Annotated in this window: 40 protein-coding genes, 2 pseudogenes and 1 riboswitch; of the genes and pseudogenes, 31 read left to right on the top strand and 11 right to left on the bottom strand. The window is 68.0% G+C overall.

The window, feature by feature from the left end; genetic code table 11:
• The 6 genes and pseudogenes from G3N64_RS20550 to G3N64_RS20525 form a co-directional block, all read left to right on the top strand.
• Nucleotides 1-355: pseudogene (locus G3N64_RS20550) on the top strand (MCP methyltransferase); the annotation flags it as partial.
• Between the two features lie 45 nt (nucleotides 356-400).
• Entirely contained in the window at nucleotides 401-1,114 is a 714-nt protein-coding gene (locus tag G3N64_RS20545; RefSeq protein WP_205785563.1) for a chemotaxis protein CheW, read from the top strand.
• Nucleotides 1,111-3,420, top strand: a complete 2,310-nt coding sequence (locus tag G3N64_RS20540; protein WP_205785562.1) for a hybrid sensor histidine kinase/response regulator — start codon at nucleotides 1,111-1,113, stop codon at nucleotides 3,418-3,420. The genes G3N64_RS20545 and G3N64_RS20540 overlap by 4 nt, the downstream gene beginning before the upstream one ends.
• Nucleotides 3,417-4,436, top strand: coding sequence for a chemotaxis response regulator protein-glutamate methylesterase (locus tag G3N64_RS20535; RefSeq protein WP_205785561.1), 1,020 nt, complete (start codon nucleotides 3,417-3,419; stop codon nucleotides 4,434-4,436). The genes G3N64_RS20540 and G3N64_RS20535 overlap by 4 nt, the downstream gene beginning before the upstream one ends.
• Before the next feature lie 84 nt (nucleotides 4,437-4,520).
• Nucleotides 4,521-4,624: riboswitch (Fluoride riboswitch) on the top strand.
• A gap of 79 nt (nucleotides 4,625-4,703) precedes the next feature.
• Complete coding sequence (locus G3N64_RS20530) at nucleotides 4,704-5,945, top strand: voltage-gated chloride channel family protein (protein ID WP_205785560.1); 1,242 nt, start codon at nucleotides 4,704-4,706, stop codon at nucleotides 5,943-5,945.
• 70 nt (nucleotides 5,946-6,015) lie between these two features.
• Entirely contained in the window at nucleotides 6,016-6,654 is a 639-nt protein-coding gene (locus G3N64_RS20525) for a shikimate kinase (RefSeq protein ID WP_346778829.1), read from the top strand.
• Nucleotides 6,655-6,756: 102 nt separating this feature from the next.
• On the opposite strand, the gene G3N64_RS20520 is transcribed toward G3N64_RS20525, so the two are convergent.
• Both G3N64_RS20520 and G3N64_RS20515 read right to left on the bottom strand, forming a co-directional pair.
• The gene (locus G3N64_RS20520; RefSeq protein WP_205785559.1) at nucleotides 6,757-7,470 is read right to left on the bottom strand and encodes a riboflavin synthase subunit alpha; all 714 of its coding nucleotides are present in this window, start codon (nucleotides 7,468-7,470) and stop codon (nucleotides 6,757-6,759) included.
• A gap of 205 nt (nucleotides 7,471-7,675) precedes the next feature.
• On the bottom strand, nucleotides 7,676-9,538 hold the full coding sequence (locus tag G3N64_RS20515) for an ABC transporter ATP-binding protein (protein WP_205785558.1): 1,863 nt from the start codon (nucleotides 9,536-9,538) through the stop codon (nucleotides 7,676-7,678).
• 489 nt (nucleotides 9,539-10,027) lie between these two features.
• On the opposite strand from G3N64_RS20515, the gene G3N64_RS20510 reads away from it, so the two are divergent.
• Nucleotides 10,028-10,909, top strand: coding sequence for a Dyp-type peroxidase (locus tag G3N64_RS20510; protein ID WP_205785557.1), 882 nt, complete (start codon nucleotides 10,028-10,030; stop codon nucleotides 10,907-10,909).
• A 97-nt stretch (nucleotides 10,910-11,006) separates the two neighbouring features.
• On the opposite strand, the gene G3N64_RS20505 is transcribed toward G3N64_RS20510, so the two are convergent.
• Together G3N64_RS20505 and G3N64_RS20500 are read right to left on the bottom strand one after the other, a co-directional pair.
• On the bottom strand, nucleotides 11,007-11,408 hold the full coding sequence (locus G3N64_RS20505; RefSeq protein ID WP_205785556.1) for an OsmC family protein: 402 nt from the start codon (nucleotides 11,406-11,408) through the stop codon (nucleotides 11,007-11,009).
• A gap of 98 nt (nucleotides 11,409-11,506) precedes the next feature.
• Complete coding sequence (locus G3N64_RS20500; protein ID WP_205785555.1) at nucleotides 11,507-12,430, bottom strand: LysR family transcriptional regulator; 924 nt, start codon at nucleotides 12,428-12,430, stop codon at nucleotides 11,507-11,509.
• Nucleotides 12,431-12,927: 497 nt separating this feature from the next.
• Here G3N64_RS20500 and G3N64_RS20495 point away from each other — a divergent pair, with 497 nt between their 5' ends.
• The 6 genes from G3N64_RS20495 to G3N64_RS20470 all read left to right on the top strand — a co-directional run bounded on the left by G3N64_RS20495 (nucleotide 12,928) and on the right by G3N64_RS20470 (nucleotide 18,958).
• The gene (locus tag G3N64_RS20495) at nucleotides 12,928-13,983 is read left to right on the top strand and encodes a helix-turn-helix domain-containing protein (protein WP_205785554.1); all 1,056 of its coding nucleotides are present in this window, start codon (nucleotides 12,928-12,930) and stop codon (nucleotides 13,981-13,983) included.
• Nucleotides 13,932-15,248, top strand: a complete 1,317-nt coding sequence (locus G3N64_RS20490; RefSeq protein ID WP_205785553.1) for an Nramp family divalent metal transporter — start codon at nucleotides 13,932-13,934, stop codon at nucleotides 15,246-15,248. Before G3N64_RS20495 ends, G3N64_RS20490 begins: the two co-directional genes overlap by 52 nt.
• An 81-nt stretch (nucleotides 15,249-15,329) precedes the next feature.
• Nucleotides 15,330-15,920, top strand: coding sequence for a phosphatase PAP2 family protein (locus G3N64_RS20485; protein WP_205785552.1), 591 nt, complete (start codon nucleotides 15,330-15,332; stop codon nucleotides 15,918-15,920).
• A 471-nt stretch (nucleotides 15,921-16,391) separates the two neighbouring features.
• Nucleotides 16,392-17,180: an SDR family oxidoreductase gene (locus G3N64_RS20480; RefSeq protein WP_059521513.1), complete on the top strand. Its 789-nt coding sequence runs from the start codon at nucleotides 16,392-16,394 to the stop codon at nucleotides 17,178-17,180.
• A 37-nt stretch (nucleotides 17,181-17,217) separates the two neighbouring features.
• Nucleotides 17,218-18,234, top strand: a complete 1,017-nt coding sequence (locus G3N64_RS20475) for an NADP-dependent oxidoreductase (protein ID WP_174917648.1) — start codon at nucleotides 17,218-17,220, stop codon at nucleotides 18,232-18,234.
• Nucleotides 18,235-18,439: 205 nt separating this feature from the next.
• Nucleotides 18,440-18,958 (top strand): thioesterase, encoded by a 519-nt coding sequence (locus G3N64_RS20470; RefSeq protein ID WP_205785551.1) that lies wholly within the window; start codon nucleotides 18,440-18,442, stop codon nucleotides 18,956-18,958.
• A 65-nt stretch (nucleotides 18,959-19,023) separates the two neighbouring features.
• On the opposite strand, the gene G3N64_RS20465 is transcribed toward G3N64_RS20470, so the two are convergent.
• From G3N64_RS20465 to G3N64_RS20450, 4 genes are all read right to left on the bottom strand, one after another.
• A complete protein-coding gene (locus tag G3N64_RS20465) occupies nucleotides 19,024-20,076 on the bottom strand; it encodes an AI-2E family transporter (protein WP_205785550.1) in 1,053 nt (350 codons plus the stop codon).
• Between the two features lie 236 nt (nucleotides 20,077-20,312).
• Nucleotides 20,313-20,897, bottom strand: a complete 585-nt coding sequence (locus G3N64_RS20460) for a YSC84-related protein (RefSeq protein ID WP_205785549.1) — start codon at nucleotides 20,895-20,897, stop codon at nucleotides 20,313-20,315.
• A 64-nt stretch (nucleotides 20,898-20,961) separates the two neighbouring features.
• On the bottom strand, nucleotides 20,962-21,348 hold the full coding sequence (locus G3N64_RS20455; protein ID WP_174917652.1) for a DUF883 family protein: 387 nt from the start codon (nucleotides 21,346-21,348) through the stop codon (nucleotides 20,962-20,964).
• A gap of 285 nt (nucleotides 21,349-21,633) precedes the next feature.
• The gene (locus G3N64_RS20450) at nucleotides 21,634-23,499 is read right to left on the bottom strand and encodes an ExeM/NucH family extracellular endonuclease (RefSeq protein WP_205785548.1); all 1,866 of its coding nucleotides are present in this window, start codon (nucleotides 23,497-23,499) and stop codon (nucleotides 21,634-21,636) included.
• Nucleotides 23,500-23,702: 203 nt separating this feature from the next.
• Between G3N64_RS20450 and G3N64_RS20445 the strand changes: the two genes are divergently transcribed.
• The 8 genes from G3N64_RS20445 (at nucleotide 23,703) to G3N64_RS20410 (ending at nucleotide 30,733) form a co-directional block, all read left to right on the top strand.
• Nucleotides 23,703-24,056, top strand: a complete 354-nt coding sequence (locus tag G3N64_RS20445; RefSeq protein WP_205785547.1) for a YciI family protein — start codon at nucleotides 23,703-23,705, stop codon at nucleotides 24,054-24,056.
• Nucleotides 24,057-24,181: 125 nt separating this feature from the next.
• Nucleotides 24,182-24,601 carry a YciI family protein gene (locus G3N64_RS20440; protein ID WP_175045242.1) on the top strand — a complete coding sequence of 140 codons (420 nt, stop codon included), beginning with the start codon at nucleotides 24,182-24,184 and terminating at the stop codon, nucleotides 24,599-24,601.
• Between the two features lie 42 nt (nucleotides 24,602-24,643).
• Complete coding sequence (locus G3N64_RS20435; protein ID WP_205785546.1) at nucleotides 24,644-25,060, top strand: VOC family protein; 417 nt, start codon at nucleotides 24,644-24,646, stop codon at nucleotides 25,058-25,060.
• Entirely contained in the window at nucleotides 25,057-26,325 is a 1,269-nt protein-coding gene (locus G3N64_RS20430; protein WP_205785545.1) for an RNA polymerase sigma factor, read from the top strand. Before G3N64_RS20435 ends, G3N64_RS20430 begins: the two co-directional genes overlap by 4 nt.
• A gap of 237 nt (nucleotides 26,326-26,562) precedes the next feature.
• Nucleotides 26,563-26,985: a rubrerythrin family protein gene (locus tag G3N64_RS20425; protein WP_085040796.1), complete on the top strand. Its 423-nt coding sequence runs from the start codon at nucleotides 26,563-26,565 to the stop codon at nucleotides 26,983-26,985.
• Nucleotides 26,986-27,104: 119 nt separating this feature from the next.
• Entirely contained in the window at nucleotides 27,105-28,442 is a 1,338-nt protein-coding gene (locus G3N64_RS20420) for a heterodisulfide reductase-related iron-sulfur binding cluster (RefSeq protein ID WP_205785544.1), read from the top strand.
• 31 nt (nucleotides 28,443-28,473) lie between these two features.
• Nucleotides 28,474-29,055 (top strand): DUF3501 family protein, encoded by a 582-nt coding sequence (locus G3N64_RS20415; protein ID WP_205785543.1) that lies wholly within the window; start codon nucleotides 28,474-28,476, stop codon nucleotides 29,053-29,055.
• 733 nt (nucleotides 29,056-29,788) lie between these two features.
• A complete protein-coding gene (locus G3N64_RS20410) occupies nucleotides 29,789-30,733 on the top strand; it encodes a transposase (RefSeq protein ID WP_205785542.1) in 945 nt (314 codons plus the stop codon).
• Nucleotides 30,734-30,853: 120 nt separating this feature from the next.
• On the opposite strand, the gene G3N64_RS20405 is transcribed toward G3N64_RS20410, so the two are convergent.
• Nucleotides 30,854-32,380: a mannose-1-phosphate guanylyltransferase/mannose-6-phosphate isomerase gene (locus G3N64_RS20405; RefSeq protein WP_205785541.1), complete on the bottom strand. Its 1,527-nt coding sequence runs from the start codon at nucleotides 32,378-32,380 to the stop codon at nucleotides 30,854-30,856.
• Between the two features lie 428 nt (nucleotides 32,381-32,808).
• Between G3N64_RS20405 and G3N64_RS20400 the strand changes: the two genes are divergently transcribed.
• The 10 genes from G3N64_RS20400 (at nucleotide 32,809) to G3N64_RS20355 (ending at nucleotide 45,713) form a co-directional block, all read left to right on the top strand.
• On the top strand, nucleotides 32,809-34,182 hold the full coding sequence (locus tag G3N64_RS20400) for an undecaprenyl-phosphate glucose phosphotransferase (protein ID WP_205785540.1): 1,374 nt from the start codon (nucleotides 32,809-32,811) through the stop codon (nucleotides 34,180-34,182).
• 73 nt (nucleotides 34,183-34,255) lie between these two features.
• Nucleotides 34,256-35,668, top strand: a complete 1,413-nt coding sequence (locus tag G3N64_RS20395) for a UDP-glucose/GDP-mannose dehydrogenase family protein (RefSeq protein ID WP_205785539.1) — start codon at nucleotides 34,256-34,258, stop codon at nucleotides 35,666-35,668.
• 30 nt (nucleotides 35,669-35,698) lie between these two features.
• A complete protein-coding gene (locus G3N64_RS20390; protein ID WP_059583036.1) occupies nucleotides 35,699-36,142 on the top strand; it encodes a low molecular weight protein-tyrosine-phosphatase in 444 nt (147 codons plus the stop codon).
• Nucleotides 36,136-37,314 (top strand): polysaccharide biosynthesis/export family protein, encoded by a 1,179-nt coding sequence (locus tag G3N64_RS20385; protein WP_205785564.1) that lies wholly within the window; start codon nucleotides 36,136-36,138, stop codon nucleotides 37,312-37,314. The genes G3N64_RS20390 and G3N64_RS20385 overlap by 7 nt, the downstream gene beginning before the upstream one ends.
• 50 nt (nucleotides 37,315-37,364) lie before the next feature.
• Complete coding sequence (locus tag G3N64_RS20380; protein WP_205785538.1) at nucleotides 37,365-39,590, top strand: polysaccharide biosynthesis tyrosine autokinase; 2,226 nt, start codon at nucleotides 37,365-37,367, stop codon at nucleotides 39,588-39,590.
• A 64-nt stretch (nucleotides 39,591-39,654) separates the two neighbouring features.
• Nucleotides 39,655-40,614: a glycosyltransferase family 2 protein gene (locus tag G3N64_RS20375; protein WP_205785537.1), complete on the top strand. Its 960-nt coding sequence runs from the start codon at nucleotides 39,655-39,657 to the stop codon at nucleotides 40,612-40,614.
• A gap of 126 nt (nucleotides 40,615-40,740) precedes the next feature.
• Nucleotides 40,741-41,889 (top strand): glycosyltransferase family 4 protein, encoded by a 1,149-nt coding sequence (locus G3N64_RS20370; protein ID WP_205785536.1) that lies wholly within the window; start codon nucleotides 40,741-40,743, stop codon nucleotides 41,887-41,889.
• A gap of 10 nt (nucleotides 41,890-41,899) precedes the next feature.
• Nucleotides 41,900-43,366: a glucose-6-phosphate isomerase gene (locus G3N64_RS20365; protein WP_205785535.1), complete on the top strand. Its 1,467-nt coding sequence runs from the start codon at nucleotides 41,900-41,902 to the stop codon at nucleotides 43,364-43,366.
• Entirely contained in the window at nucleotides 43,363-44,547 is a 1,185-nt protein-coding gene (locus G3N64_RS20360) for a glycosyltransferase family 4 protein (RefSeq protein WP_205785534.1), read from the top strand. The genes G3N64_RS20365 and G3N64_RS20360 overlap by 4 nt, the downstream gene beginning before the upstream one ends.
• Entirely contained in the window at nucleotides 44,547-45,713 is a 1,167-nt protein-coding gene (locus G3N64_RS20355; protein WP_205785533.1) for a glycosyltransferase family 4 protein, read from the top strand. Before G3N64_RS20360 ends, G3N64_RS20355 begins: the two co-directional genes overlap by 1 nt.
• A 15-nt stretch (nucleotides 45,714-45,728) precedes the next feature.
• Here G3N64_RS20355 and G3N64_RS20350 read toward each other — a convergent pair whose 3' ends face one another.
• Both G3N64_RS20350 and G3N64_RS20345 read right to left on the bottom strand, forming a co-directional pair.
• Nucleotides 45,729-45,905, bottom strand: a complete 177-nt coding sequence (locus tag G3N64_RS20350; protein ID WP_205785566.1) for a hypothetical protein — start codon at nucleotides 45,903-45,905, stop codon at nucleotides 45,729-45,731.
• Nucleotides 45,905-46,202 (bottom strand): annotated as a pseudogene (locus G3N64_RS20345) (MFS transporter); the annotation flags it as partial. The pseudogene G3N64_RS20345 and the gene G3N64_RS20350, both read right to left, overlap by 1 nt.

Below are 46,202 nucleotides of genomic sequence, written 5' to 3'. Positions count from 1 at the left end.
GACGGCCGAACCGGCTGCGCCGGCCGCATCGGTCGCATTGGTCGCCGAAAGCGCCGCACCGACGCTGGAAGATGCGCAGGCGCTTGCGAATGCCGGCGCGTTCGACGAAGCCGAGCGGGTGCTCGCGCAGTTCTCGGCGCGTGTCGGGCCGCATGCCGATGCGTTCTACCTGAACGGGCTGATCGCGGATGCGCGCGGACGCGCCGCGGAAGCCGGCGACTTCTACCGGAAGGCGCTGTACCTGCGGCCCACGCACCACGAAGCGCTGACCCATCTTGCGACGCTGCTCGACGTCGGCGGCGATCGCGCGGGCGCGCAATGGCTGCTCGAGCGCGCACGGCGCTCGGCCGGCTGACGAGACTACGGGTTGGGACCGACACCGAGATGACCAGAGGAATCCATGAACCGCGCCGCCGCTGCCATTGACGAGACGACGATCGACGTCGACGTCGACGATTGCTGGAACCGGATCGGCACGCGCGGCGACCGCACGTGCGAGCGGCTGAACGACTGCCTGCGCTGCCTGAACTGCCCGGTGTACGCGTATCACGCGGCGAAGCTGCTCGAGCGCCCGCTCGACGGGGCCGAGATGGCCGACGCCACGCGCCGGATGAGCGCGCCCGGCGCGCCGCATGTGCACGATGCCGGTGCCGATACGCGCCACGCGGCGCTGGTGTTCCGCGTGGCCGACGAATGGCTCGCGCTGCCGATCGGCGTGCTGCGCGAGATCGCCGGCACGCGCCCGATCCATTCGCTGCCGCATCGCCGCAATTCGGCCGTGCGCGGTGTGGTCAACATTCGCGGCACGCTGCGCATCGCGATCTCGATCGGCGCATTGCTCGGCCTCGATGCCGGCAAGGGCGGCAGCGGCGGCGACGATGGCCGCTTCACGCGGCTGCTGGTGGCTGCGCACCAGGGCGATCCGGTCGTGTTTCCGGTCGACGAAGTCGAGGGCGTGCTGCGCTTCGGTGCATCCGACTGGGTAACCGTGCCGGCGACGGTCGGGCGCGCGAGCGCCGGCCTGTCGCGCGGCGTGCTGTCGTGGCGCGGCAAGTCGGTGGGCCTGCTCGACGACGACCGTCTGTTCGACGCAGTCACACGGAGCATGCGATGAGCGGCGATGACGACCTGAGCCACCTGTCGCTGCTCGAGCTGTATCGCGAGGAGACGCGCACGCAAACCCAGGCGCTGTCCGAGCGGCTGCTCGCGCTCGAATCGGGCGAGCCCGATTCCGTCGCGCTCGAGGCGTGCATGCGCGCCGCGCATTCGCTGAAGGGCGCCGCGCGCATCGTCGGCGTGCCGCTCGGCGTCGATATCGCGGGGCGAATGGAAGAGTGCTTCGTCGCCGCGCAGGCCGGCACGATCGCGCTGACGGCCACGCACGTCGACGTGCTGCTGGCGGGCGTCGATCTGCTGCTGCGCGTCGGCGATCCGCAAGGGCCGCCGGTGACGCAGACGGAGATCGACGTGTTTGCGGCGGCGCTGACGGGGGCCGACGGCGTGCAGGCGATGCAGGCCGCGGGCGCCGTCCCGCCGCCGGTGCCGCCGTCGATGATGCCGTATCGCGAGCACGACGGCGCTGCGAACGAGCCCGTCGGGGCCGGTGCCGCGGTGCCGCCGCTTGCCGTGTCGGGCACGGTGCCCGATCCGGCCCAGGCCGGCCGCGTGGCCGGCGCCGGCGCGATGCGCCGCGTGCGTGCGGATACGCTGAACCGGTTGCTGAGCCTGTCCGGCGAATCGCTGGTCGAATCGCGCTGGCTCAAGCCGTTCGCCGAATCGATGCTGCGCGTGAAGCGCGCGCAGCGCGACGCGGCCCGCTCGCTCGATCTGATGGTCGAACAATTCGCCGACGATCTCGACGCGGGCATGCTCGCGTCGATGAACGAAGTGCGGCACATGCTCAACGACCTGCAGCGTTCGCTCGCCGAGCGCATGGACGAATTCGACCGCTTCGAGCGGCGCAGCACGCATATCGCCGAGCAGCTTTACGACGAAGCGCTGCAGTGCCGGATGCGGCCGTTCGGCGACGCGACACGCGCGTACCCGCGCATCGTCCGCGATCTCGCACGCTCGCTCGGCAAGCAGGTGCGTTTCTCGATCGTCGGCGAGGGCACGCAGGTGGACCGCGACATCCTCGACCTGCTCGACGCGCCGCTCGGCCACCTGCTGCGCAACGCCATCGACCACGGCGTCGATTCGCCGGACGCACGGCGTGCGCGCGGCAAGCCGGCCGAGGCGAGCGTGACGCTGGAGGCGCGCCACAGTGCAGGCTCGCTGCTGGTCAGCGTGATCGACGATGGCCCGGGTGTCGACATGGACGCGCTGCGCACGGCCGTCGTGCGCCAGCGCCTGACCGACGACGAGACGGCTGCGCGGCTGTCCGATCCCGAACTGCTCGAATTCCTGCTGCTGCCGGGCTTCTCGATGCGCGAGGCGGTGACCGACGTGTCGGGCCGCGGCGTCGGCCTCGACGCGGTGCAGGAGATGGTGCGCGGCGTGCGCGGCGCGGTGCGGATCTTCAACGAGCCGGGCGCGGGCATGCGCTTCGTGCTGCAGTTGCCGCTCACGCTGTCGGTGATCCGCAGCCTGCTCGTCGAGGTCGGTGGCGAGCCGTATGCGTTCCCGCTCGCGCACGTGCGCCGCACGCTCGAACTCGCGCACGACGATATCGACGTGCTCGAAGGGCAGCCGCATTTCCCGTTCGACGGCCGGCGTGCGGGCCTCGTCGCGGCACACCAGTTGCTCGACGCGGGCGAGCCCGACGTCGCACGCACGAGCACGGCGGTCGTGGTGGTCGGCGCGGAACCCGAGCTGTACGGCGTCGCGGTCGACCGCTTCCTCGGCGAGCGGATGCTGGTCGTGCAGCCGCTCGACAGCCGCCTGCACAAGATCCAGAACATCGCGGCCGGCGCGCTGCTCGAGAACGGCGACCCGGTGCTGATCGTCGACGTCGAGGACCTGATCCGCTCGGTCGACAAGCTCGTGCGCGGCGGGCAGCTCGCGCGGCTCACGCGTGATCCGCAACTCGCGCTTGTCGATCGCCGCCGCCGCGTGCTCGTCGTCGACGATTCGCTGACGGTGCGCGAACTCGAACGCAAGCTGCTGGAAAAGCGCGGCTACGACGTGACGGTGGCGGTCGACGGGATGGAAGGCTGGAATGCGGTGCGCAGCGATGCGTTCGATCTGGTCGTCACCGACGTCGACATGCCGCGCATGGACGGTATCGAGCTCGTCACGCTGATCAAGAACGATCCGATGCTCAAGCGCGTGCCGGTGATGATCGTGTCGTACAAGGATCGCGACGAGGATCGCCGTCGCGGGCTCGATGCGGGCGCCGACTACTACCTCGCGAAGAGCAGCTTCCACGACGAGGCATTGCTCGACGCCGTGCACGACCTGATCGGAGGCGCGCGAGGATGAACATCGGCATCGTCAACGACTTGCCGCTCGCCGTGGAGGCGTTGCGCCGCGTGCTCGCGCTGCGCACGGACCACCGCGTGCTGTGGGTCGCGACCGACGGCGACGAGGCGGTGGATTTCTGCGTCGCGCATCCGCCCGATCTCGTGCTGATGGATCTCGTGATGCCGAAGGTCGACGGCGTCGCCGCGACGCGCCGGATCATGGCGCGCGCGCCGTGCGCGATCCTGATCGTGACGGCGAGCGTCAGCGCGAACACGTCGTCGGTCTACGAGGCGATGGGCGCCGGCGCGCTCGATGCGGTCGACACGCCGACGCTCGCGCTCGGGCTGTCGGCCGACGCGTCGCCGCAGGCGCTGCTCGCGAAGATCGACCAGATCGGCCGGCTGCTCGAAAGCCGCACCGCGGCGCTCGTGCCGCCGGGGCCGGCACCCGATCGCGGTCAGCCGACGCTCGTCGCGATCGGCGCGTCGGCGGGCGGGCCGACCGCGCTGACCGCGCTGCTGCGGGCGCTGCCGGCCGACTTTCCGGCGGCAATCGTGATCGTCCAGCATGTCGACCAGGCGTTCGCGCTCGGGATGGCCGAGTGGCTCGACGGCTATACGCGGCTGCCGGTGCGCGTCGCGCGGCAGGGCAGCGTGCCGCAGGCCGGCGAGGTGCTGCTCGCGGCGACCAACGATCACCTGTATCTGTCGCCGCGCGGCGTGCTCGGCTATACGCGGCATCCGGTCGAGACACCGTACCGGCCGTCGATCGACGTGTTCTTCAACAGCGTCGCCGACGGCTGGCAGGGCGAGGCGTTCGGCGTGCTGCTGACGGGCATGGGGCGCGACGGCGCGCTCGGCCTGAAGGCGATGCGCGCGAAGGGCTGCCATACGATCGCGCAGGACGAGGCGACCAGCGCCGTCTACGGGATGCCGAAGGCGGCCGCGGCGATTGGTGCGGCATCGGCGATCCTGCCGCTCGAGCGGATCGCGCCCCAACTGATCTCGCGCATCACGCGCTCGCTGCGCGACTGACGGCGCGCGAGGGGCGCGCGATGTCGTCCCGATCCGGTGTGCCGGCAGCCGCATTGCGGGCGGCGCGGGGCGTCGCGTACAATGGCCGCCAGCGGAGATGGCATGCCTCCCTGCGGTCGTACGCGGCGCGTTGCGCGCGGTGCGGCCCTCAACCGCCGGTTAGCCCGGCTGATGATGCCTGCGTGTTCCTGGGTCGTCAGGAGGTCGCAGGCCGTCCATGCGGTATTCTGCCGCCCAGGTTTTGATGTTCCGTCGAATCTGGAAATCATGTTTTTCACGACTTCTGCCGATCTTTTCGCGACCGTGCGCTATGTGTGCCGCTGGCTCGCGCTCTCGGCCCTGCTTGGCGCGCTGGCCGGCACGGCTTCCGCCCTGTTCCTGATTGCGCTCGACTGGGCGACCGGTACACGCGTGGCGCATCCGTGGCTGCTGTGGGGGCTGCCGGCCGCCGGTTTCGCGACCGGCTGGATCTACCATCGCTTCGGCCAGTCCGTCGCGCGCGGCAACAACCTGCTGATCGACGAGATCCACGACCCGAAGGCGCTCGTGCCGAAGCGGATGGCGCCGCTCGTGCTCGTCGCGACCGTCGTCACGCACCTGTTCGGCGGCTCGGCCGGCCGCGAGGGCACGGCCGTGCAGATGGGCGGCGCGCTCGCCGATCGCGTCACGCACGTGTTCCGTCTCGATCGGGAACATCGCCGCGTGCTGCTGATGGGCGGCATCGCGGCCGGTTTCGCATCGGTGTTCGGCACGCCGCTCGCAGGCGCCGTGTTCGGGCTCGAGGTGCTCGCGATCGGGCGTGTGCGGTACGACGCGCTGCTGACCTGCGTCGCCTCCGCGATCGTCGCGGACGTCGTCTGCCGCGCGTGGGGCGTGCATCACACGGCCTATGCGATTCCGTTCGTGCCGGCCGTGTCGGCGACGGGGTTGGCCGTGACGGTCATCGCGGGCATCGCGTTCGGCATGGTCGGGCGGCTGTTTGCGTTTGCGACGCATGCGCTGACCGCGTGGTTTCGACGGGTCGTCCGCTACGCGCCGCTGCAGCCGGTGCTCGGCGGCCTGCTGGTCGCCGCGGCCGCCACTGCGCTGAACGTGCCGCAGTATCTGGGCCTCGGCATCCCGACGATCGAGGCCGCGTTTCACGGCCCGCTGCCGCTCTACGATTTCGCGGGCAAGTTCGCGTTCACCGTTGTCACGCTCGCGTCGGGGTTCAAGGGTGGCGAAGTGACGCCGCTGTTCTATATCGGCGCGACGCTCGGCAACGCGCTCGGCCAGGTGCTGGCGCTGCCGGTGCCCGTGCTCGCGGGGCTCGGCTTCGTCGCGGTGTTCGCCGGCGCGGCCAATACGCCGATCGCGTCGACGATCATGGCGATCGAATTGTTCGGCGCGGATATCGGCGTGTATGCGATGGTCGCGTGTGTCGTCGCGTATCTGTTCTCGGGGCACGCGGGGATTTATCGCGCGCAGCGTGTGGCGGTGGGGAAGGGCGCGCAGGCGGAGGCGGAGTGATGCGGGTGCGGAAGGCAGATTCGTCGCGCATCGTCCGGGAGCGCGATGCATGCGATGTCGGAGGGGGCGCGTGTCGTTGCGGGTACATCTGATCGGGCCGGGCGGCGCCGGCAAGACCACGGTCGGGGCGATCGTCGCGGCGCGTCTGAACTGGCGGTTCGCCGATGTGGATCAATGCTTCCTGGCCGCGCACGGGAACATCGCCGATTTCATCCGGGACCGCGGCTATGTCGAATACGCCACGCAAAACGTCCGGCTGTACGAGCAGCTCAGGCAACGCATGTCGGCACCCACTATCTGGGCGATGTCGTCCGGTTTCATGCTGTATCCGGACGATGTCGCGCCGGCCTATCCGGCACTTCGTCGTTGCATCGAGAAGGACCGGTTCACCGCGCTCCTGTTGCCTTCGTTCGATCTCGAACGCTGCGCGAAACGGGTCGTCGAGCGGCAAATGGCCCGGCCATATCTGAGTGCGAATGAAGCCGACGAGATGCGCAAGATCCGTGATCGGTTCCCTGCGTTCATGCGCCTGAACTGCAAGCGGTTTGCGAGCGACGGCACACCCGAACACGTGGCGGCCGACATCGAGCGCTTTATCGTGGCGTCGATGCCGTCGATGGAACACGGTCCGTATCCGGTCGCGGGCAGTCGCCCGGCGGATCCCTGCGATACCGAAGGTGCCGGAAACCAGGAGAACGACATCCGATGACGCAGGAAGACTTCCTGATCGAAGCGCAGCGCCTCGCCAGGCCGTGCGATCAATACCGCTTGCCCGGTATTGGCGTGAACAGGCCCTACGCGCCGGCATCCGTTACTGCTTCGGCAGGCGTGCGACATGGCGCGCCAGCAGTTCCTCGATATCGATGCCTTTTTCCGCCAGCAACGCCGTGACAACGCCGTTCAGTTCGCCGAGCGTTTCCTTGACCGACTCCCGGATCGTGTCCACGACCACCTGCGTGCTGCGCTCGATCTCGATGTTGACCGTGTCGTTGACGCCCTTCGCATCGAAGGTCGTCGCGCGTCGCGTTTCGGGAATCAGCCAGACGTCGAACCAGCCTTCGTCGCGGTTGACGTCGGACACCGTCAGGCTGCAGCCGTTGATCGCGATATAGCCCTTCGCGAACACATACCGCTTGAATGCGTCCGGCACGCCGATGCGCACCATCCGGTTGTGTTCGGACGATGCGATGTGCCGGATGGTCCCGGTGAAGTCGACATGGCCGGACAGCGGATGCCCGCCGATCTCCGCTCCGTCCTTCGCCGCCCGCTCCACGTTGACGTGGGCGCCCGTCGCGAGCTCGGCCAGCGTGGTGATTCGCAGGCTCGGCAGCATCACGTCGAAGTCGATCAGTTCCGGCGAATGGATCGTCGTCACCGTCAGGCAGACGCCGTCGACCGAGACGCTGGCGCCGATCTCGATGTCGTCGGTAAACCGCTCGGGGAATTCGATGCTGAAGGTTCTCAGTTCCCCGTGATCGGCGATGGTCTTGATGGTGGCAACGCCCTGGACAATTCCTGTAAACATGGTCGATCCCTAGTCGCAAATTTCCTGGTCGACATGATAAGTGATCCCGGAAGCGGTGGCCTTGCGGCCCGCGGCTTCAGGCGGCTGGCGAGATTCGCGGCCGAAAAAAGGCCGTGCACCTGGCACGGCCTCGATCCGGATCCGTTTATCGACGCGCGCCGGCGGTGATGACCGCACCGCCGGCGCGCGTTGCGACACGCTTGCGTCACACCGCGGCAGGCTCGCCCAGCGGCCCGGCCGCGTCGTCCGCCGTGCGCCGCGGCGAATCGGCGAGCCCCTTCGCGAGCTCCAGCGCCTGCCGCTCGAACAGCCGGCGATAAATACCGCCGTCGATCCGGATCAGCGCATCGTGGCTGCCTTCCTCGATCACCTTGCCGCGATCGAGCACCAGCAGCCGGTCGAGCGCGCGCACGGTCGACAGCCGGTGTGCGACCACGAGCGTCGTGCGGCCGACCATCAGCCGCTCCATCGCCTGCTGGATCAGCAGCTCGCTTTCGCTGTCGAGGCTCGACGTGGCTTCGTCGAGGATCAGGATCGGCGCATCGGCGAGGAACGCGCGCGCGATCGCGACCCGCTGGCGTTCGCCGCCCGACAGCTTGATCCCGCGTTCGCCGACGAGCGTGTCATAGCCGTCCGGCAGCGCGGCGATGAAGTCGTGCGCGCTGGCAAGCCGCGCGGCGCGCTCGATGTCGGCCCGGCTCGCGTCGGGGCGCGCATACGCGATGTTCTCCGCGAGCGTGCGGTGGAACAGCACGGGCTCCTGCTGGACGATCGCGATCTGGCTGCGCAGCGAATCCTGCCGCACGCGCGCGATGTCCTGGCCGTCGATCGTGATGCGGCCGCCCGACACGTCGTACAGGCGCTGGATCAGCTTGATGAACGTCGTCTTGCCCGACCCCGAATGGCCGACGAGGCCGACGCGCTCGCCCGGCGCGATCCGCATCGAGAAATCGTCGTACAGCGGCGCCGGATGGTTGCCGTAGCGGAACGTCACGTGCTCGAAGCGGATCTCGCCTTGCCCGATGCGGATCGCCGGCGCGCCAGGGCGATCGTCGATGCCGAGCGGCTGGCGTTCGAGCGCGACGAGTTCTTCCATGTCATTCACCGAGCGCTGCAGGTTGCGGATGTGCATGCCGACGTCGCGCAGGTAGCCCTGCAGCATGAAGAACATCGTCAGCGCGAACGCGATGTCGCCGACGCTCGCCTCGTCGTTCGCCCACAGCCGCAGCGCGACGCCGATCATCGCGGCCTGCATCGCGACGAGCATCGCGCCCTGCAACCCGCCGTTGAGCGTGCCGCGCACCCACGTGCGGCGCGTGCGTTGCCGCCACTTGCCGATCACGCGGGCGAGCCGCGCTTCCTCGCGCGTTTCCGCGCCGAATGCCTTGACCACGGCATTGCAGCTCACGGCGTCGGCGAGCGCGCCGCCCATGCGCGTATCCCACAGGTTGCCGAGCCGGGCGGCCGGCGCGACGATGCCGAGCGACACCGCGACCGTCACCGTGATGTACAGCAGCGAACCCGCGCCGACGACGAGCCCCATCACGGGCCAGTGCGTGCCGAGCAGCACGGTGGCGCCGACGAGCATCGTGACCGACGGCAGCAAGGCGATCAGCACGGTGTCGTTCAGCAGGTCGAGCGCCCAGATCCCGCGCGTGATCTTGCGCACGGTCGAGCCCGCGAAGCTGTTCGCGTGCCAGTCGGTCGAGAAGCGCTGCACGCGATGGAACGACGCGGCCGCGATCTCGCTCATCATCTTCAGCGTGAGCGTGATGATGTTCAGGTAGACGCCTTGCCGCAGCAGGGTCGCGCCAAGGCCGAGCGCGGCGAGCGTGCCGAACGCGACGAGGGCCGCATGCCACGCGGCGGCGCGGTCGGTCAGGCCGGTCGACAGCGCGTCGACGAGGCGGCCGGCGAACAGGGGCGTGAGCACGTCGGCGAGCGCGGCGAGCAGCGCGAGGCCCGCGACCGTGGCGGTGCGGCCCGGCTGCTTGCGCCAGTAACGGAAGGTGAAGCCGAAGACGGCCTGGAATGCCTGGCCGCCCAGATGGGTGGTTTTTCTGGTCATTTATCGTTGCCCGGCGCATCGCGCGACGGGACTTTCCGGTTCGGAGAACATCGAAAACGCAACAGCCGGGCCGCGCGGAAACCATGCGGCGAAACGAAACGGGCTGTCGGGAAACGGCGCGGCTGACGGGTTAGCGGAAAACTCGGGAGCCGGCGCGGACGGCGGGCTGGATCAGCTGAGCCGTGGGACCACGTTCGGGAAAGCGGCTGGCATTCGGAACATCTGCACCTCCCCTGAAGTGAACGGTTGAAAGGACGCCGAAAAGACGTGAAAAGATTCTATCAGCAGCGCCGGGCGCGCCGCAACGTCTGACGAATGCGGCGTTGCAGCGTCGATACGGGTAGTATCCAGGGTTTCGGCCCTTCTTTTGCGGCCCTCCCACAGTGCCGCAGCGCAAGGGCCGGCACGCGCATCGATTACACTTCAACGTTTGCGGCGCACGACGCCGCAGCCCTCGCAGATTCACCACGATACATTCCTGAGGAAACGATGAGCGACGTTCAGCAAGGCATCCTGACCCCGATCGATACGGCGGCGCGATACCTCACTTTCACGATTTCGAATGACGGCAACGTGGCGGCGGCACTGACCGCGCTGCGCGAGATCGTCGACGGGCGCGACACGGTGGTCGGGTTCGGGCATGCGCTGGCGGCGCACCTCGGGCACCCGGTGCCGGGCCTGACCGCATTCCCGGCGTTCGCGGTGAAGGATCGCACGCTGCCGGCGACGCCGGCCGACGTGTGGGTCTGGCTGCGCGGCGACGACCGCGGCGAGATCGTGCTGCGCGCGCGGGCGATCGAACGCGCGCTGGCGCCGGCGTTCGCGTTGCAGGATGCGGTCGACGGTTTCCGCTATTCGACCGATCGCGACCTGTCCGGCTACGAGGACGGCACCGAGAATCCGGACGGCGACGACGCGGTGGCCGCGGCGATCGTGACGGGGCAGGGCGCGGGGCTCGACGGCGCGAGCTTCGTCGCGGTCCAGCAATGGCTGCACGACTTCGACCAGATGGAGCGCATTCCGTCGGGCGACATGGACAACATCATCGGGCGCCGCCGCTCGGACAACGAAGAACTCGACGATGCGCCCGAGTTCGCGCACGTGAAGCGCACCGCGCAGGAAAGCTTCGAGCCCGAAGCGTTCATGCTGCGCCGTTCGTCGCCGTGGTCGGACGCGCGCCGCGCAGGCCTGTACTTCGTTGCGTTCGGCTGCTCGTTCCGCGCGTTCGACGTGCAGATGCGCCGGATGAGCGGCGCGGACGACGGCATCGTCGACGGCCTGTTCCGCTTCACGCGGCCGCTGACGGGCGCGTATTTCTGGTGCCCGCCGATGAAGGACGGCAAGCTCGACCTGTCCGCGCTCGGACTGTAAGCACCTGACGGTATCGACGAAACGGGGGGCCGCGCATCGTGCGCGGCCCCCCGTTTCTTATTTCAAGCGGCGATCGTGTGCCGAGTTGCCTTGCGTGTCAGCTCAACGTCGTGTCGATCCGCGTGCCGCGCTTGATGAACTGCGTGACTGGCGTCTTCTCGCAGATTTCGGCGAGGCGCTGGCGTTGCGCGTCGTCGAGCGGGCCGTCGAGCGTCACGACGCGGCGCACGTACTGTGTGCCTTCGCGATCGGCATGCAGCTCGGTGCGCACGTCGATGCGCGCGGCCGGCCATGCCTTGCGCTGCATGTACATGCGCAGCGTCGCGGCCGTGCATTGCGCGAGGCCGGCCAGCACGAACTCGTACGGCGCCGGCCCGCGGCCCTGGCCGCCTTCGCGTGGCGCTTCGTCGCCGGTCAGCGCGTGCGTGCCGGCCTGCAGCTGGACGACGTAGTCGGGCGCCTCGGCGTCGAGGACGGCGGCGGCATGGATGAGCGACATGGCAAGTCTCCGGTCAGCGGGAAGAGGAAAGCGGGCGCCGCGTGGCGGCGCGCAGCCGTCAGCATACCGCCCCGATCATGACGGCGTGCGCCGCGCGGCTACACGTCGGCGACGCCGGCGCTGCTGCGCACGAGCGCGGCGATGCGTTCGCGTACCCACTGGTGCGCGCGATCGGCGTCGCGCGATTCGTGCCAGTACGCAAGCAGCGGGAACGGCTTGAGCCGCAGCGGCAGCGGCCGTACGACGATCGGCAGCATCGCGGCCATCCGCAACGCGTAGGTGTGCGGCAGCGTGACCAGCAGGTTGCCGGCCGCGGCGATCTGGCAGGCGGCGAAATAGTGCTGGCAGGTGAGCCGGATATCGCGGAAGCGGCCGTCGTTGCCGAGCAGCACGTCGAGCGATTGCGGCTCGCCCAGCGACGACACCGCGACATGCCGTGCCGCGAAATAGTCGCCGCGCCGCAGCGGGTCGCGCGCAAGCGGGTGATCGCTGCGCAGCGCGACGACGAGCGAATCGTCGAGCAGGTGTTCGGTGGCGATGCGCGGGCCGGTCGGCACGCGGCGATCGACGGCGAGATCGAGATTGCCCGATGCGAGTTCGCGCTCGATGTCGGCCACCGCGATGCGACGGCTCACGAGCCGCAGGCCCGGTGCTTCGTCGGCGAACGCGGCGACGATCCGCGGCAGCGCGATCGATTCGAGCACGTCGCGAATGCCGACCGCGATGCTCAGGTCGAGCGTCGCGGGTTCGAATGCCGACGGCGCACGCGCGGTGCCTTGCAGGCCCTTCAGGTGCAACTGGACGTCCGCGATGATCGAACGCGTGCGTTCGGTTGCCACGACACGGTTGCCCTGGCGCACGAACAGCGGATCGTCGAAATGCGCGCGCAGCCGGTTGAGCGCGTGCGTGACGGCCGGCTGCGTGAGATGCAGCGCGCGGGCCGCCGCGCCGATGCCGCCCTGCACGTAGACGGCGTCGAGCACGCGAAACAGGTTCAGGTCGAGACGGTGATCGGCGGGCACGGGGCGCGGGCGGTGTGGTGAAGGGTGGACCGATTCTAAAGGATGTGCCGCCAACGGATGCGCTGGTTTTCTGGGATGGCGATCGATGGGATTGGATACGCGTCGATATCGTTTGAGCCGATATTCGGCTGTGCATTTATCCGGATGCCCGACTCAATATGCCGCGATGAAATGCGCGGATTGCGATGTACACAATCGCAATAATCGGCGACATCGGCACGCGTAATTCTGCATAGGCCCGCCAGCAACCCCTGGCAGCCTGTAGTAATCCGCCATCATGCTGTCCCCGTCAGCCATTTCGCGCCAAACGCACAACCCGTTCGGCTAAGATGCCGTCGCTTCATATTTCGGGATAGCCGTCCTGTCGCACGCATTCAAACCAAATATAAGCCTGACAGTTCGACGGTATTACAAGAAGTCGAAACAAGTCGGGGGCTTGGCCAGTGAATGCAGCAGATCAGAGATGGGTCGTTATTTATTTGAGTACGGGGTTTTCGTTGGCCCAGGCCGCGCGCATTGGCGAGGCTTTCAACCTGGCGAATCGCCTGCACGCATACAGTGCGGACTACCAGTTGAAGTACGTATCCGAAAGCGGGGGGCTGTTGCAGTCGTCGTCCGGCGTGAGCATCGCGGCCGATCCGCTCGGCGACGAGCACGGCCGCCGCGCGCTCGCGTTCTTTCATCTTCACGGTGACCGCGCGGTCGTCAACTGGGACGACGCATTGCAGCGTCGTCTCTCCGACATTCGCTATCATGCGCGCTGGATCGTCGACGGGATGGACCTGCCCGCGCTCGCGGCCATGCAGCGTCCGTCGTCGGCGATCGAAGGGCGGCCAGGCCGGGGCGGGCGCCGGGTCGCCACGACGGTCGAGCTGCAGGCCGGCGAAACCGACGTGTTCGCCGCCGTGCTCGACATGTTCCGTGTCGATCTCGGCGACAGTGCCGCGCAGGAGATCGCCAGCAACATGCTGCGGCCGGTCGAGCAACGCTATACGCAGTCGATGTGGGCCTTTCGCGAACTGAGCGCAAGCCCGTCGATCCGGATGTCGGCGCAGCGGCTGCGTGCGCAGAGCGTGAACCGCATCTCGATCGCGAACGCCGCACAGGCCGCCGCGATGAGCGAGCGCAACTTCCTGCGGCGCTTCAAGAAGGAGATCGGCGTGACGCCGACCGAGTTCGTCCAGCACGTGCGGCTCGAGCGCGCCTGCCACATGCTGGTCCACACGACGCTGCCGGCCGACAAGGTCGCGCGCCGCACCGGGTTCGGCAGCGGCGAGCGGCTCGCGAAGCTGTTTCGCCAGCGCATGCTGATGTCGCCGACCGAATTTCGCGTCACCGAGCGCGAAAGGATCCTGACCCGTGGCGCCGCGCCGCCGCCCGATGCCGACGGGGGGGCCTGCGACGGCACCGGGGGGCATTGCGCCGCATGCGCCACCGCTCGGGAGCAAAACGGACGGATACCCGTAGAATCGTCCTGTCGCGATCTCGAGCCCCGGTTTCCATGTCCTTCCTCCCCACTACCGCCACCGCCCCTTTCTGCCCGTCGGAAGTAAAGGGCAGTATCACGATCGAGGCCGGCGCGCCGCGCTGGCAGAAGCTCAAGCGCTTCTTCGGCCCCGGCCTGCTGGTCGCGATCGGCTACATGGATCCCGGCAACTGGGCGACCGACATCCAGGCCGGCTCGCAGTTCGGCTATTCGCTGCTGTGGGTCGTCGCGTTTTCGAGCCTCGCGGCGATCTTCCTGCAGATGCTCGCGGCGCGGCTCGGCCTCGTCGCGGGCAGGGATCTCGCGCAGGCCAGCTACGATCGCTACGGCCGGTTCGGCCGCGTCGTGCAGTGGGTGACCGCCGAAGTGTCGATCGTCGCGTGCGACATCGCGGAAGTCCTCGGCTGCGCGCTCGCGTTCAAGCTGCTGCTCGGCGTGCCGCTCGCGTGGGGGATCGTGCTGACCGCGCTCGACACGGTGATCGTGCTCGGCCTGCAGGGCAAGGGGTTCCGCCAGATCGAGGCGATCGTGCTCGGGCTGATCGCGACGATGGCGTTCTGCTTCGTCGCGCAGGTCGCGATCACGCCGCCCGACTGGCATGCGGTGGTTGGCGGGCTCGTGCCGGGCGATCCGGGCCACGACCGCAAGGACGCGATCGTGCTCGCGCTCGGCATCGTCGGCGCGACGATCATGCCGCACAACCTGTACCTGCATTCGTCGGTCGTGCAGACGCGGCGCGTGGTCGGCGGGGCGCGCGGGACGATCCGCGACACGCTCGCGCTGGTGCGCATCGATACCTGCGTGTCGCTGTTCGTCGCGATGCTCGTCAACGCGGCGATCCTGGTCGTCGCGGGCGCGGCGTTCCATGCGACGGGCCAGCACAACGTGACCGACATCGAGCAGGCCTACAAACTGATTACGCCGATCGCGGGCGGTGCGGCCGCGCTGCTGTTCGGCATCGCGCTGCTCGCGTCGGGGCAGAGCTCGACGCTCACCGGCACGATCGCCGGCCAGGTGATCATGGACGGCTTCCTGCATACGAAGATCCCGTGCTACCAGCGCCGGCTGATCACGCGCGGGCTCGCGCTCGCGCCGGCGCTGATCGGCGTGCTGTGGCTCGGCGACGGCTCGGTCGGGAAACTGCTCGTGTGGAGCCAGGTGCTGCTGAGCCTGCAGCTGCCGTTCGCGATGTGGCCGCTGATCCGCTCGGTCAGCGATCGCAACACGATGGGCGAGCACACGATCGGGCGCGGGATGCAGGTCGCGGCGTGGGCGCTGTTCGCCATCATCACCGGAACGAACCTGTTGCTGATCACCGGCGTCGCGGGCTGATACAGGCTGTCACACGCTGAAACAGAGGCGCTGTGCGCATGCGGTAAACTGCGGCCTTTCGATAGCCGCCCGAAGTCCGTTATGTGGAGTGAAATCAGCAACCTCGGCGATGCCGCGCTGACCCTGCCGATCGCGCTGACGTGCGCAGCGTGGCTCGCGCTGGCCGACTGGCGCCTCGCCGTCCGCTGGGGCGTGCTGCTTGCCGCCGGCATGGGCCTGGTGGGCGCGACGAAGATCCTCTATGCCGGGTGCGGTGTCGAGCTCCCGCAGTTCGATTTCCGCGTGATCAGCGGCCATACGATGCTGTCGACGTCCGTGTGGACCGTCGCGCTGTCGATGCTGTGGCAGGCGTTCCGGCCGGGCAAGGCGCCCGGCATTGCGGCCGGGCTGGCCGTCGGCGCGGTCACGGCCGTCGCGCGCGTGTTCGATCATTCGCACACCGTTCCGGAAGTGATCGTCGGCTGGATGCTCGGCGCGCTCGTCGCGCTGGTGTTCCTGCGCGGCTACGACGGCGTACGGCAGCGGGCATGCTCACCGCGCGTCGCGGCCGTCTGCCTGCTGCTCGTGTCGGGCATCGCATACGGGCACCGTGCGCCGTTCCAGCAGATGATCGATACCCACTCGCCGCAATTCTGCGCGTTCGTGCGCGCGCCGTCGGGCGACGGATTCTGACGGTTGCCCGTCGCGGCGCTCCGGCGTCGCTTTCTTGCCGCCGGCATTCGCCTGGCGGTTGCACGATTCCACACCGGCTCATCTTCCCGATCGCTTCCTCGCCCGCGCGGAGCGCAACGCTCGTCATTCCCCGAATCCATGACCCGTCCGGTCTGTCTATATGACTGGCGGGCGCCGCCGGTCCGTGCATGCGTGCCGGTCCGCGAAGGTCATGAACTGGGCCTATGGCCGGGCATAACGATTATTCATTTCATCGATTGGCGTCATTCGCGTACGCTGGCTGTCGTTCGACCCGGGCCGGTTGCCGGGCCTGTCCGGCGCGCGTCCTGTTCATCTCGATATACTCGCGGAAACCGTGCGGCGCCTCGTGATGTCGAGGTACGGTCAACCGGCCCGCATCGGCTGGGAAAGGCACGGCAAACCCGTCGCGGCAGCGTTCCGCGACGACGATTCACGATAGGAGCAGGTCACATGACAGTCGTTTCTTCGCGCCTTGCCGGCAAGTGCGCATACATCACGGGCGCCGCGGGCGGCCTCGGCCGCGCGATCGCGCGCCGGATGGTCGAGCAGGGCGCGCGCGTGTTCGTGACCGACATCGCCGACGCTGCGGTGCTCGACGCGTTCGCGCAGGAGCTCAATGCGGGCCATGCGACGCCGGTCGCGTTTGCCGCGACGCAGGACGTGCGCGACGAAGCGCGCTGGCAGGCGCTGCTCGCGCAGGCGGTCGATGCGATGGGCGGCCTGTCGGTGCTCGTCAACAACGCGGGCGTCGGCTCGATCGGCTCGCCCGCGCAGATCGAGCTGGACGAATGGCGGCGCGTGATGGCGATCAACGTCGAGAGCATCGTGCTCGGCTGCAAGCATGCGCTGTCGTATCTGGCCGAAAGCCATCCCGCATCGATCATCAACATCTCGTCGGTCGCCGCGTTCAAGGTCGAGCCGGATTTCACCGCGTACAACGCGTCGAAAGCGGCGGTCGCGTCGCTGACGAAGTCGGTCGCGATCGACTGCGCACGCCGCGAGATCGACGTGCGCTGCAACTCGATTCACCCGGCGTTCATCCGCACGGGGATCGTCGAGCCGCTGTTCCAGTCGCTCGGCGAACGCGATGCGACGCGCAAGCTCGCGCGCGGCATTCCGCTGCGCCGGCTCGGCGAGCCGGACGACGTCGCGCACGCGGCCGTGTATCTCGCGTCCGACGAGAGCCGTTTCGTGACGGCCGCCGAACTCGTGATCGACGGCGGCATGTGCGCGGTCTGACGCGCATCCCGAACTACAACGACCGGAGGAGAACATCGTGTCCACACCCGTGAACCGCCAACTGCTGCTGAAGACGCGCCCGGAAGGGCGGGTCGGCCGCGAACACTTTTCGCTCGTCGAGACGCCGGTGCCGGCGCTCGCAGACGGCGAAGTGCTCGTGCGCGTGCTGTATCTGTCGATGGACCCGACCAACCGCGTGTGGATGAGCGACGTGCCGCAGTACCTGCCACCCGTCGCGATCGGCGAGGTGATGCGCGCGCTCGGCATCGGGCGTGTGGTGGCGTCGCGCCATGCGGGGTTCGCGGAAGGCGATCTCGTGCAGGGGCTCGTCGGCTGGCAGGATTATGCGGTCGTGCCGGCCGACCAGGCCGCGCAGCTCGTGAAGCTGCCCGCGGAGTCGGGCCTGCCGCTGCCGACGCTGCTCGGTGCGTGCGGGATGAGCGGGCTGACCGCGTACTACGGGCTGACCGACATCGCGCCGGTGCAGCCGGGCGAGACGCTCGTGGTATCGGCGGCGGCCGGCTCGGTCGGCTCGATCGCCGGGCAGATCGGCAAGATCCACGGCGCGCGCGTGGTGGGTATCGCGGGCGGTGCGGACAAGTGCCGCTACCTGACCGAGACGCTCGGCTTCGACGCGGCCGTCGACTACAAGGCCGACGATTTCCGTCAGCAGCTGAAGGCCGCGACGCCGGACGGCGTGCACGTGAATTTCGAGAACGTCGGCGGCGAGGTGATGCGCGCGGTGCTGTCGCGGATGGTGATCGGCGGGCGCGTCGCCCTGTGCGGCGTGATCTCGAATTACAACAGCGGGCGCGCGGCGGACGACGTCGGTGTGCTGATCTCGAAGCGGCTGACGATGCGCGGCTTCCTGATCCTCGACTATCGCAAGAGCCGCGAGGCCGTGCAGACGCTCGCGGGCTGGCTGCGCGACGGCCGGCTCAAGGCCGAGGAGACGGTTGCGGACGGTCTCGAAAATGCGCCCGACGTGCTGAACCGCCTGTTCGACGGCGACCATCGCGGCAAGCTCGTGCTGCGCGTCGATCCGGACGCGTGACGGGCCCGCGGCACGGCGTGCGATGCCGTCGTACGCCGCCGCAACGGGCGCGAACGCGGTGCGTTCGATCAATCGGGTCTTAGTTTCGGACTTGTCCCATATATTGTCCGGACGTCCCTCCCTAAAGTGATTGCCAGCAGACAGGCGGTGCGACCGACGCGTCACGCCGCCTTTTTTTCTGGTCACGCAGCAGAGGAGAGGGAACATGCGAAACGACGCGAAGCGGGCGGCATCGGCAACGGCAGTGCGCCATCGAACGGGGCGGGGCGCCGGGGCCGTGCGGAAGATGGCTCTCGGGCTGGGTGTCGCGCTGGCGATGTCGAATGCGATGGCAAGCGGACAGAGCGCGTCGGACGGCATCGTCCGGTTCACCGGCGCGCTCGTCGATCTCTACGACGTGACGCTCGATGCGCGGTCGGCTGCGCTGGTCGATGGACCGGAGGTGGCCGGCAGCGGGGCGGCGGCCACGCTCCGGTTCGATGCGCATGGCCGGCGCTTGCCGGGTGCGCAGGTGATGCTGGTCGGGCTGGACGGTACGCCGCTCGCGCCGGATGCTGCCACGGGCATGCGTGCAACGTGGCGCGATGCACACGACGAGCGAAGCGTGCGGCTGGCATTGGGCCGTGTTCATCGCGTGGGCCCGTACGGCGGCATGATGACGGTGGCGGCGGATGAAGCAACGGGCGCCGTGGCGCCCGTCGTGATTCGCATTCGTCATCCGTGACCGATGCTTTCTGCAGGTGTGCGGATCGCCTTCGGCCGGCGCGCGGCACATAGCCGCGCGGTGCGTCATTCGCCCTGTTCGGAACGCGCGTAGATGTCCCAGCTCGCCATGAACAGCGCGGCGACGAGCGGCCCGATCACGAAGCCGTTGATCCCGAACAGCGCCATCCCGCCGAGCGTCGAGATCAGCACGACCCAGTCGGGCATCTTCGTGTCCTTGCCGACGAGGATCGGGCGCAGCAGGTTGTCGACGAGGCCGATCACGCCGACGCAGAACCCGACGAGGATCACGCATTTCCAGATCTCGCCGACCATCAGGAAGTAGAGCGCGGCCGGCACCCACACGAGGCTCGCGCCGATCGCGGGCAGCAGCGACAGGAACGCCATCAGCGCGCCCCACAGCACGACGCCCTGGATGCCGAGGATCCAGAAGATCAGGCCGCCGAGCGCGCCCTGCACGAGCGCGACCGCGATGTTGCCCTTCACGGTCGCGCGCACGACCGTCGTGAATTTCGCGAGCAGCAGGTTCTTGTGCGCTTCGTCGAGCGGCAGCGCGCGGCGCACGCGGCGGCCGATCTCGCCGCCGTCGCGCAGCAGGAAGAACACCATGTACAGCATCACACCGAAGCTCACGACGAACTGGAACGTGTTCTGGCCGATGCTGAGCGCCTGGGTGGCCGCGAACTGGCTGATCTGCGCGGCGCCGTCGGTCAGCTTCTTCTGGATGCCCGGGATGTTGGTCAGTCCGTACTTCTGCAGCAGGTGCTGGATCGACGACGGCAGCGCGTGAATGATGTCCTGGAAGTATTGCGAGTAGTTTGGCTGCGCGGTCTTGATTTCCTGGTACACGTATGCGATTTCCTGCACGAGCGTCGCGGCGACGAACACGAGCGGCAGGATCACGATCAGGATGATCAGCGACATCGTCACGAGCGCGGCCAGGTTGCGCCGCTTGCCGAAGCGCGCGGCGAGCCAGCGCTGCACGGGCTGGAACAGGATCGCGAGAACGGTGCCCCAGAACACGGCGCCGGAGAACGGCGCGAGGATCCAGCAGAATCCGACGGTGACCGCGGCCAGCAGGAAATAGAAGAATTTTTGGTGATCGTGTCCGCTTTCCATGGATGGCGTTCGCGCAGATTGATGCTTGGTTTGATTGAATTGCGTTGCCCGGGGCGCGATCGGCTCTCGAACGTCACGGGTTCGCGGCGGAACGCGGCGTGGGGCGGCCCGAACGGGAGTATGCCCGCAAAGGCCCTGCCATCATAGCCGCAGCGCGCGGTACATGCGAAAACGCCGCGGCCGGGGCCGCGGCGCTGCCGGGAAGCAAACGCGGCGCAACGCCGCGTGCCGCATCGTCAGATATTGAGCTTCGTGACCTTCGTGCCGTTCACCGACAGGTCGCCCATCAGGCCCGCGTTGGTCAGGACCAGCACCTCGACCGGCGCGGTGGCCGTGTTGGAGTCGACCGCGCCGTTCGCGCCGACCTTCACGACCGCGACGGAGGCGTCGGCGCCGGCCGACCAGCCTTCGGACTTGCGGAACGAGTCGAGCGCATCCTGCGTCATGAACAGGAACACGATCGCCTTCGACTGCGCGCCGGCCTGCAGGCCGACCGACAGCGACGACGTGTTGTAGTAGCCGACCGTGCTGCCGCCGACGCGCAGCGCGCCGTTGCCCGACTGGCCGCCGACGATGAAGCCGGCCTGCAGCACGCTCGGGAACACGAGCACGCCGCGCGATTTCGCGACGAGTTCACGCGATCCCGGCACCGTCGAATAGAGGCGCGACAGCGTCGCGTTGACGCTGGCGTCGATCGACTGGCGCTTCGACGCGCTGGCCGATGCGCTTTCCGGTTTGTCCGGGGTGGTCGTACAGCCGGCGAGCGCGAGGCTGCCGAGCAGGACGGCGGCGGCGGCTTTCATGGCAAAGGTTTTCTGCATGGCGTTTCTCCTTCGTTGTCTGATTGAGGACGGACGGTGCGGGCAGCGGGGCGGCCGGCTCCGTTCAACGGCGGGCAAGGAGCAGGCCCGCAACGAACGCGAGGCCGGCGACGACGCCGGCGGTTTGCCACGGGTTGTCGTGCACGGCCTGCGACACCCGTTCGGCCGAATCGCGCAGCCGGGCGGCCGCGCTGCCCGACGCATGGTCGAGCGCGCTGCGCGCTTCATCGAGCCTGGATTGCACGCGCTTGCGCAGCGCGGCGATATCGCCGTCGCCGTCGTTTTTCAGCAGATCTTCGAGTTCGTCGACCAGCCCGCGCAGATCGTCGGTGACGTCGGCACGCAGGTCGCGGGCCGCCGAGCGCGTCGTGCGTCCCACGCGCCGGCCCGTGCGACGAATGTCGGACAGGCCGCGGTCCAGCTTGTGTTCGATCGAGTCGGTGAGCGCCATGGTGTTTATCCTCCTTCGATTCAAGGCTAATTTGAAGATAAGACGAATCCCAGCAACCTGTGTGATTCACTTGGCCCGATTTTGTTTCGAGACAAATTTTCAATTCGTCGGCAGGATTGCCGCGAAGCCCCGCCGCACGGGGCGGCGCGGCGGTTGAAAAAAATTCCCATGCCGGGCGAAGCGGCGTATCGGGCCGCGATACGCGGTGAAGGCACGGTAAATATCGCGTCGCCAGGGCTGCCAGGTAAATAGTGCCGTTGCAGGCCTTGTGCTGATGCAAATGCACTATTCGACGCTCTGTCGACGAGCACGGTTCGTTCCCGGGGCTGCCAACGTGCCGCCGTCGCCAAGCGCGACGTCGATCACGACGGGATCGTGGTCGGATGAACGGTACGCGTCGGGTGCGTAATAAGACGACCGGTGCGCGAATGTTTTGTAATCGGGCACGGGTTGCAGGGCAACGGGTTCGTCGGCGTTGATGTGCCAGACGTGCACGGCCTTCACGCGCGCGGCGAGTGCAGGCGTGGCGAGCGCGTGGTCGAGGCTGCCCGCTTCGCCGCGAAATACGTAGCTGTACGCAGCATCGCCGACGAAGCGGGCCACCAGGTTCGCGTACCCGCGCGATTCGAACGCGCGAACCGGATCTTCCTTCGCGTAGCTGTTCAGGTCGCCGATCAGCAGCACCCCGTCCGCCGCGGTGCCGGTTGGCGACGTGGCGAGCCAGTCGGCGATGCGTGCGGCGGCCCGCGTGCGTGCCGCATTCCAGCAGCCCTGGCCGTCCGACTGGTCGCGATCGGCGCCGGTCGCATTCGGGCAGTTCTTCGATTTCAGGTGATTGACCGCGACCGTGAAGACGCGCGTGCCGCCGATGCCGCGGAACGTCTGCGCGAGCGGCGGCCGGTGCCGGCCGCCGAGTGCGACGGTCGCCGCACGCCCGATCGGCTCGACCGTGCGGCTGTCGTACAGCAGCGCGACCGCGATCGCATCGTGGCCGAGCCGCCCGGTGCCGGGATCGACCGCGCGCCAGCCGTCACCGAGTTGCGTGGCGAGACGCCGCACGGCGCTTGCGTCGCCGTGGCCGTTGTTCGCGATTTCCATCAGCCCGATCACGTCGGCACGCAACGCGCGCAACGCCGCGACGATCTTCGCTTCCTGTCGCGCGAACGCGGCGGGCGTTTTCGCGCCACGGTTGGCCGGGGCATCGAATCCGCCTCCATGCCCGTCGCCGTTGAAATAGTTGAATACGTTGAACGACACGATGCGCACGTCGGCATCGGGATGCCGCGCAGGCGCATCGGTACGCGGGTTCGCGGCGGCATCGAACACCGGCATCGCGCCGGCAACCGGTTGCAGCCGCCACGCGCCGTAGCGCAGTTCGAGCACGCCTTCGACGCCGCGCACCGTGTAGCCCGCGCGCAGCGTATTGGCGGCACTCAGCGCGGGTGGCGGATAGCGCGCGGTCGCGGGATCGCGGCGGTTCGAGCCGTCGTCGAGCACGATGCGGTTGCGTGCGTTGGCTGCCGCGAGCGCGGCGGCCTCGGCCGGCGGTGCGACGTGGGTCGGGATGCGCAGCCGGCCGTTGCTGAGGACGACGCTGCCGTAGCGGCCGAGTTCGTGCGTATCGCTGACCGTCAGCTGTTGCGGCAGGCGCACCCGCATGCCTTCGTGCGCGGCCAGCACGGATGGCGTGGCGACCGGCAGCGCGAGCGTTGCCGGCGTGACCGTCTGCCCGCGTGCGCAGACGGTCATGCCGCCCGACAGCGTGAATTGCGTCCGGCCGTATCGCTCGTCGACGCGGCCCGTGAGATGCACGAGATCGCCGGCCTTCGCGCGCGCGGTCGGTGCGTACACGAACACGCCTTCCGGCACGCCCGGCCGGTGCCGTCGCTGCGCGTCGGCCTGCTGGACGAAGAAGCCGCCGAGGCCGTCTGCGCCGCCGAACGCCGCGGTGACGACCGCTTCGATCGAGGTCGTTTGCCCGGCCAGCGGCGACGGGCCGCCGGCGCCGCGGAGGTCGGCAATCGGCGTGGTTGCGCCGCCGCAGCCGGCGCTGACCGGCGGCGCAGCCGCGGCCGGCCGGGCGAAGACGGCGAAGAGGGGGGCGAGGGCGATGAACGGTGCAACGGCAAGCGGCAGAAGCAGGCGTGACATGGGGCAGTCCACAGGAAGAAAATCCGACGGTTCGGGCAGGCATCTTGACGGCAAAATGTCAGGAAGCGGCCGAAATGGCCGTCCGGCCAGAGCCGATTGGCCGACGATGCAAACCGCACGGCGGCTGCTACGCTTTTGCATCGGCCGCCGCATCCCGATCGCGCAGCGAACGCTGCCGCGCCCCGTTCCCACAGGAGAGATCCATGTCTTACATGCTGTTGATTGTCGAGCCGACCGACCAGCGCGCCGAACGCACGCTCGACGAAGGTCAGGCGCTGTACGCGCGGATGGTCGATTTCGCCGAGACGCTGAAGGTGCGCGGCGTGCTGCGCGGCGTCGAGTCGCTGGAGCGCTCCGAGCGCGGGACGCGCGTGCAGGTGCGCGACGGCGAGACGCGCCTGCTCGACGGCCCGTTCGCGGAGGCGAAGGAGATGATCGGCGGCTTCTTCCTCGTCGATGTCGACACGCGCGAGGAAGCGATCGAGATCGCGCGCCAGTGCCCGGCCGCGCAATGGTGCACGGTCGAGGTGCGGGCGGTCGGCCCGTGCTTCCTGTGAAGGCCGCGGCTCGGTATTTACCCTGATGTGTCGCGGAACATGTCGATCCGGCTGTCTTCCGGCCGTCGTCCGGATAAGGCGCCGATGAACGGGCGCCGCCTTCCACCGACGACAAGGAGTAAACGATGCGATTCATGATCATGATCCGGGCGAACGCCGTCAGCGAGTCCGACGCGTTGCCGGATAACCGGCTGGTCGAGGCCATGACCGTCTATCACGAGGAACTGGCCAGGGCCGGCGTGCTGCTCGACGCGAACGGGCTGCGGCCGAGTGCGCGCGGCTGGCGCGTGCGCTACACGGGCGGCAAAGGCACGGTGGTCGACGGCCCGTTCGCCGAAACGAAGGAACTGATCGCCGGCTATACGCTGATCCAGGTGCGTTCGCGCGACGAAGCGCTCGAATGGACGCGCCGGTTCCCCGCGCCGTTCGGCGCCGAGATGGATTGCGAGATCGAGGTGCGGCCGCTGTTCGAGCTTGACGATCTCACGCCGAGCGACGCGGTCGAGCGGTTCCGCGAACTCCACGTCGGCCGCACCAGCGCCTGATCGATTGCCCACCTGAACCCAACCTCACCGGGAGCACCCGACATGCACAAGATGGTCTTCATCAACCTGCCCGTGGCCGACCTGCCGCGCTCGAAGGCGTTCTACCAGGCGCTCGGCTTCGAGGTCGTGCCGGCCTATACCAACGACCAGGCCGCCTGCATCAAGATCAGCGACACGATCTTCGCGATGCTGCTCGTGCGGCCATTTTTCCAGACGTTTACCGGCAAGACCATCGTCGATCCGGCAACGCAGGTGCAGGCACTGTCGTGCCTGTCGTGCGAAAGCCGCGCCGAGGTCGACACGATCGTCGCGAAGGCGCTGGCGGCCGGCGGGTCCGCGCCGCAAGCGCCGCGCGAGTACCCGAACATGTACGGCCACGGGTTCGACGATCCGGACGGCCATGCATGGGAGCTGATGGCCATGCCGCTGGACGCGTCCGCCGAGGGGCAGGCGTCGTGACGCATGAGGCGACTCACCGTGCGATCGAAGCGGTCTGGCGGATCGAGGCGCCCAAGATCATCGCGCGCGCCGCGCGCGTGGTGCGCGACGTCGGCGTGGCCGAGGAACTGGCGCAGGACACGCTCGTCGCGGCGCTCGAGCACTGGCCCGTCGACGGCGTGCCCGACAACCCGGCCGCATGGCTGATGACGGCCGTGAAGCGTCGTGCGCTCGACCGGATCCGGCAGGAGTCGCTCCACGCGGCGAAGCGCGACCAGCTCGGCCACGAGATGGACGCGCTCGAAGCGCATGTCGTCCCCGACATCGCGGAGGCGCTCGCCGACGCGAGCGACGACGACATCGGCGATGACCTGCTGCGGCTGATCTTCACGTCGTGCCACCCGGTGCTGTCGACCGATGCGCGCGTTGCGCTGACGCTGCGGCTGCTCGGCGGGCTGACGACGGGCGAGATCGCGCGCGCGTTCCTGACGCCCGAGCCGACGATCGCGCAGCGGATCGTGCGCGCCAAGCGCACGCTCGCGGCGGCGCACGTGCCGTTCGAGGTGCCGGCCGCCGATGCGCGGCCCGCGCGGCTCGCGTCGGTGCTCGAAGTGATCTATCTCGTGTTCAACGAAGGCCATGCGGCGACCTCCGGCGACGACTGGACGCGCCCGGCGCTGTGCGACGAGGCATTGCGGCTCGGCCGCGTGCTGGCCGGGCTGGCGCCGGACGAGAGCGAGGTGCTCGGGCTCGTTGCGCTGATGGAACTGCAGGCGTCGCGCATGCCTGCGCGCACCGACGCGCAGGGCCGGCCCGTGCTGCTGCTCGACCAGGATCGCAGCCGCTGGGATCCGCTGCTGATCCGGCGCGGGCTCGCGGCGCTCGAACGCGCGACGAAGCTCGGCGGCGTACGCGGGCCGTATGCGCTGCAGGCCGCGCTGGCCGCCTGCCATGCGCGCGCGCGGCATGCGTCGGATACCGACTGGGCGCAGATCGTCGCGCTGTATGACGCGCTCGCCGAAGTCGCGCCGTCGCCCGTCGTCGAGCTGAATCGCGCGGTGGCCGTCGGGATGGCGTTCGGGCCGGCCGCGGCGCTCGAGCTCGTCGATGCGTTGCGCGACGATCCCGCGCTCGCGCGCTATCACTGGCTGCCGAGCGTGCGTGGCGACCTGCTGGCGAAGCTTGGCCGCGCGGACGAAGCCAAGGCCGAATTCCGCCGCGCGGCGGAACTGACGCGCAACGAGCGCGAACGCGAATTGCTGCTCAGGCGTGCGACGGACGCGTGACGCACGCGGCACGCACGAACGCGCGAACGCAGCGCACCGTGCGCAGGTCGCGCCGGGGAGCGCGCGCCGTGTCCCGCCGGGCACTATCGCCCGGATTGAAAAAGCCTATTGGGGGATGCGAACGCGAGCGCCTAGATTGAAGAGCACGATGCGCGCGCCCCGGCAAGCGCATCGTTCCCCACATACCTGATCGGCCCGGCTTCGCACGCGGCCGCGCCGACTCGAACGGAGGCGCAAATGGCTCAACTCAAGGGCAGCAAAACCGAAGAGAACCTGAAGGCCGCATTCGCGGGTGAATCGCAGGCGAACCGGCGTTATCTGTATTTCGCTTCGAAGGCTGACGTCGAAGGCCAGAACGACGTCGCCGCGCTGTTCCGCTCGACCGCCGAAGGCGAAACCGGCCATGCGCACGGCCATCTCGAATATCTGGAAGCCGTCGGCGATCCGGCAACGGGCTTGCCGTTCGGTCCATCGCGGCTGAATCTCGAATCGGCGATCGCCGGCGAAACGCACGAATACACCGACATGTATCCGGGCATGGCGAAGACGGCGCGCGACGAGGGTTTCGACGAAATCGCGAACTGGTTCGAGACGCTCGCGAAGGCGGAACGCAGCCACGCGAACCGCTATACGAAGGCGCTGGACAGTCTCGTCGACTGACAGGCTGCCGCGGGCCGCACGTCAGGCCGTGCGACCGGCAAGCGGCCGGCTGTTCGTTCATCGCTGCCCGCATTGCGCGGGCGGCGCTGGCGCGCATGCGCGCCACGCTGGAGCGCCCCATGCCCCACAAGGAAGGCAGTCTCGAAGCCCCGACCCGGCATCCGCTCGACTGGCAGTCCGATACGTTCTACGACCCGGCCGCGATCGATGCGGAAATGACGCGCGTGTTCGACATCTGCGCCGGGTGCCGGCGCTGCGTGTCGTTGTGCGGCGCGTTTCCGACGCTGTTCGATCTGGTCGACGACACGCCGATGGGCGATATCGAAGAAGTGCCGAAGGCCGCGTTCGGCAAGGTCGTCGACCAGTGCTACCTGTGCGACCTCTGCTACATGACGAAATGCCCGTACGTGCCGCCGCACGCATGGAACGTCGACTTCCCGCACCTGATGCTGCGCGGCAAGGCCGCGCGCTACAAGCGCGGCGAAGCGACGCTGCGCGACAAGGTGCTGTCGAACACCGACGCGCTCGGCCACTTCGCCGGCATCCCGATCGTCACGCAGGCGGTGAACGCGGTGAACCGCACGCCGCCCGCGCGCCATGCGCTCGAAGCGACGCTCGGCGTCGATCGCCATGCGTGGCTGCCGCAATTCGCACCGCGCAAATTCCGGCGCACGGCGAAGCCCTCCGACGGCTTGCCCGTGCGCGACGGCGAGCGCACGCCCGGCAAGGTTGCGATCTACGCGACCTGCTACGTGAACTTCAACGAGCCGGGCATCGGCCACGACCTGCTCGCGATCCTCGCGCACAACGACATCCCGTACGAGCTCGTCACGCGCGAAGCCTGTTGCGGGATGCCGCTGCTCGAGCAGGGCAATCTCGCCGGCGTGGCCGCGAAGAAGGACGTGAACCTGCCCGTGCTCGAACGCTATGCGCGCGAAGGCTATGCACTGATCGGCGCGATCCCGAGCTGCGTGCTGATGTACAAGAGCGAACTGCCGCTGATGTTCCCCGGCGACGAAGCCGTGCGCGCGGTGGCCGACGCATTCTGGGATCCGTTCGAATACGTGATTGCGCGGCATCGCGACGGGCTGCTCAAGACCGATTTCAAGACGGGCCTCGGCACCGTGTCGTATCACGTGCCGTGCCACGCGCGCGTGCAGAACATCGGCCGCAAGACGGCCGACGCGCTGTCGCTCGTGCCCGATACGCACGTGAACGTCGTCGAGCGCTGCTCGGGCCACGCGGGCACGTTCGGCGTGAAGAAGGAATTCCATGCGGACGCGATGCGGATCGGCGGGCCCGTGTTCAAGGCGATGGCCGAGCCGCAGCCGGATTTTGTCTCGTCGGACTGCGCGCTGGCCGGCCATCACATCGTGCAGGGTATCGACGACAAGGGGCTGCCGTCCGCGCCGCTCGCGCATCCGCTCACGCTGCTGCGCCGCGCGTACGGCATCTGAGCCGCCGCCGGCCGACCCACGAGGATCTCCCATGACGTTGACCCGCGACTCCCTGCTGACGCTCGAAGCGTACGCGAAGATCCGCAAGGCCGAACACGCGCGGCTCGTCGCGTACAAGCGCCGCCGCGCGGTGGCGCTCGGCAACCACCTGCGCTTCCTGTTCGAGGACGAGACGACGATCCGCTATCAGATCCAGGAGATGCTGCACATCGAGAAGATCTTCGACCAGGCGGGCATCGAAGGGGAACTGGAAGCGTATCTGCCGCTCGTGCCCGACGGCACGAACCTGAAGGCGACGATGCAGATCGAGTACGAGCACGAAATCGAACGGCGCGCGGCGCTCGCGCGGTTGATCGGTATCGAGGATCGCGTGTACCTGCAGGTCGACGGGCATGCGAACGTCTACGCGATCGCCGACGAGGATCTCGAGCGCGACAACGCCGAGAAGACGTCGGCCGTGCATTTCGTGCGCTTCGAGCTCGGCGCGCCGATGCGCGCGGCGCTCAAGGGCGGGGCGGCGTTGTCGATCGGCTGCGATCACCCGGCCTACGCGATGCCGGCACAGCGCGTGGACGCGGACGTGACCGCATCGCTGGCCGGCGATCTGCACTGACGCGTCCGCTGCACGTTCAGCACGCCCCGCACACCGGTTTCCATTTTTCCGTTCCGACCCGAAGCGGGATTTCCGCACGCGCTGCGGGGCAGTCGCCCGCCAGCCGCCGCGAAGATGTAACAGACGTCATGCGGTTGCATGCGGCGAAAAATGTGCGCCGGGCGTCACCGTGCTTTCATCACTCGCAGAGAAACAATAAAAAGATTGTGCACGGAGATAATTAAAATCGGTCGAATTTGAATGATTTACCGATTCGTGAATATCTTGTTACGCTTTTTCCCCTGATTTACCGATGTTGGGCAGCAATGCGCGGGATTGTTGCCGGCAAGGGTCTGACCAGCCCGAAAATGCCCATTGGCGGGCATTCTTCATACGCTCCGGAGCCCCGCCGGACGGGCCTTTGCAGCGATGGGCATAAAGATCCCGCAAAAAAATTCAAGCATAAATACATCAAGCACCCTTGGCAGGTTGTTTCAGTGCGTAACATTAAGTCATTGTCATATTGAGATAAACCCTAGGGATGGTATGCTTCGTGCACAAAAATTCCCACATTGGAGTGAGACCGTGATTTGTGCGCCATTGCCGGGAATGGCGGCACCGTGAAAGTGCGGTGTCGCGCCGGCATGCACAACACCGGATAACCATAATGTGCAACCGGGCCGCCCCGCGACGCGATGTGTCGCGAAGGCGCCGCCAATCGCAGCCCCGGCCTGGCTGCGTGGAGAGATCTACTATGTTCTTCGATGAGCTTAACGATGAAGAGTGGTTTCGTCTTTCAGCGCTGATCGCCGATGAACCCATCCGGCTGAACCGTCGTGGGCGTCCACGTGCGGAACCGCGTGTCGTTGCCAACGCGGTGCTCTGGATTCTGACGACCGGGGAAGCCTGGTCGAAGCTGCCCGGCCGCTATCCGTCCGGGCCGACGTGCCGTCGCCGTTACGAGGAGTGGCTGGCGTCCGGCACGCTGCTGCAGATGATCGACGTGCTGACCCAGTTCAGCGGGCGCACGTTCGCGTATATCCCGCCGCCGCCGGTGCCGGTCGTGCCCGCTCGTCGTGCCGAGCCCGTGCCCGACAACGATCGCTTGCGCGGCGTGTTCTGGCAAAACCCCGAGTCGTGGCAATTGCCGGTCGCGCACGCAAACGTTTGGGATGGCGAGGGTGCGTCGCAGACGGCCATGCCGGATGACGCGCAAGCCGTCCGCCAGGCCGATGTGTCGTTCGTCGTGCCGGGTGCGCCGGCGGTGGAGTTGCGCCATGCGCATGCGTCGTCGGCGAGCTTCGCCGCGGCCGAACCGCAAGTCGACGAATATCGCGGCTATACGATCTGCGGCATCGCGCAGCCCGTGCAGAACCTGATGTATCGCGCATGGGCCGAGATTTCGCAGGACGAGCGGCGCGTCGAGCGCTCGGGCCTCATCGGCCCGCGCTTCACCGATGCCGAGGAAGCCGAGCAGTTCGCGCTCGACTGGGCGCGCCAGTGGATCGATCGCCATGGCGCGAGCGACCAGCCGGCGCGCGAGCCGCAAGGCGAGGTGCTGGCCGGCCTGTCCGCGCTCGCGCGTGCGGAGTCGGACATCAAGCGCTTCATCACCGAGCGTCAAGCGGGCGCGCTGTCCGAAAGCCGCAACGATCCGGTGCAGCAGGAGCGTCGCGAATACGAGTACCGCGTAGGCTGACCGCCGACCCGCTGAAACGCGCGGGCCGTCGTGTGCCACGACGCCCGCGCGGAAGTCCCGTCTTTTCATGCTTGCCCGATCCGGGGCGCCGCTGTCGAAGCGGCGCCCCGGGTGTATGCATTACTGCCGGCCGTAGGTATCGTCGAAGCGGACGATGTCGTCCTCGCCGAGATACGCGCCCGACTGCACTTCGATCAGCTCGAGCGGCATCTTGCCCGGGTTCTCCAGGCGGTGCGACACGCCGAGCGGGATGTACGTCGATTCGTTTTCGGACAGCAGGAACGTTTCGTCGCCGCGCGTGATGCGCGCGGTGCCGCGCACGACGATCCAGTGTTCGGCGCGGTGGTGGTGCATCTGCAGCGACAGTCGCGCACCCGGTTTCACGACGATGCGTTTCACCTGGAAGCGCTCACCCATGTCGACCGAGTCGTAGTGGCCCCACGGGCGATGCACCTTGCGGTGATCGGCCGCTTCCGCGCCGCGTTGCGCCTTGATGCGCCCGACGATTTTCTTCACGTCCTGCACGCGCGACTTGTCCGCGACGAGCACGGCGTCGGGGGTTTCGACGACGACGAGGTTCTGCGTGCCGACGCAGGCGACGAGCCGGCTTTCCGAATGCGCGAACGTCGATTCCGCGCCTTCGAGCAGCACGTGCCCGCGGCCGACGTTCCCGGCTTCGTCCTTCGGCGAGATCTGCCAGATCGCGTCCCACGAGCCGACGTCCGACCAGCCTGCGTCGAGCGGCACGACGACGCTTTCGCACAGTTGCGGCAGGCTCGCGAGCGGCTCCATCACCGCGTAGTCGATCGAGTTCGACGGCGACGCGGCGAATGCGTCGCGATCGACGCGGAAGAAATCGCCATCGGCCTTGCCCTGGGCGACGGCCTGTTCGCAGGCCGCGTAGATCGCGGGTTCGAGCTGGCGGATCGCCTTCAGCCAGACCGAGGCGCGGACGATGAAGATGCCGCTGTTCCACCAGTATTCGCCCGATGCGACGTACTGCTGAGCGAGTTCGAGATGCGGCTTCTCGACGAAACGGTCGAGGCGGCGCACGTCGAGGCTGCCCGTCGCGCCGTCGCCGAGCGGCGCGCCGACGCGGATGTAGCCGTAGCCGGTTTCCGCGTGCGTGGGCACGATGCCCATTGTCGCGATCTTGCCTTGCATCGCGCAGTGCACGCCGGCCGCGACGGCCGCGTGGAAGCGCGGCAGGTCGGCGACCGCATGGTCGGCCGGCATCACGGTCATCACCGCATCGTTGCCGTCGGCGACGAGCCGCAGCGCGGCGAGCGTCAGCGCGGGCGCGGTGTCGCGGCCGGTCGGCTCGAGCATGATCGACGCCGCTTTGCCGGTCAGGCGCAACTGTTCGGCGGTGGTGAAGCGGTGATCCTCGCCGCATACGATCAGCACGTCGTCGTTCAGCGGATGGTCGGCCGTCAGGCCGTCGAGGCGCAGCGCGGTCGATTGCAGCAGCGAATGTTCGCCGAGCAGCCCGATCAGCTGTTTCGGAAAACGTTCGCGCGACATCGGCCACAGGCGCGTGCCGGAACCGCCGGCGAGAATCACCGGTTGCACGGCGACGCGCGTGCCGGCGGCGGGGGCGGCGGAAGAAGAATGGCGCGTTTCGGCAGCCACGGCCGGAGCATTCATGAGGACACTCTCCACGGTTGAAGTCAGTGCCTGTCGTTGTAGCATGAAGTAAATCGACAATAAAACCGGGGCCATTGGCTGATATTCGCCAGGCCCGCATCAGGAAGAATTTTCCGTGCTAGCATCCGGTGCAAATAAAAAAATAAAAAATAAATCCGGGAATCGGCTGGTCTTTACCGCCCGCAAAGGGTGAGCGGAAATCGTAAAGCTTCCGAAAAATTCCAGATTCGTGAACATTTCGGGAAATCGTGCCGAATTAATTCAGAAACTTCGCGGCAAGAATTTCCGATTATTTTTCGAAATACTTGTGCGCTTGAGGAGAAATTTTCTTGTCGCTTCAATAGCGTCATGCAACGTTTGAATCGAATGTGCGGCACGGGTCGCGCAAGGAGCTGTTCGGCAAACGCCTGTTCAAAGAGGAAGCGGACATGTTGAGCGTGCTGGCGAGAGTCATCGATATCGCGATGGTCGTGACGGGGGCGTTGATCGCCGCCGCGCTGCACGGTGGCAGCATCTGGCTCAACGACCTGCAGCGCACGATGATGCTGTTCGATTGCCTGCTCGTCGTCGTGTGTTTTCCCGCCTTCGGCATCTACCAGTCGTGGCGCGGCAAGCGTCTCGTCGGGCTGGTGGGGCGGGTCGCGTTCGCGTGGCTCGTGGTCGAGCTCGCGGGCATCCTGTTGAGCTTCAGCTTTCATCAGTCGGGCGACCTGTCGCGGCTGTGGCTGGGTTACTGGGCGCTCGTGACGATGGCGCTGCTCGCCGGCTCGAAGGCCTGCGTGCACGTCGTGCTGCGGCAACTGCGCCGCGGCGGCTACAACCTGAAGGCGGTTGCGATCGTCGGCGGTACGCCGGCGGCGCGGCGGCTGATCGCGCAGATGCGGGCGCGGCCGGAAGCCGGTTTCAACCCGGTGTGCGTGTACGACGAAACCGAAGCGCCGGGCGAAGTGGCGCTCGACGACGTGCGCATCGAGCGGCAGTTCGAATCGCTGGTGTGGCTGGTGCGCAGCCGCGCGATCAGCGAGCTGTGGCTGACGCTGCCGGTCTCCGAAGAGCGCCGGATTCACCAGATCGTGACGGTGTTCCGCCACGACTTCGTGAACATCCGCTTCATCCCGGACGTGCGCACGCTGTCGTTCTTCAACCAGGAAGTGGTCGAGGTGCTCGGCGTGCCGGCGATCAACCTCGCGGCGTCGCCGATCACCGACGTGCGGATCCTGCCGAAGTTCGTGTTCGACCGGCTGTTCGCGCTGGCGGCGCTCACGGCGCTCGCGCCGGTGATGGTGCTGATCGCCGGCCTGATCAAGCTGACGTCGCGCGGGCCGGTGTTCTTCCGCCAGAAGCGCAAGGGCATCGACGGGCACGAGTTCGAGATCTACAAGTTCCGCTCGATGAAGGTGCACCAGGAAGTGGCCGGGCAGGTGACGCAGGCCACGAAGAACGACATGCGCGTGACGCCGGTCGGCCGGTTCCTGCGCCGCACGAGCCTCGACGAGCTGCCGCAGTTCATCAACGTGCTGAAGGGCGAGATGTCGGTCGTCGGCCCGCGCCCGCATGCGCTCGCACACGACGACATCTACAAGGATCTGGTCAAGGGCTACATGTTCCGCTACCGGATCAAGCCGGGCATCACCGGGTGGGCGCAGATCAACGGCTTTCGCGGCGAGACCGACCAGATCGAGAAGATGATGGGACGCGTGAAGCTCGACCTGTACTACATGCAGAACTGGTCGTTCTGGCTCGACATCAAGATCGTCGTGCTGACGCTCTGGAAAGGCTTCACCGGCAGCAACGCGTACTGAGTACCGAGATCGCGCCACGCAGGCATTCCGGTTTTACGAATTTCGAATCATTGGTCAAGAGGTCCGACACATCATGAATCTAACTATCATCGGCAGCGGTTACGTAGGTCTTGTCACCGGCGCATGTCTCGCCGACATCGGGCACGACGTGTTCTGTCTCGACGTCGACCAGGCAAAGATCGACATCCTGAACAACGGCGGCGTGCCGATCCACGAGCCGGGCCTCAAGGAAGTGATCGCGCGCAACCGCTCGGCGGGCCGCCTGCGCTTCTCGACCGATATCGAGGCCGCGGTCGCGCACGGCGACGTGCAGTTCATCGCGGTCGGCACGCCGCCCGACGAGGACGGCTCGGCCGACCTCCAATACGTGCTCGCGGCGGCGCGCAACATCGGCCGCACCATGACGGGCTTCAAGGTGATCGTCGACAAGTCGACGGTGCCGGTCGGCACGGCCGAGCGCGTGCGCGCGGCGGTGGCGGAAGAGCTCGCGAAGCGCGGCGCCGACCAGATGTTCTCGGTCGTGTCGAATCCGGAATTCCTGAAGGAAGGCGCGGCGGTCGACGATTTCACGCGGCCGGACCGCATCGTGATCGGCTGCGACGACGACGTGCCGGGCGAGCGTGCGCGCGAGCTGATGAAGAAGCTCTACGCGCCGTTCAACCGCAACCACGAACGCACGCTGTATATGGACGTGCGCTCGGCCGAGTTCACGAAATACGCGGCGAACGCGATGCTCGCGACCCGCATTTCGTTCATGAACGAGCTGGCGAACCTCGCCGACCGCTTCGGCGCGGACATCGAGGCCGTGCGCCGCGGGATCGGCTCCGATCCGCGCATCGGCTATCACTTCCTGTACGCCGGCTGCGGCTACGGCGGCTCGTGCTTCCCGAAGGACGTCGAGGCGCTGATCCGCACGGCCGACGAGCACGGGCAGGCACTGCAGATCCTGAAGGCCGTGTCGTCGGTCAACGCGACGCAAAAGCGCGTGCTCGCCGACAAGATCGTCGCGCGCTTCGGCGAAGACCTGAGCGGCCGCACGTTCGCCATCTGGGGCCTCGCGTTCAAGCCGAACACCGACGACATGCGCGAAGCGCCGAGCCGCGAGCTGATCGCCGAGCTGCTGTCGCGCGGGGCGCGCGTCGCCGCGTACGACCCGGTCGCGCAGGAGGAGGCGCGCCGCGTGATCGCGCTCGATCTTGCCGATCACCCGAGCTGGCTCGCGCGCCTGACCTTCGTCGACGACGAGGCGCAGGCCGCGCGCGATGCCGACGCGCTCGTGATCGTCACCGAGTGGAAGGCATTCAAGAGCCCCGACTTCGTCGCGCTCGGCCGCCTGTGGAAGGCGCCGGTGATCTTCGACGGCCGCAACCTGTACGAGCCGGAGACGATGAGCGAGCAGGGCATCGAATACCACCCGATCGGCCGGCCGGGCTCGCGCCAGGCCGTCGCCGCCCGTGTGCCGGGCACCGCGCCCGCGAGCGCGTAACCCGTTTTCCGTCACTCGTTAAGAGACGCCATGTTCCGGAACATCCTGATCGTCTGCCACGCGAACGTCTGCCGCAGCCCGGCAGCGGAAATGCTGTTCAAGTCGCATGCCGCGTCGCGCGGCGGCCCGCGCCCGACGTTCCACTCGGCCGGCGTGCATGCGAACGACGGCGACGGCATCGATCCGGTGATGCGCCAGTTGCTTGCCGAGCGGGGCGTCGATGCGACGACCCACCGCTCGCGGCGGCTGTCGCGCCGGATCGTGCGCGACGCCGACCTGATTCTCGTCAGCGAGCGCGGACAGATTGCGGCCGTCGAATCGGTCGATCCGTTCGCGCGCGGCAAGGTCCATCTGCTCGGCAAGTGGGAAGGGGCCGAGATTGCCGACCCGCACGGCGGCCCCGAGGCCGATTACCGCGAGAGCTACTCACTGATCGAACGTCTGGTTCAAGGATGGCTACAGAAACTATGCTGAAACGCCCGATGCGCCCGGTGGCGCTTGCCGTCGCACTGACGACTTTCCTGTCAGCCTGTGCAACCGCGCCCGGCAACTACCTCGACTCGTCGAACCTGAAGGACGAAGGCCGGCAGCAAGCGGCCGAGACCTATCCGGTTCATTACATCGACGCCAAAGTGGTGATGGACCAGCTGCAGAAAGCGCAGGTCGACCATCCGCTGCCGCCCGGACGTTACACCGATCCGTCGCAGTACGTGTACCGCGTCGGCCCGCAGGACATCCTCGGCGTCACCGTGTGGGACCACCCCGAGCTGACGACGCCGCAGGGCCAGTCGTTCTCGAGCGGCGGCAACACGACGCAGACGGTCGCGGGTGCGCTGCAGCAGCCGTATACGACCGCGCTGCCGGGCCAGGCCGATCCGTACGGCCAGACGGTGGCCGCCGACGGCACGATCTTCTTCCCGTTCGTCGGCCGCATCAAGGTGGCCGGCAAGACGGTCGCGCAGATCCGCGAGCAGATGGCCACCACGCTGTCGCGCTACGTGAAGAATCCGCAGCTCGACGTGCGCGTGCTGTCGTTCCGCAGCCAGAAGGTGCAGGTGACCGGCGAGGTGAAGCAGCCGGGCCCGCTCGCGGTGAGCGACGTGCCGCTGACGCTCGTCGACGCGATCTCGCGCTCGGGCGGCTCGACCAACGAGGCCGACCTGCAGCGCGTGCGCCTGACGCGCGACGGCAAGCTCTACACGCTCGACGCGAACGGCGTGCTCGATCGCGGCGAAGTGAAGCAGAACGTGATGCTGCAGCCGGGCGACATCGTCAACGTGCCGGACCGCAGCGACAGCCGCGTGTTCATCATGGGCGAGGTCAAGACGCCGGTCACGGTGCCGATGCTCAAGGGCCGGCTGACCATCGCCGACGCGCTGACCGCGGGCGGCGGCATCCTCGACACCGACGCGAACCCGCGCAAGATCTACGTGATGCGCGGCATGCGCGACAATCCGACGAAGCCTGAAGTGTTCCGTCTCGACATGACGCAGCCCGATGCGCTGATGCTGTCGAGCCGCTTCCCGCTTCAGCCGCTCGACGTCGTCTACGTCAGCACGGCCAGCTCGGTGCAGTTCAACCGTGTGCTGCAGCAGGTGCTGCCGACGATCCAGACGATCTTCTACATGCGGCAAATCACGCGCTGATAGCCCGCCGGGGCGGCGCCTCCGCCCCGGCACCACTCAAGCGGGAACGAATGGTGAACACGCAAGCGAAACACTCCTACGCGGACCTGACCGCGAAAACCGAGGAAGAGGACGTCGTCCTCGGCCAGTTGCTCCAGGTGATCATGGACGACATCTGGCTGCTGCTCGGCATCGCGGTGACGGTCGTCGCGCTCGCCGGCCTCTACTGCTACATCGCGAAGCCGGTCTACCAGGCCGACGTGCACGTGCGGGTCGAGGGCAACGACAACACGTCGCAGGCGCTTACGCAGACGCAGACGGGTGCGATGATCAACAGCGGCCCGCAGCAGGCCCCGACCGATGCGGAAATCGAGATCATCAAGAGCCGTGGCGTGGTCGCGCCGGTGGTCGAGCAGTTCAAGCTGAATTTCTCGGTCGTGCCGAAGACGCTGCCGGTGATCGGCAGCCTCGCCGCGCGCGTCGCGACGCCGGGCGAACCGGGTCGGCCGTGGCTCGGCCTGAAGTCGTATGCGTGGGGCGGCGAAGTCGCCGACGTCGATTCGATCAATGTCGTGCCCGCGCTCGAAGGCAAGAAGCTGACGCTGACGGCCGGCCCGAACGGCACCTATTCGATCGTCGACCAGAACGGCATGCGGCTGCTGTCGGGCCATGTCGGCGAATCGGCGCAGGGCGGCGGCGTGACGCTGCTCGTGTCGAAGCTCATCGCGCGCCCCGGCACGCAGTTCACCGTGGTCCGCTACAACGATCTCGGCGCGATCAGCGGCTTCCAGACCGGCATCCAGGTGAGCGAGCAGGGCAAGCAGACGGGCGTCGTGCAGATCTCGCTCGAAGGCAAGGACCCGGACCAGACCGCCGCGATCGCGAACGCGCTCGCGCAGTCGTACCTGAACCAGCACGTGGTCGCGAAGCAGGCCGAAGCGACCAAGATGCTCGACTTCCTGAAGGGCGAGGAGCCGCGCCTGAAGGCCGACCTCGAGCGCGCGGAAGCCGCGCTGACGCAGTACCAGCGCACGTCGGGCTCGATCAACGCCAGCGACGAGGCGAAGGTGTACCTCGAGGGCAGCGTGCAGTACGAGCAGCAGATCGCCGCGCAGCGCCTGCAGCTCGCGTCGCTCGCGCAGCGCTTCACCGATTCGCATCCGATGGTGATCGCCGCGAAGCAGCAGCTCGCGGAGCTGCAGGGCGAGAAGGACAAGTTCAGCAACCGCTTCCGCAGCCTGCCGGCCACCGAAGTGAAGGCCGTCCAGCTGCAGCGCGACGCGAAGGTCGCCGAGGACATCTACGTGCTGCTGCTGAACCGCGTGCAGGAGCTGTCGGTGCAGAAGGCCGGCACGGGCGGCAACATCCACCTCATCGATTCGGCGCTGCGTCCGGGCGATCCGGTCAAGCCGAAGAAGGTGCTGATCCTGTCGGCCGCCGTGTTCCTCGGGCTGATCCTCGGCACCGGCGTCGTGTTCCTGCGCCGCAACATGTTCCAGGGCATCGAGGATCCCGACCGCATCGAGCGCGCGTTCAACCTGCCGCTGTACGGGCTGGTGCCGCAAAGCGCCGAGCAGGTGAAGCTCGACGCGCAGGCCGAGAAGAGCGGCAGCCGCGCGCGGCCGATCCTCGCGAGCCTGCGTCCGAAGGATCTCAGCGTCGAGAGCCTGCGCAGCCTGCGTACCGCGATGCAGTTCGCGATGATGGATGCGAAGAACCGCGTGATCGTGCTGACGGGCCCGACGCCCGGCATCGGCAAGAGCTTCCTGACGGTCAACCTCGCGGTGCTGCTCGCGCATTCGGGCAAGCGCGTGCTGCTGATCGACGCCGACATGCGCCGCGGCCTGCTCGACCGCTATTTCGGCCTGACCTCGCAGCCGGGCCTGTCCGAGCTGCTGAGCGACCAGTCGGCGCTCGAGGAGGCCGTGCGCGAGACGCCGGTGCAGGGCCTGTCGTTCATCTCGGCCGGCACGCGCCCGCCGAACCCGTCGGAGCTGCTGATGTCGACGCGCCTGCCGCAATACCTGGAAGGGCTCGGCAAGCGCTACGACGTCGTGCTGATCGATTCGCCGCCGGTGCTGGCGGTGACCGACGCGACCATCATCGGCCGCATGGCCGGCTCGACGTTCCTCGTGCTGCGCTCGGGCATGCATACCGAAGGCGAGATCGCCGACGCGATCAAGCGCCTGCGCACCGCGGGCGTCGACCTGGAAGGCGGGATCTTCAACGGCGTGCCGCCGAAGGCGCGCGGCTACGGCCGCGGCTATGCGGCCGTGCATGAATACCTGAGCGCCTGATCCGCATCGCACGTAACCGGGCGGGCAGCGCGCGTTGCCCGCCCGGCCGACAGGAGAACCATCGATGAAAATTTCCGTGCTCGTTCCGACCTACCGGCGCCCCGCCGACCTCGCGCGCTGCCTGCTGGCGCTGCAGCGGCAGCATCGGCTGCCCGACGAGGTGATCGTCGTCGCGCGCCCGGAGGACGATGCCACGCACGAACGGCTCGCCGATCCGGCGGTCGGCGGCGCGCTGCCGCTGCGCATCGTGCCGGTCGACGTGCCGGGCCAGGTCGCCGCGCTGAACAAGGGGCTCGACTCGGCGAACGGCGACATCGTCGCGATCACCGACGACGACGCGGCGCCGCACCCCGACTGGCTCGCACGCGTCGAGTCGGCGTTCGAGGCCGATCCGCGCGTGGGTGCGGTCGGCGGGCGCGACTGGGTGCACGAGAAGGGCCGCGTGCTCGACGAATCGCGCGAGCTCGTCGGCCAGCTGACGCTGTCCGGCAAGATCGTCGGCAATCATCATCTCGGCGTCGGCGGCATGCGCGAAGTCGACATGCTGAAAGGCGCGAACATGAGCTACCGCCGCGCCGCGATCGAACGGCTGCGCTTCGATACCCGGCTGCGCGGCGCCGGTGCGCAGGTGCACAACGACATGGGTTTCAGCATGCAGGTGCAGCGCGACGGCTGGAAGCTCGTCTACGACCCGGCGATCGCGGTCGATCATTTTCCGGCCGAGCGCTTCGACGACGACCGGCGCGATGCCGCGTCGCTGAACGCGATCAGCAACGGCGCGTACAACATGCACCTGATCCTGCGCGAGCATCTGCCGCCGGTCCGGCGCGAGATCGCGTGGTGGTGGTGGACGCTGGTCGGTACGCGCGTCTACCCGGGCCTCGCGCACGTGCTGCTGTCGCTGCATACGGCGCAGCGCGAGCGGATCCGCGAGCACTGGCGTGCGGTGCGCCGCGGCGCGCGCGATGCCCGCCGCGCGAACCTTGCCCCCCATCGTGCGGCGATGCCGCCGGTGACGTCTTGAACGGCCTGCGCGCCTCGCGCGCGGCCACCCACGGAGGGCTGAAATGAAACGACCCCCACGCTCACTTTGTTCGCTGCCCCCCGAGGGGGCGGTCAATCTCCTTGGGACGGCCCGGCGGAGACTGACATGACTGCAACGAAAGCTGCAACGAACGTCCACGTTCACCTGTTTTACGGCGCCGATCCGCGTACCTACCGGAAAGGCGAGGATATCGGCTGCCTGTACGGCTACCACCATGCCGAATCCGACGAATTCCGGCTGACCTATTCGCAGGACGGCGGCGAGAGCCGCGTCGTCGGCCTCGCGCGCCGCGCGCTGAAGGCGGCGCTCGGCTTCGACGTCGTGCATGCGTGGCGCAACCGCGCCGCGCTGCTGAATACCGACGTGATCTGGACGCACACGGAGCAGGAGCACCTGGCGGCCTCGCTGGTCCTGAAGCTCGCCGGGGCACCGGGAAAACGCCCGCTGCTGCTCGCGCAGAGCGTGTGGCTGTTCGACAAGTGGGGCAGCTTCGGCGGCCCGCGCCGCTGGCTGTACCGCAAGCTGATCGCGCGCGCCGACGCGCTGACCACGCTTGCCCGCGACAACGCCGACCTGTGCCGCCGCTATCTCGGCCGCGACGCCGAGTTCGTCTACTACGGGCTGAACACGCAGGACTTCCCGCTCACCGAGCCGCAGCAATGGCAACCGAACCGGCCGCTGCGGATCGCGGCGATCGGCAACGACCGCGACCGCGACTGGCGCACGTTCCTGGCCGCGTTCGGCGGCGACGCGCGCTACGACGTGCGGCTCGCGACGCGGCGCCGCGTGCCGCGCGAGTGGCATGCGCCGAACGTGAAGATCGGTTCGGCGTCGGGGCTCGCGAAGCAGCACGAGCTGTACGCGTGGGCCGACGTGATCGTCGTGCCGCTGCGGCCGAACTTCCATGCGTCGGGCATCACCGTGATGCTCGAGGCGGCAGCCGTCGGCAAGCCGATGATCGTGTCCGACGTCGGCGGGCTCAGCGACTACTTCCCGCACGATACCGCCGCCTACGTGCCCGCGTTCGACGCGCAGGCGATGCGCCAGGCCGCCGATCGCTTCGTGGCCGATCCGGTTGCGGCGCTGGGCTGCGCGCGGGCCGCTGCCGCGTGTCTGCGCGAGCGCGACCTGACCACGCAGGCGTTCGCCGAGCAGCATGTGCGGATCACGCGCGACATGCTGCGCCGGCGCCGGACGCCGGCGGCCGCGGGCCTGGCGATGCCGCTCGCGGATTCGCACCCGTCGTCGCGGTGAGAGCGGATCGATGAGTACGATTGCCGCCGAACGCGCACCGTCGCGCAACCGCAAGTGGCTTCCCGAGCCGAAGCACTGGGTCGGGCAGGCCGGGCTGTGGACGTTCACCGCCGCGCTGATCGCGATTCACCAGGGCAAGGTGCTGACGCTCGCGTTTCCGGTGCTGGCCATCGCGGTCGGCATCTGGCTGTATTTCAAGAGCCCGGCGCGCTACGTCGGCTTCATGTGGTGGGTGTGGTTCCTGAGCCCTGAAGTGCGCCGTCTCGCCGACTGGTCGAAGGGCGCGTTCACGCCGACGAGCCTGATCCAGGTCGCGCCGCTCGCGGTGACCATGATCGCCGGCCTCGGGCTGATCCGGCATTACCGCGTGCTCGCGCAGCGGCGCGGGATTCCCATCCTGCTGATGCTGTTCGGGCTCGCGTATGCGTACCTCGTCGGGATCGTGTCGAGCGGCGTGATGGCCGCGACCTACGACCTCGCGAACTGGGTGTACCCGGTGCTGATCGGCTTTCACATCATGGTCAACGCGCGCGACTACCCGGAGTACCGCGACGTGCTGCTGTCCACGTTCATGTGGGGCATGCTCGTGATGGGCGTGTACGGCGTCGTGCAGTACTTCGTGATGCCGCAGTGGGACGTGCTGTGGATGATCGGTTCCGACATGGGTTCGCAGGGCGAGCCGGTGCCGTACGGCGTGCGCGTGTTCAGCACGATGAACTCGTCGGGGCCGTTCGCGTTCGCGATCATGGGCGCGCTGGTGTTCGTGTTTGCCGCGCCGCAGAAAATCCGCTGGTTCGCGGGGGCGGCCGGTTTCGTGTCGTTCGCGCTGTGTCTCGTGCGCTCGACGTGGGGCGGCTGGGTGATCGCGCTCGCGATCCAGCTCGCGCAGTCGAACAACCGCGTGCGGATGCGGATCCTCATCAGCGGCGTCGTGCTGGTCGGGCTCTGCGTACCGCTGCTGACCGTCGGGCCGGTGGCCGACCGTCTCGGCGCGCGCCTGCAGTCGATCACGAACCTGAAGGACGACCGCAGCTACGACGACCGCAACAAGTTCTACGCCACCTTCGCGCAGACGGCGTTCACCGACGTCGCCGGCGAAGGGATGGGCGCGACGGGCGCATCCACGAAGCTGTCGAGCGACAGCGGCGAGCTCGGCAAGTACGGCAGCTTCGACAGCGGCGTGATGAACGTGCCGTTCGTGCTCGGTTGGCCCGGCACGCTGCTGTACCTCTCGGGCGTCGTGATGCTGTTCGGCCGCACGCTGCGCGCGGCATTCAAGCTGCGCAAGGACAAGTTCGTCGGCGCGTGCCTGAGCCTGTGCCTGTCGACCTTCGCGATGCTCGTGTTCACGAACTCGCTGATCGGCACGGGCGGCCTGCTGATGTTCACAGCCATTTTTTCGATTCTTTCCGCGGCGCACTGGCAAAAGGCACAACGCCTGCTGGCCGCCGCGCGTTTACGGGGAGGCGACCATTGAGAATCGCGATCGTCACGCACGTCGTGCGTCATAACGACGGGCAGGGCCGCGTCAATTACGAAATCGCGCGCGCGGCGCTGGCCGAAAACTACGAGGTCACGCTGGTCGCGTCGCATGTCGCGCCCGAGCTGCTGGCCGACCCGCGCGTGCGCTGGGTGCCCGTGAAAGTCGGCGGTTTCTGGCCGTCGAATCTCGTCAAGCAGCAGGTGTTCGCGCTGAAGAGCGCGGCCTGGCTGCGCGCGCATCGCGACGAATACGACGTGCTGCACGTGAACGGCTTCATTTCATGGATCAAGGCCGACGTGAATACCGCGCACTTCGTGCACGGCGGCTGGTTCAAGAGTCCGTACTATCCGTTCGGGCCGACGAAGGGGCTGTGGTCGGCTTACCAGTACGTCTATACGCGCGTGAACACCACGCTCGAGCGCTGGGCGTACCGGCGCTCGCGCGCGATCACGGCCGTATCGCAGAAGGTGGCCGACGAGATCGCCGGGCTCGGCATCGACAGCCGCAAGATCAGCGTGATCTACAACGGCGTCGACGGCAGCGCGTTCGCGGGCGCGCAGGCCGACCGCGCGGCGTTCAAGCTGCCGGACGATGCGTTCCTGCTGCTGTTCGTCGGCGATTTGCGCACGCCGCGCAAGAACCTCGGCACCGTGCTGAAGGCGCTGACGAAGCTGCCGGCGAACGTGCATCTGGCGGTGGCCGGCTATCTGCCCGGCAGCCCGTATCCGGAGGAGGCGCGTGCGCTCGGTATCGATTCGCGCGTGCATTTCCTCGGTCTCGTGAAAAACATGCCGACGCTGATGCGCTCGGTCGACGCATACGTGTTCCCGTCGCGCTACGAGGCGATGAGCCTGTCGCTGCTCGAGGCGATGGCGGCCGGGCTGCCGGTCGTCACCGCGCGCACGGCGGGCGGCGCGGAAATCATTACGCGCGAATGCGGGATCGTGCTGGAGGATCCGGACGATCCGGCGGCGCTCGCGCAGGCGATCGGCTCGCTCGCGGCATCGCGCGACACCTGCCGCGCGATGGGCGACGCCGCCCGCGAACTGATGACCCGTTTCGGCTGGGCGCATATGGGCGCCCAGTATGTCGCGCTCTACCGGCGCATCGGCCAACCCTCGCAGCCGTCCGCTTTCGAGCGGGTCGAGCATGCAGTCACGCAGGAGCAAACGTGATGTCCCACTCTTCCCGGCCGATCAAATCGTTGCAGATCGGCATGCACTGGTTCCCCGAACGCGCGGGCGGCCTCGACCGGATGTACTACTCGCTCGTCGGCGCGCTGCCGGGTGCGGGCGTCGAGGTGCGCGGGCTCGTCGCCGGCTCGCCGAAGGTCGCCGACGACACGGACGGTGCGATCCAGGGCTTCGGCCCCGCATCGGAGTCGCTCGCACGCCGGATGCTCGCCGCGCGGCGGGCGCTGCGCGAGGAGATCCGCAGCGAGCGGCCGGACGTGATCTCGTCGCACTTCGCGCTGTACACGTTTCCGGGCCTCGACGTTACGCGCGGAATTCCGCAGGTGTCGCACTTCCAGGGGCCGTGGGCCGACGAAAGCCAGGTCGAGGGCGCCGCGACGCTCGGGCAGCGCGCGAAGCGCTATCTCGAACAGGCCGTCTATACGCGTTCGTCGCGGCTGATCGTGCTGTCGCAGGCGTTCGGCCAGATCCTGACGAACCGCTACGGGATCGATCCGTCACGCGTGCGCGTGATTCCCGGCTGCGTCGATACCGCGCAGTTCGATACGCCGCTCACACCGGCCGAGGCCCGGCACAAGCTGCAACTGCCACAGGACCGGCCGATCGTGCTGGCCGTGCGCCGGCTCGTGCGGCGCATGGGGCTGGAGGACCTGATCGACGCGATCGGCCTGCTCAAGCACCGTCACCCGGACGTGCTGCTGCTGATCGCCGGCAAGGGCAAGATCGGCGAGGAACTGCAGCAGCGCATCGATGCGGCCGGGCTGCAGGACAACGTGAAGCTGCTCGGCTTCGTGCCCGACAACCATCTCGCGGCGCTGTATCGCGCGGCGACGGTCAGCGTCGTGCCGACGGTCGCGCTCGAAGGCTTCGGGCTGATCACCGTCGAATCGCTCGCGTCCGGCACGCCCGTGCTGGTCACACCGGTCGGCGGGCTGCCGGAGGCGGTTGCCGGGCTGTCCGACGATCTCGTGCTGCCGTCCACGGGCGCCGATGCGATCGCGGAAGGGCTCGGCGCCGCGCTGTCGGGCACGATCACGCTGCCCGACGAGGTCGCGTGCAAGCGCTATGCGCGCGATCATTTCGACAACGCGGTGATCGCGCGGCGCGTGGCCGGTGTGTACGAAGAGGCGATCCAGGCGGCAGGCTGAGCGCCCGCGGCGCGCTTACCTGCGCGCCGAACCGAAAGCCGAACCGAAAGCCGAACCGAAAGCCGAACCGAAAGCCGAACCGAAAGCCGAACCGAAAGCCGAACCGGCGCGCGTGCGCGGCCGGTTCGCGTACCGGCCGGCCGCGAAGGGCAGGCCGGCCTTCTCCATCCGATACGCGGCGCCGGCACGCATCACGCGCGCCTGAGCGTGGCGGCCCAGACGCCGAGCGCCGCCACGCTCACGACCGCGCCGAGCACGCAGACACCGGCCCATCCGGCGCGCGCATACATCATCGTCGACGCAATCGCGCCAAGCCCGCTGCCTGCCGAATAGAACAGCATGTAGCAGCCGACGAGGCGCGCATGCGCATCGGGCCGCGCGCCGAGAATCATGCTCTGGTTGACGACGTGGACGGCCTGCCCGCCGACATCGAGCAGCACGATGCCGACGATCAGCAGCGCAATCGACGTATTGCCGAACGCGAGCGGG

The organism is Burkholderia sp. Ac-20344, from assembly GCF_017104975.1.
Classification (GTDB): domain Bacteria; phylum Pseudomonadota; class Gammaproteobacteria; order Burkholderiales; family Burkholderiaceae; genus Burkholderia.
This window is presented reverse-complemented; position numbering and strand designations above follow the sequence as displayed.

Coding starts and splice junctions, on each gene's coding strand:
- G3N64_RS20505 (WP_205785556.1), bottom strand. CDS start 11,408: ATGTCGCTCATCCATGCCGCCGCCGTCCTCGACGCCGAGGCGCCCGAC.
- G3N64_RS20390 (WP_059583036.1), top strand. CDS start 35,699: ATGTTCCGGAACATCCTGATCGTCTGCCACGCGAACGTCTGCCGCAGC.
- G3N64_RS20350 (WP_205785566.1), bottom strand. CDS start 45,905: ATGCGTGCCGGCGCCGCGTATCGGATGGAGAAGGCCGGCCTGCCCTTC.
- G3N64_RS20520 (WP_205785559.1), bottom strand. CDS start 7,470: ATGTTTACAGGAATTGTCCAGGGCGTTGCCACCATCAAGACCATCGCC.
- G3N64_RS20545 (WP_205785563.1), top strand. CDS start 401: ATGAACCGCGCCGCCGCTGCCATTGACGAGACGACGATCGACGTCGAC.
- G3N64_RS20385 (WP_205785564.1), top strand. CDS start 36,136: ATGCTGAAACGCCCGATGCGCCCGGTGGCGCTTGCCGTCGCACTGACG.
- G3N64_RS20535 (WP_205785561.1), top strand. CDS start 3,417: ATGAACATCGGCATCGTCAACGACTTGCCGCTCGCCGTGGAGGCGTTG.
- G3N64_RS20420 (WP_205785544.1), top strand. CDS start 27,105: ATGCCCCACAAGGAAGGCAGTCTCGAAGCCCCGACCCGGCATCCGCTC.
- G3N64_RS20485 (WP_205785552.1), top strand. CDS start 15,330: ATGTGGAGTGAAATCAGCAACCTCGGCGATGCCGCGCTGACCCTGCCG.
- G3N64_RS20480 (WP_059521513.1), top strand. CDS start 16,392: ATGACAGTCGTTTCTTCGCGCCTTGCCGGCAAGTGCGCATACATCACG.
- G3N64_RS20370 (WP_205785536.1), top strand. CDS start 40,741: ATGACTGCAACGAAAGCTGCAACGAACGTCCACGTTCACCTGTTTTAC.
- G3N64_RS20490 (WP_205785553.1), top strand. CDS start 13,932: ATGTCCTTCCTCCCCACTACCGCCACCGCCCCTTTCTGCCCGTCGGAA.
- G3N64_RS20425 (WP_085040796.1), top strand. CDS start 26,563: ATGGCTCAACTCAAGGGCAGCAAAACCGAAGAGAACCTGAAGGCCGCA.
- G3N64_RS20470 (WP_205785551.1), top strand. CDS start 18,440: ATGCGAAACGACGCGAAGCGGGCGGCATCGGCAACGGCAGTGCGCCAT.
- G3N64_RS20515 (WP_205785558.1), bottom strand. CDS start 9,538: ATGACCAGAAAAACCACCCATCTGGGCGGCCAGGCATTCCAGGCCGTC.
- G3N64_RS20415 (WP_205785543.1), top strand. CDS start 28,474: ATGACGTTGACCCGCGACTCCCTGCTGACGCTCGAAGCGTACGCGAAG.
- G3N64_RS20365 (WP_205785535.1), top strand. CDS start 41,900: ATGAGTACGATTGCCGCCGAACGCGCACCGTCGCGCAACCGCAAGTGG.
- G3N64_RS20375 (WP_205785537.1), top strand. CDS start 39,655: ATGAAAATTTCCGTGCTCGTTCCGACCTACCGGCGCCCCGCCGACCTC.
- G3N64_RS20355 (WP_205785533.1), top strand. CDS start 44,547: ATGTCCCACTCTTCCCGGCCGATCAAATCGTTGCAGATCGGCATGCAC.
- G3N64_RS20540 (WP_205785562.1), top strand. CDS start 1,111: ATGAGCGGCGATGACGACCTGAGCCACCTGTCGCTGCTCGAGCTGTAT.
- G3N64_RS20395 (WP_205785539.1), top strand. CDS start 34,256: ATGAATCTAACTATCATCGGCAGCGGTTACGTAGGTCTTGTCACCGGC.
- G3N64_RS20405 (WP_205785541.1), bottom strand. CDS start 32,380: ATGAATGCTCCGGCCGTGGCTGCCGAAACGCGCCATTCTTCTTCCGCC.
- G3N64_RS20400 (WP_205785540.1), top strand. CDS start 32,809: ATGTTGAGCGTGCTGGCGAGAGTCATCGATATCGCGATGGTCGTGACG.
- G3N64_RS20455 (WP_174917652.1), bottom strand. CDS start 21,348: ATGGCGCTCACCGACTCGATCGAACACAAGCTGGACCGCGGCCTGTCC.
- G3N64_RS20510 (WP_205785557.1), top strand. CDS start 10,028: ATGAGCGACGTTCAGCAAGGCATCCTGACCCCGATCGATACGGCGGCG.
- G3N64_RS20530 (WP_205785560.1), top strand. CDS start 4,704: ATGTTTTTCACGACTTCTGCCGATCTTTTCGCGACCGTGCGCTATGTG.
- G3N64_RS20450 (WP_205785548.1), bottom strand. CDS start 23,499: ATGTCACGCCTGCTTCTGCCGCTTGCCGTTGCACCGTTCATCGCCCTC.
- G3N64_RS20440 (WP_175045242.1), top strand. CDS start 24,182: ATGCGATTCATGATCATGATCCGGGCGAACGCCGTCAGCGAGTCCGAC.
- G3N64_RS20410 (WP_205785542.1), top strand. CDS start 29,789: ATGTTCTTCGATGAGCTTAACGATGAAGAGTGGTTTCGTCTTTCAGCG.
- G3N64_RS20435 (WP_205785546.1), top strand. CDS start 24,644: ATGCACAAGATGGTCTTCATCAACCTGCCCGTGGCCGACCTGCCGCGC.
- G3N64_RS20465 (WP_205785550.1), bottom strand. CDS start 20,076: ATGGAAAGCGGACACGATCACCAAAAATTCTTCTATTTCCTGCTGGCC.
- G3N64_RS20460 (WP_205785549.1), bottom strand. CDS start 20,897: ATGCAGAAAACCTTTGCCATGAAAGCCGCCGCCGCCGTCCTGCTCGGC.
- G3N64_RS20445 (WP_205785547.1), top strand. CDS start 23,703: ATGTCTTACATGCTGTTGATTGTCGAGCCGACCGACCAGCGCGCCGAA.
- G3N64_RS20380 (WP_205785538.1), top strand. CDS start 37,365: ATGGTGAACACGCAAGCGAAACACTCCTACGCGGACCTGACCGCGAAA.